This window comes from Streptomyces sp. NPDC026500 (assembly GCF_055567635.1).
The window spans coordinates 342,513-383,042 of the sequence record NZ_JBVHQB010000006.1 but is presented as its reverse complement, the minus strand read 5'-3'; the positions used below and the strand labels follow the sequence as shown (position 1 = coordinate 383,042).

Sequence of the window (40,530 nt, the reverse complement as noted above, 5' to 3'; positions counted from 1 at the left end):
ACGCCCGGTTACATTCCGAACCCGGAAGCTAAGCCTCACAGCGCCGATGGTACTGCAGGGGGGACCCTGTGGGAGAGTAGGACGCCGCCGAACAAAATTTAGAGAGCTGGTCCCCGAACTTCGGTTCGGGGACCAGCTCTTTTTTGTTTTGCGTCACTCGGAGTTCACGTTGCGCGACCAATATCCGCCCCATGGGTACTGCTGCAATGCTCAGAGCCGCGGGCGTCGGAGCCGGTGACGAGGTCATCGTTCCGGCCTTCGGAAACGTGGAGGTCGCCGACGCCGTGGCCCAGGCCGGCGCCACGGTCGTCTTCGCCGACATAGACCCGACGACGTACTGCCTCGACCCCCACGCGATCGAGGCCGTCATAACTCCCCAAACGGCGGCGCTCGTTGTCGTGCACCGCTTCGGGCGGACTGCCGACATGATGCGGCTGTGGGAACTGGGGCAGCGCCATGAGCTGCTGGTCCTGGAGCAGGGCGAGTCCGAGGCGCCGTACGACGAGATCGCGCAGCGCAGGGAGCGGGCCGCCTACCTCGACGGCCGGCTGAGCGGCGTACGGACACCGGTCAGCGGCGACGGACACACCTATCAGCAGTACGTCGTTCGGGTGCCGGGGAACGGGCGTCCGGACCGGGACGCCTTCGCACGGGCCGTACGGGCCAGGGGAGTCGAGTGCCGGGTGCCGGTGAAGACGCCGGTGCACCGCTTGCCCGGGTTCCGGCGGGACGTACAGCTCCCCGAGACCGAGCGGGCGGCCGACGAGACTCTTTCGCTGCCTGTGGACGGGGCGTTGACGAAGCGGGAGATGCAGCGGATCGTCTCCGCGTGCAACGCGCTCGGCGGATTGCTGCAACCGGCCTTCTGACGCCGGCCCACTGATCCGAGCAGGTTGCTCCGGGCCATCTGATCTGGGCCGGACTGGTTGGGAGCACGGTTCGGTTCGGGGTATGATCTATCTCGTTGCCGCGAGGGAAACCTCGATAAGGCGACAGGCCCCCCTAGCTCAGTCGGCAGAGCGTCTCCATGGTAAGGAGAAGGTCAACGGTTCGATTCCGTTGGGGGGCTCAGACAGAAAAGGCCTCCGCCCTTGTGGGCGGGGGCCTTTCGCATGTCCTGGGCCGACGGAGCCTCGGCCCGTGGGGCCTCGGTCCGTGCGGCCTCAGTCCGTCTGAAGGCCCGGGACACGCATCGCCAGAATCGCCATGTCGTCCGACGGGGCGTCGGAGGCGAAGCGTTCGACCGCGCGCATGATGCGAGCGGCGACGGCGCCGGCCGTCAGCCCCGTGCACGTGGTGAGGACGTCCGTGAGGCCGTCGTCGCCGAGCATGCGGGTGCCCTCGCGGCGTTCCGTGACGCCGTCCGTGACGCAGAGCAGGACATCGCCCGGATCGAGCGTGACCGTCTGCTCGTACAGCTCCAGGTCCTCCATGACACCGAGGAGCGGCTGCGGTTCGGCGGCCGGTTCGACCGTGCCGTCCTGGCGCAGACGCAGCGGGAGCGGGTGGCCGGCGCAGACGACCTTCAGGACGGCGCTGCCGTCCTCCTGGGGCCACAACTCGCCGTAGAGCAGGGTCAGGAAGCGGCTGCGGGCGCCCTCGTCGAGGATCGCGGAGTTCAGCCGCTCCAGGACCGCGGGGCCGCCGTAGCCCTCGCGGGCCAGCAGGCGCAGTGCGTGCCGGGCCAGGCCGGTGACCGCGGCCGCCTCCGGGCCCGTACCGCAGACGTCGCCGATGGCGAAGCCGTACGCGCCGTCGCGGATCGGGAAGAGGTCGTAGAAGTCGCCGCCGACTTCGTTGCCCTCGCCGGCCGCGCGGTAGATGACCTCGACCTCGACGCCCTCGATCTGCGGGAGTTCCGGGGGCAGGAGGCTGCGCTGGAGGGACTGGCTGATGGCCGTGCGCTCCGAGTACAGGCGGGCATTGTCCAGGGCGAGGGCCGCTCGTCGGGAGAGATCCTCGGCCAACTCCAGGATTTCCTGGCGGAAATGCTCGTCCGACGGCTTGCCGAGGGTCAGCATGCCGATGACGCGGTTGCGGGCCACCAGGGGAAGGACGACGGTCTCGCCGCCGACCGCCGCGGCCGTGGCCAGCGTCGTACCGATGCCGGAGCTCACAGACGCCTGTTCGCCGAGGCCCAGGCTGCGCATGGACGTCCGCAGGGCCGCCTCGTGAGCCGCTGCGGCCGGGGCCGACCAGACGCGGGCGCCCGGGGTGGGTACCGGGTCCGGCGGGGCGATCTTCGAGAGCAACGCCTTGAGGCCGTCGATGAGTTCCTCGTCCTCGTGCAGGACGTACGAGAGGTACGGCTCGGAGGCCTGGTCGGCGATCGTGTACACGGCGCACCAGGTGGCCAGGGTCGGGACCGTCATCTGGGCCATGAGGGCGAGCGTCTGGTCGCGGTCCAGGGTGCCGGCGAGCAGGTCGGAGGCCTCGACGAGGAAGGACAGCGAGCCGCGGCGCAGGCGTTCCAGCTCGCCGAGCCGGGCCGATTCCACCGCCAGGGCGATGCGGTCGGCGGCGAACTGGAGGCGCAGGGCCTCCTCGTTGGAGTAGCGGCCGGGTGATTCGGCCGCGACGCCGAGGGAGCCGGTCAGGCGGCCCTCGACCTTGAGCGGGACGGTGACGACCGAGCGCATGCCGGTGCCACCGAGGAGCGGTACGGCACCGGGGACGACCATCAGGTCCTCGTGGACGGCGGGCATCCGGGCCGAGCCGTAGCGTCCGGGGCCCGCCTCGACGGGGACGCGGGCGAAGCGCTGGCGCGCGGAGGGCAGGCCCGTGGAGGCGCGTACCTCCAACTCCGTTTCGTCGTCGGTCGCGAGGAGCAGGAAGGCGGAGTCGCCGTCGAGCATGTCGCGGGCCCGCTCCACCGTGCGCTGGAGCAGGCCGTCGAGGTCGTCCGGGGCCGGCGATCCGATGAAGACCTCGAAGGGATCCGTGGCCTGGCCCTCGGAGTGGCTGCCCGAGTCGGAGGCGGGCCCGCGCAACGGGGTCTGCAGGACGGCGCGTTCGTGGTCGCGTACGAGGAGGCAGACGGTGGACGGCTCGCCGCTCGTGTCGCGGACCCGCAGGTGTGAGGCGTACACCGGTGTGACGCGGCCGTCGGCGCAGCGGACGCCGTAACTGCCTTCCCAGCGGGAGAGTTGGAGTGCCTCGACGATGCCGGTACTGGTGCCGGGGGTGTGCGGCCAGGCCGCGAGGTCGGTGAGCGGCTTGCCCGTGACCTGCTCGGCCGCGTACCCGAAGAGTTCCTCGGCGTCCTCGTTCCAGGCGTTGATGGCGCCCGTCCGGTCGATCTGGACGACCGCCACGCGTACCCGGCCGTCGGCCAGGGGGAGGAGGTCGGCGGGCAGCGAGGGGCCGGCGGCGCGGGTGCCGATCGCGCGCTCGGGGAGGTCGAGCTGGAACCAGACCTGCTTGCGGGTGGGCGTGTAGTCGACGCCCCAGCGGGCGGCGAGGGCGGCGCAGAGCTGGAGGCCGCGGCCGCCCTCGCGGTCCGGGCTGCCCATGCTGACGGCCGTCGCCTGGAGTGGGATCTCGCGTTCCGGGTAGTGGTCCGCCACCTCGATGCGCACACCGTCGTCGCTGCGCAGACACAGAACGTCGGCGGAGGTGCCCGCGTGCACGACGGCATTGGTGACCAGTTCGCTGGTCAGAACGACGGCGTCGTCGACGATGTCGGCGAAGCCCCAGCCCTGGAGCGTGTCCCGGACGAACGAGCGGGCGGTCGCGACGGACCGTCCCACGGGTTCGAAACTGGCGGCCGCGCGCGCGGTGATCACAGAACTCCCTGTCCGGTTGTCGGCATGCGGGATTCCCTGGCCGACCCGCTCCTGCGTGGGCAGAGCGTGGTTCCCCGTCGGCCGGGGATCCTGAGGCGTACCTCCAGGATGCAGTCCGGTGGTCATGGTGCGGTGCCCCTCCGATGCCTGCCTGCCCGCTCGTACTCGTGCCACCGCCCAGGCCGGACGGGACCGGCACGGCTGGACAGCCGCATGCAAGGTTACTTACCTTCGCCGCCCCCGCGGATGCCGGTCACGAGTGTTTCCGTCTGGAAGAGTCCGTTGTTTCCGTTCCGGCAGGTGCATGTGGTTGCCTCGGCCAGGGCCGGAGTTCCGTACCGAGGGTGTGCGGACGATGTGCGAAGCTGCCGAACTGTTATGGCCTGGTTCAGCCGGGGTGAAACACTGGGCAGGCTGCAGAAGAAGGTCCGGGCAGGTCGAATACCTTCCCCGCACCACGAACAGAAGTACCCGAGTACGCCGAGCAGTATTGGTCGACCCTTGCGGGAGGGACACAGTGGAGTCTGGCGCAGCGACGCGGGGCGGTAGGACGCGCGCGAAAGGCGGACAGTCCCTGAACAGCGGGCGCACACCGCGCACTGGCACCACCGAGGTGGACACGGCGGCCCTGAACCGGTTGCTGGCGGCCCTGTTGTCGATGCGGGACGGCAACTTCCGCAAGCGGCTCACCGTTTCCGGTGACGGCGTGATGTCCGAGATCTCGGCGGTCTTCAACGAGGTCGCCGACCGCAATCTGCATCTGACGGGCGAGCTGTCTCGGGTACGGCGCGTGGTGGGCCGTGAGGGAAAGCTCACGGAGCGGCTGGAGACGGGCGCCGGCGAGGGTGCCTGGGCGGCCGCGATCGACGCGTCGAACGCGCTGGTGGACGATCTCGTACGGCCTGTCTCCGAAGTCGGCCGGGTACTGTCCGCTGTCGCGGAGGGCGATCTGTCGCCGCGGATGGACCTGCGCGCGCAGGCCGCGGACGGCAACGGGCATCCGCTGCGCGGTGAGTTCCTGAAGGTCGGTCGGACCGTCAACAATCTGGTCGACCAGCTGTCGACGTTCACCGACGAGGTCACGCGGGTGGCCAGTGAGGTGGGTACCGAGGGCAAGCTGGGCGGCCAGGCCCGGGTGCGCGGTATGTCCGGTTCGTGGAAGGATCTCACGGACTCGGTCAACACGATGGCGTACCGGCTCACCGCTCAGGTGCGTGACATCGCTCTCGTGACGACGGCCGTCGCCAAGGGTGACCTGTCGCGGAAGGTCACGGTTCACGTGGCCGGCGAGATGCTGGAGCTGAAGAACACCGTCAACACGATGGTGGACCAGCTGTCCTCGTTCTCCTCCGAGGTGACACGCGTCGCCCGTGAGGTGGGTACCGAGGGCGAGCTGGGCGGTCAGGCGCAGGTGCCCGGTGTGGCCGGCGTGTGGAAGGACCTCACCGATTCGGTGAACCTCATGGCCGGCAACCTCACGGCCCAGGTGCGCGGGATCGCTCAGGTGACCACGGCGGTCGCGAGCGGTGACCTGTCGCAGAAGGTGACCGTCTCCGCGCGCGGCGAGGTCGCGCAGCTCGCCGAGACGATCAACCAGATGACCGAGACGCTGCGGACGTTCGCCGACGAGGTCACCCGCGTCGCCAACGAGGTCGGTGGCGAGGGACGGCTCGGCGGTCAGGCGAATGTGCCGGGCGCGGCGGGAACGTGGAAGGACCTCACGGACTCGGTCAACACGGTCTTCCGGAACCTCACCACCCAGGTGCGTGACATCGCCGCCGTGACGACCGCGGTGGCCAACGGTGATCTGTCGCAGAAGGTCAGCGTGCAGGTCGCCGGCGAGATGCTGGAGCTGAAGAACACCGTCAACACGATGGTCGACCAGCTGTCGTCGTTCGGTGTCGAGGTCACGCGGGTGGCGCGCGAGGTCGGCGTCGAAGGCGAGCTGGGCGGCCAGGCCCAGGTCCCGGGTGTGGCCGGTACCTGGAAGGACCTCACGGACTCCGTCAACACGGCGTTCCAGAACCTGACGGGCCAGGTGCGCAACATCGCCCAGGTGACCACGGCGGTCGCCAACGGTGATCTGTCGCAGAAGGTCACCGTCGACGTCTCCGGCGAGATGCTCCAACTGAAGAACACCGTGAACACGATGGTGGACCAGCTGTCGAGCTTCGCCGACCAGGTGACGCGGATGGCCCGTGACGTGGGCACGGAGGGCCGGCTCGGCGGCCAGGCCCGCGTGGACGGTGTGTCCGGCACCTGGAAGGAACTCACCGACTCCGTCAACTTCATGGCGGGGAACCTGACTTCACAGGTCCGGCAGATCGCCCAGGTCACCACGGCGGTGGCCCGCGGTGATCTGTCGCAGAAGATCGACGTGGACGCGCGCGGCGAGATCCTGGAGCTGAAGAACACCATCAACACGATGGTCGACCAGCTCTCCGCGTTCGCCGACCAGGTGACGCGGGTGGCCCGTGACGTGGGCACGGAGGGCCGCCTCGGCGGTCAGGCACAGGTGCCCGGAGTCGCCGGTGTGTGGCGCGACCTGACCGATTCGGTGAACGGCATGGCCGGCAACCTCACCGCGCAGGTGCGCAACATCGCGCAGGTCGCGACCGCGGTGGCCCGCGGTGACCTGTCGCAGAAGATCGACGTGGACGCGCGCGGCGAGATCCTGGAGCTGAAGAACACCCTCAACACGATGGTGGACCAGCTCTCGAACTTCGCCGAGCAGGTGACGCGGGTGGCCCGCGAGGTGGGCACGGAGGGCATCCTCGGCGGGCAGGCCGAGGTGCAGGGTGTCTCCGGCACCTGGAAGGACCTCACCCAGTCCGTGAACTTCATGGCCAACAACCTGACCATCCAGGTGCGCAACATCGCCGAGGTGACGACCGCGGTCGCCAAGGGCGACCTGTCGAAGAAGATCACCGTCGACGCCAAGGGCGAGATCCTCGAACTGGTCACCACCGTCAACACGATGGTGGACCAGCTGTCCAACTTCGCCGAGCAGGTGACCCGGGTGGCCCGCGAGGTGGGCACCGAGGGCAACCTGGGCGGTCAGGCGCGGGTGCCGGGTGTCACCGGTATCTGGAAGGACCTGAGCGACAACGTCAACGTGATGGCCAACAACCTGACCAACCAGGTGCGGAACATCTCGCAGGTCGCGACGGCGGTGGCGAACGGCGACCTCACGAAGAAGGTCACGGTCGAGGCGAGCGGCGAGGTCGCGCAGCTGGCCGACACCGTCAACACGATGGTGAAGACGCTGAGTTCGTTCGCCGACCAGGTGACCCGGGTGGCCCGCGAGGTGGGCACGGACGGCATCCTCGGCGGCCAGGCGCGCGTACCGGGCGTGTCCGGCACGTGGAAGGACCTCACCGAGTCGGTGAACGGGATGGCGTCCAACCTGACCGGCCAGGTGCGCAACATCGCGATGGTCACCACGGCCATCGCCAAGGGCGATCTGACCAAGAAGATCGACATCGACGCGCGCGGCGAGATCCTGGAGCTGAAGACCACCATCAACACGATGGTCGACCAGCTGTCGTCCTTCGCGGAGGAGGTCACCCGAGTCGCCCGCGAGGTGGGCACGGAGGGCCAGTTGGGCGGTCAGGCGCGGGTCCGCGACGTCGACGGCACCTGGCGCGACCTCACCGAGTCGGTGAACGAGATGGCCGGGAACCTGACCCGGCAGGTGCGTGCCATCGCCCGCGTGGCGACCGCGGTGACCCGCGGCGACCTGAACCTGAAGATCGACGTGGATGCCTCCGGCGAGATCCAGGAACTTCAGGACTACATCAACAAGATGATCGCCAACCTGCGCGACACCACCATCGCCAACAAGGAACAGGACTGGCTGAAGGGCAACCTCGCCCGCATCTCCGCGCTGATGCAGGGGCGCCGCGACCTCGACGACGTGGCCTCGCTGATCATGAGCGAGCTGACGCCGGTCGTCTCGGCCCAGCACGGCGCGTTCTTCCTCTCGATGCCGCTGGTCGACGGCAAGGACGCGGGCAGCGAGGACGAGGAGGCGTACGAGCTGCGCATGCTCGGGTCGTACGGCTACTCGATGGGCTCCATGCCGACGTCGTTCCGGCCCGGTGAGGCATTGATCGGGACGGCCGCGCAGGAGAAGCGCACGATCCTCGTGGAGAACGCGCCGAGCGGCTATCTGAAGATCTCCTCCGGGCTCGGTGAGGCGCCTCCGGCGCAGGTCATCGTGCTTCCGGTGCTCTTCGAGGGGACCGTGCTCGGCGTCATCGAGCTGGCGTCCTTCACGCCCTTCACGCAGATCCAGAAGGACTTCCTGAACCAGATCGCCGAGATGATCGCGACGAGCGTCAACACCATCTCCGTCAACACCAAGACGGAGGTACTGCTCCGGCAGTCGCAGGAGCTCACCGAGCAACTGCGGGAGCGTTCGGCGGAGTTGGAGAACCGACAGAAGGCGCTCCAGGACTCGAACGCGGAACTGGAGGAGAAGGCCGAACTGCTGGCCCAGCAGAACCGCGACATCGAGGTCAAGAACACCGAGATCGAGGAGGCCCGGCAGGTTCTGGAGGAGCGGGCCGAACAGCTCGCGGTCTCCATGCGCTACAAGAGCGAGTTCCTGGCGAACATGTCGCACGAGCTGCGTACGCCGCTCAACTCCCTGCTGATTCTGGCGAAGCTGCTCGCCGACAACGCGGACACGAATCTCACCCCGAAGCAGGTCGAGTTCGCCGAGACGATCCATGGCGCGGGCTCCGACCTGCTCCAGCTGATCAACGACATCCTCGACCTGTCGAAGGTCGAGGCGGGCAAGATGGATGTGTCGCCGACCCGTATCGCGCTCGTCCAGCTCGTCGACTACGTGGAGGCCACGTTCCGTCCGCTGACCGCGGAGAAGGGGCTCGATTTCTCCGTACGGGTCTCGCCGGAACTGCCCGCCACGTTGCACACCGACGAGCAGCGCCTTCTCCAGGTGCTGCGCAACCTGCTGTCCAACGCGGTGAAGTTCACCGATTCCGGAGCCGTCGAGCTGGTGATCCGGCCCGCCGGGGCGGACGTGCCGGTGGCCATCAGGGAACAGCTGCTGGAGTCGGGGTCGCTGCGGGACGCTGACGCCGATCTGATCGCGTTCTCCGTGACGGACACCGGTATCGGGATCGCGGCCAGCAAGATGCGGGTGATCTTCGAGGCCTTCAAGCAGGCGGACGGTACGACGAGCCGCAAGTACGGCGGCACGGGTCTGGGGCTCTCCATCTCGCGGGAGATCGCGCGGCTGCTGGGCGGCGAGATCTACGCCCAGAGCGAGCCGGGGCGCGGGTCCACCTTCACGCTGTATCTGCCGCTGCACCCGAGCGAACTGCCGCCGCAGGGCTACGGGCAGCTCGCGCCGACGCTGGAGGCGGGGGAGTTGCTGGCTTCCGAGGCAGAGCTGCACGACATCGGGATGCCGGCCGAGGTGAAGTCGTACCAGGACGCCCAGAACGGGCCCGCCGCACTGTTCAGGAGGCGCCGCAGGGCGCTGCCCACGGCCGAGCAGCGCACCGCCGTCCCCGGACAGCCGGAGGGTGCCGCGGGCGCGGCACAGGAGCCGTGGACGGTCGCGGGCCAGCAGGACGCGGGACCGCAGCAGGGGCGGGGCATCCGCTTCGAGGGCGAGAAGGTGCTGATCGTCGACGACGACATCCGCAATGTCTTCGCGCTGACCAGCGTCCTTGAGCAGCACGGCCTTTCGGTGCTGTACGCGGAGAACGGCCGCGAGGGCATCGAGGTCCTGGAACAGCACGACGATGTGACGGTCGTCCTGATGGACATCATGATGCCCGAGATGGATGGTTATGCCACGACCACGGCGATCCGGCGGATGCCGCAGTTCGCGGGACTGCCGATCATCGCGCTCACGGCGAAGGCCATGAAGGGCGACCGGGAGAAGGCGATCGAGTCGGGTGCCTCGGACTACGTGACCAAGCCGGTCGATCCCGATCATCTGCTGTCCGTGATGGCGCAGTGGATGCGTGAGGGGTGACAGACTCGTATGCGGTGATGCGTGGCCGTCACGTGCTGTTGGGCACCAGGACACCGTGCGGCACGGCGGCCCGGCGTCGGATGACTGACTGTGCCCGAAGCCGTGTAGAAGCACGGGATACGGGGAACCTTCTGGTCCCCTGCTGCGTTTCTGCTACGTGCACAGTGACATCACGGTGACAGGGTGTGGCGACAGGCGGGGTGCGGATACCATGACCGGCACAAGGACGGGCGGCGCAAGGGAGTCGTCCCCTGGGGCGGCGCCCGGTGCTTCCCCAAGTCCTGCGGACAGGGGAGGCCCCATGCCGGGGCGAGGAGGGCGGGCCATGGTGCAGAAGGCCAAGATCCTCCTGGTCGATGACCGGCCGGAGAATCTGTTGGCGCTGGAGGCGATCCTCTCCGCGCTCGATCAGACACTGGTACGGGCATCGTCCGGGGAGGAAGCGCTCAAAGCGCTGCTCACGGACGACTTCGCGGTCATTCTGCTGGACGTTCAGATGCCGGGCATGGACGGATTCGAGACCGCCGCGCACATCAAGCGCCGGGAGCGGACCCGGGACATCCCGATCATCTTCCTCACCGCCATCAACCACGGCCCGCACCACACCTTCCGGGGGTACGCGGCCGGCGCGGTGGACTACATCTCCAAGCCCTTCGACCCGTGGGTGTTGCGCGCGAAGGTCTCGGTGTTCGTCGAGCTCTACATGAAGAACTGTCAACTCCGCGAACAGGCGGCCCTGTTGCGGCTCCAGTTGGAGGGCGGCGGCAAGGCGGTGCTCGGTGAGGCCAAGGAGCCCGCCGGACTCCTCGCCGAACTCTCGGCACGGCTCGCGGCCGTCGAGGAACAGGCGGAGGCGCTGTCCAAGCAGCTCGACGACGACTCCGCGGACGCTGCGGCGGTCGCCACCGCCGCTCATCTCGAACGCAAACTCACCGGACTGCGCAGGGCGCTGGACGCGCTGGAGCCGGGTACGGGGAGCGGGGCACCCTCGGTGCCGTCTCAGAACTGAAGCCCGCCCGGCCGCGTCGGGCGGCAGGGGAACGGCGTGAGGAAGCGTCAGTTCCCCTCCTGGCAAGGGCGACACGATCGGGTGAAGCTGGGGTTCCCCCTGTTCGAGCGAAGTCGAGAACTTGGGGGAGGCACACGTGTCGCTGTCGTCTCCACCGGTAACCTCACACACATGGCCCCACGTCAGTCCGCAGCCAAGAAGCCGCCCGCGAAGAAGGCGGTCGCTCCGACGAAGGCTCCGGCGAAGAAGGCCCCCGCGAAAAAGGCGGCCGCAGGCAAGGCGCCCGCCAAGAGGGCCGCGGCGAAGAAGCCCGCTCCCGCGCCGGCGCCCAACCCGACCGCGGGCGTGTACAGACTTGTACGCGCCCTGTGGCTGGGCATCGCGCATGCCGTCGGAGCCACCTTCCGCGGGATAGGGCGGGGCGCGAAGGGGCTCGACCCGGCGCACCGCAAGGACGGACTCGCGCTCCTGCTGCTCGGTCTCGGGCTGATCGTCGCGGCGGGTACCTGGTCCAATCTGCGCGGCCCCGTCGGCGACCTCGTCGAGATGCTGGTCACCGGTGCCTTCGGCCGCCTCGACCTCCTCGTCCCGATACTGCTCGCCACCATCGCGGCCCGGCTCATCCGGCACCCCGAGCAGCCCGAGGCGAACGGCCGCATCGTGATCGGTCTTTCGGCGCTCGTGATCGGCGTGCTCGGGCAGGTGCACATCGCGTGCGGATCACCCGCGCGCAGCGACGGGATGCAGGCGATAAGGGACGCCGGCGGCCTCATCGGCTGGGGTGCGTCCACCCCGCTGACGTACGCGATGGGCGACGTCCTCGCCGTACCCCTCCTCGTGCTGCTCACGATCTTCGGGCTGCTGGTCGTCACGGCGACCCCGGTCAACGCGATTCCGCAGCGGCTGCGGCTGCTCGGCCAGAAGCTCGGCATCGTCCAGGCCGACTTCGACGAGGGCGCGTTCGCCGAGGACGAGGAGCGCTACGACGAACAGTGGCGCGACGGGCTCCAGGCGGGCTCCCGCAGGCGCCCGCGCGCCACCGAGGCGTACGACCCCGACAGCGCCGAGCAGGAGGCGCTCACCAGGCGCCGGAGCCGCCCCCGGCGGCCCGGCGCCCAGCAGCCCGACATGAACCGGCCGATGGACGCCGTGGACGTCGCCGCGGCCGCCGCCGCGGCGCTGGACGGCGCCGTGCTGCACGGGATGCCGCCCTCGCCCCTGGTCGCCGATCTCACGCAGGGCGTCAGCGTGGAGCGGGACGGGTACGAGGAGACGACGCCGGTACCGGCCGCCCGGGCCAAGGTCGTACCGGGCGCCAAGCGGCCCCGGCAGGAGGCACTGCCGGTCGAGTCCGTCGTGCCCGACCTCACCAAGGCCGCGCCCGACGCCCCGCGCGAGCTGCCCCCGCGCGCGGAGCAGCTCCAGCTCTCCGGGGACATCACCTACTCACTGCCCTCGCTCGATCTCCTGGAGCGCGGCGGCCCCGGCAAGACACGCAGCGCGGCCAACGACGCGGTGGTCGCCTCCCTGCAGAACGTCTTCAGGGAGTTCAAGGTCGACGCCGCCGTCACCGGCTTCACCCGCGGGCCGACAGTCACCCGCTACGAGGTCGAGCTCGGCCCCGCCGTGAAGGTCGAGCGGATCACGGCGCTCACGAAGAACATCGCGTACGCGGTCGCCAGCCCCGACGTGCGGATCATCAGCCCGATCCCCGGCAAGTCCGCGGTCGGCATCGAGATCCCCAACACCGACCGCGAGATGGTCAACCTCGGTGACGTGCTGCGCCTCGCGGACGCGGCGGAGGACGACCATCCGATGCTGGTCGCGCTCGGCAAGGACGTCGAGGGCGGCTATGTGATGGCCAACCTGGCGAAGATGCCGCACGTCCTCGTCGCCGGAGCCACCGGTTCCGGCAAGTCGTCGTGCATCAACTGCCTGATCACCTCGGTGATGGTCCGGGCGACCCCGGAGGACGTGCGGATGGTCCTCGTGGACCCCAAGCGCGTCGAGCTGACCGCCTACGAGGGCATCCCGCACCTGATCACGCCGATCATCACCAACCCGAAGCGGGCCGCCGAGGCACTGCAGTGGGTCGTACGGGAGATGGACCTGCGCTACGACGACCTCGCGGCGTTCGGATTCCGGCACATCGACGACTTCAACGAGGCCATCAGGAACGGCAAGGTCAAGCTGCCCGAGGGCAGTGAGCGAGAGCTGACCCCGTACCCGTACCTCCTGGTCATCGTCGACGAGCTCGCCGACCTGATGATGGTCGCGCCGCGCGACGTCGAGGACTCGATCGTGCGCATCACCCAGCTCGCGCGCGCGGCCGGCATCCATCTGGTGCTCGCCACGCAGCGCCCGTCCGTCGATGTCGTCACCGGTCTGATCAAGGCGAACGTGCCCTCCCGGCTCGCCTTCGCCACCTCGTCCCTCGCGGACTCGCGCGTCATCCTCGACCAGCCCGGTGCCGAGAAGCTCATCGGCAAGGGCGACGGACTCTTCCTGCCGATGGGGGCCAACAAGCCCACGCGCATGCAGGGCGCCTTCGTCACCGAGGGCGAGGTCGCGGCGATCGTGCAGCACTGCAAGGATCAGATGGCACCCGTCTTCCGGGACGACGTCACCGTGGGCACCAAGCAGAAGAAGGAGATCGACGAGGACATCGGCGACGACCTCGACCTGCTGTGCGCGGCCGCCGAACTGGTCGTCACCTCGCAGTTCGGGTCCACCTCGATGCTCCAGCGCAAGCTGCGCGTCGGCTTCGCCAAGGCCGGCCGGCTGATGGACCTCATGGAGTCGCGCGGGATCGTCGGGCCCAGTGAGGGTTCCAAGGCGCGTGACGTTCTCGTGAAGGCCGACGAGCTGGATGGAGTGTTGGCCGTGATGCGCGGGGAAGCAGAAGCGTAGAGCCCCCGGCGAGGGGGGACGGGACAGCCGGCAACGGCGCGGTGAGCGCGGGGCGGTCGCTCAGGGAGCGGCCGGCCTGTCGGGCGGATGGCGGAACGTCATGTTCCGCACCCGGCTGATATGTGAACGTGACTCACCCGTAAGGAGTCGGTGGGCAACCGTTTCGCCTTGTCGCACGTCAAGTTGAGCGAAGGGACGTCACCATGTCCCTATATCAGGATGACCGGCCATTCTGATGGCGTACAAAGTCCCACCGCCCGGTTGCCCCACCCTTTCGTACCCCCCCTAGACTGAACTTCCAGCACAGGTGGCTACACGCTCGAAAGGCGCCCCCGTGTCCATCGTCAACTCACCTGACGGCAACTCCCCCGAAGACGAGCGTCCGTTCGAAGACGACCCTGCGGCCGAGCGGCCCTCGATCGGACGTGCCCTTCAGCAGGCACGCATCGAGGCCGGTCTGACCGTCGACGACGTCAGTAACGCCACCCGCGTCCGTATCACCATCATTCACGCCATCGAACAGAACGACTTCGCTCCCTGTGGTGGCGACGTCTACGCGCGCGGGCACATCCGGACCCTGGCCCGCGCCGTCCGGCTCGATCCGGCCCCGCTGCTCACGCAGTACGACGCCGACCACGGCGGACGTCCCGCGCCGACGCCCGCCGCCCCGCTCTTCGAGGCGGAACGTATCCGTCCCGAGCGCCGCGGACCGAACTGGACGGCCGCCATGGTCGCCGCGATCGTCGCGGTGATCGGCTTCGTCGGGTTCACCATGGTCAAGGGCGGCGGCAACGGAGACGACTCGAAGACTCAGGTCGCCGAGGGGTCCACGCCGACGACCAAGAAGTCCGCCGCGCCGTCCACGGCGGCCACCAAGCCCGCCGACCCGAAGCCGGACCCGTCCGACAGTGCCATCGCGGCCGCCCCGCAGGACAAGGTGACCGTTCAGGTCAGCGCCGCGGACGGACGCAGCTGGATCTCCGCCAAGGACCACAACGGGCGGATGCTCTTCGACGGGCTGCTGAAGCAGGGCGAGTCCAAGACCTTCCAGGACAGCTCCAAGATCAACCTCATCCTCGGTGACGCCGGTGCCATCCAGCTGTTCGTCAACGGCAAGAAGATCGAGGACCAGTTCCAGCCGGGCGCCGTCGAGCGTCTGACGTACACGAAGGGCGACCCGCAGGTCGGCTAGGGGTCCAGAGAAGTACGCCGTCGACGGGGTCCGCAAAGATCGGCAGGGCCCCTGCGGCGGATCAGGCCGGCTCCGGCGAACGGAGCTCGCAATGGTCCGCCGCAGGGGCCCTGCCCCCGTCGACGTGGGCTGTCACTGAGACAAAGTAGTCTTGAGCCCATGCCTGAACGCCGTACCGTCGCACTTGTCACTCTTGGCTGCGCCCGTAACGAGGTGGACTCGGAGGAGCTCGCAGGCCGCTTGGAGGCGGACGGCTGGCAACTCGTGGAGGACGCCGAGCAAGCGGATGTCGCCGTCGTCAACACCTGTGGATTCGTCGAAGCCGCCAAGAAGGACTCCGTCGACGCCCTGCTCGAAGCCAACGATCTCAAGGGGCACGGCAGAACCCAGGCCGTCGTGGCGGTGGGCTGCATGGCCGAGCGCTACGGCAAGGAACTCGCCGAAGCGCTTCCCGAGGCCGACGGCGTGCTCGGCTTCGACGACTACGCCGACATCTCCGACCGCCTCCAGACCATCCTGAACGGCGGCATCCACGCCTCCCACACCCCGCGCGACCGGCGCAAGCTGCTGCCCATCAGCCCGGCCGAGCGGCAGAGCGCCGGCGAGGAAGTGGCCCTTCCCGGCCACGGCACCCCCTCGGACCTCCCCGAGGGCGTCGCCCCGGTCTCCGGCCCCCGTGCGCCCCTGCGCCGCCGCCTGGACGGGTCCCCGGTCGCCTCGGTGAAGCTGGCCTCCGGCTGCGACCGCCGCTGCACGTTCTGCGCCATCCCGTCCTTCCGCGGTTCGTTCATCTCGCGCCGCCCCAGCGACGTGCTGAACGAGACCCGCTGGCTCGCCGAGCAGGGCGTCAAGGAGGTGATGCTCGTCTCCGAGAACAACACCTCGTACGGCAAGGACCTGGGTGACATCCGTCTCCTGGAGACGATGCTGCCCGAGCTGGCCGAGATCGACGGCATCGAGCGCGTGCGGGTCAGCTACCTGCAGCCCGCCGAGATGCGCCCCGGACTCATCGACGTCCTGACCTCGACACCGAACGTCGCGCCCTACTTCGACCTGTCCTTCCAGCACTCCGCGCCCGACGTGCTGCGCTCGATGCGCCGCTTCGGCGACACCGACCGGTTCCTGGAACTGCTCGACACCATCCGTTCCAAGGCCCCGCAGGCCGGTGTGCGCTCCAACTTCATCGTGGGCTTCCCCGGCGAGAGCGAGGCCGACCTCGCGGAGCTGGAGCGCTTCCTCACCGGAGCCCGCCTGGACGCGATCGGCGTCTTCGGGTACTCCGACGAGGACGGCACCGAAGCGGCGACGTACGAGAACAAGCTGGACGAGGACGTCGTCGCCGAGCGCCTCGCGCGTGTGTCCCGGCTCGCCGAGGAACTGGTCGCCCAGCGGGCCGAGGAGCGCGTGGGTGAGACCGTGCACGTGCTGGTGGAGTCCCTCGACGACGAGGAGGGCGCATACGGCCGCGCCGCGCACCAGGCACCGGAGACGGACGGCCAGGTGCTGTTCACAAGCGGCGAGGGTCTGACCGTGGGCCGTATCGTCGAGGCCAAGGTGGTCGGTACGGAAGGTGTCGACCTGGTGGCCGAGCCGCTTCCGGGCTCGCTCGTGAGCACTGAGGAGGCGGCCAGATGACCGGAGTCCCGGCATCCGCGGCAGGCGGCTCCCCAGGCGCCAAAGGCGCGACGGGCGCTCCCGGCGCAACCGGTGCTCCGGGCGCATCCGGTGCTCCGGGCGCATCCGGTGTTCCCGGGGGCGCGAAGCCGGCGCGGGGCGGGAAACTGGGCGCTGCGGCCGTCAATCAGGCCAGCCTCTGGAACATCGCCAACATCCTGACCATGATCCGGCTCGTCCTCGTGCCGGGCTTCGTGGCGCTGATGCTGGCCGACGGCGGATACGACCCCGCGATGCGCGCCTGGGCCTGGGCGGCCTTCGCCGTCGCCATGATCACCGACATCTTCGACGGTCATCTGGCGCGCGCGTACGACCTCGTCACCGACTTCGGCAAGATCGCCGACCCCATCGCCGACAAGGCGATCATGGGCGCGGCGCTGGTCTGCCTTTCCGCCCTCGGTGATCTGCCCTGGTGGGTCACCTTCCTGATTCTCGGGCGTGAGCTCGGCGTCACCCTGCTGCGCTTCGTCGTGATCCGCTACGGGGTCATCCCGGCGAGCCGTGGCGGCAAGCTGAAGACCCTGGCCCAGGGCACGGCGGTCGGCATGTACATCCTGCCGTTGACGGGGGCGCTGGCCACTCTGAGGTTCTGGGTGATGGCCGTCGCGGTCGTTCTGACCGTGGTCACCGGGCTCGACTATGTGAGACAGGCCATTGTGCTGCGCCGCCGCGGAATCGCCGAGCGGCGGGCGGCCGCCGCGGAGGCCGAGCGGTGAGTTCCATGGCCACTGAAGTGGTGCGACTACTCACGGTGAGGGGCGAGACGCTCGCCGTCGCCGAGTCGCTCACCGGTGGTCTGGTGGCTGCGGAGATCACCGCGGTGCCCGGTGCCTCGAAGGTGTTCCGAGGCTCGGTGACCGCGTACGCCACCGAACTGAAACACGAACTGCTGGGTGTCGACGCCACTCTTCTGGCCGAGCGCGGCGCGGTGGATCCGCAGGTCGCGGCCCAGATGGCGGCCGGGGTGCGCAAGGCGCTCGGCGCCGACTGGGGGATCGCGACCACCGGCGTCGCCGGCCCCGACCCCCAGGACGGACAGCCGGTCGGCACGGTCTACGTCGCCGTCGACGGGCCCTCCGAAGCACCTTTCATCACCGCCCGTGGCGGGAAAGTGGCGCCGCTGCGGTTGAACGGCGACCGGGCGGAAATCCGTATGGAGAGTGTACGCAGCGTACTCGCGCTGCTCCTTGAGGAGCTCGCGGGCGAACAGACCGGGAATGAGCGGGCACAGGATACGGAACAGAACGGGGGGTTTTGATGTTTGCAGCCCTGAGTGAACACGACATCGCTCCCCGCACGGCCGCGGCGCAAGGCGGTACGGTGGGGCGTGAAGGATGCGGCTACGCGGTCCGAGGAGGGAGCCACCGATGATTCTGCTCCGTCGCCTGCTGGGTGACGTGCTGCGTCGGCAGCGCCAGCGCCAGGGCCGTACTCTGCGCGAAGTCTCCTCGTCCGCCCGAGTTTCACTCGGCTATCTCTCCGAGGTGGAGCGGGGGCAGAAGGAGGCATCCTCCGAGCTGCTCTCCGCGATCTGCGACGCGCTGGACGTACGGATGTCCGAGCTCATGCGGGAAGTGAGCGACGAGCTCGCCCTCGCAGAGCTGGCACAGTCGGCTGCGGCCACACCGGTGTCCGCACCGGTGCGTCGCCCGATGCTCAATTCCGTATCGGTGACCGGTGTGCCACCGGAACGGGTCACGATCAAGGCGCCTGCCGAAGCGGTCGACGTCGTCGCCGCCTGACGCTCACCAGCTCGCCTTTCCTGAGCTGAGAACGCGTGGGACAAGCCCCGGCCGGGGCTTCTCCGGGGAGACCCGGAGGAGCCGGGCCGGGGTTTTCGCGTTCCACGACGTGCCTTGTGGGTCCATTTGCCGGTATCCGGCGTGGCCTCCATGGTGGAGGGAGGCGGCGAGGCCGGCGTCGACCGTCGGGACCGGTGCCGTGGCGCGGCAGGGTCGCCGGAGCCGTCGTGAATCGGAGGATGCGGATGTACGTCGTGAAGAGCTCCCTGTCCGACGCGGACCTGAAGACCGTCGCCGAGGCGCTTCAAGGTGCCCTGGTCGACCTGGTGGACCTCTCCCTCGTGGCGAAGCAGGTCCACTGGAACGTGGTGGGGCCCCGCTTCCGTTCCGTCCACCTCCAGCTCGACGAGGTCGTGGACATCGCGCGATTGCACTCCGACACCGTGGCGGAGCGCGCCTCGACCCTGGGCGTCCCGCCGGACGGGCGGGCCGCGACCGTGGCGTCGAGCAGCGGCATCGGACCGACACCCCAAGGCTGGATCAAGGACGCCGACGCCGTGCGGACCCTCGTGGAGGCGCTCGGCGCGGTGATCACGCGGATGCGGGGACGGGTCGCCGCCACCGCGGACCCGGATCCGGTGAGCCAGGACATCCTCATCGGGATCACGGCCGACCTGGAGAAGCATCACTGGATGTTCCAGGCGGAGAACGGGTGACGGCCCGGGAGCCGCTCTGCCCCGGGCGGTCCCGCGTGCCGTCGGTGTGCCCTGCTCGCGCGTGAGATCGGCGGCCCGGTGCCGCGCCGGAGGAGGGTGCCATGGCAGGGCGAATAGTGCGCCGGGGGGCTTTCCTGGTGTTCGGCGCGCTGTGGTGGCTCAGCGTGCTCCGGCTCGCGCTGGCGCCCGATGCCGGGGTGCTCGAAGGAGCGGTCGCCGCGGGCGGGTGGGGGCTCAGCCTGCTGCCGGTGCACTGTGTGCCGAAGTCCCGGGCGGTCGGCGCCGTGGGGTCGGACCGATGGCGGGACCACTGGCGAGAGAGCTGGCGCCGACGCGGGAGCGGCGGGGCAGGGGTTACCAGGGCATGGCGACGCCGCCGTTGGGGCGGAGGATCTGACCGGTGGTGAACGCCGAGGCGTCCGAGGCCAGGTGCAGCACGGCGTGGGCGATGTCCTCGGGTTCCCCGACGCGGCCCAGCGGTGACAGGCGCGCCATGAACGCCTCGGTGTGTGCCTGCCGCTCGCCGTGACGGTCGGTCATGGGGGTGCGGATCCAGCCGGGTGCCACGGCGTTGACGCGAATGCCGTGCGGGCCGACCTCGGTCGCCAGCGTCCGCGTCAGCTGTACGACGGCCGCCTTGGCCGCGCTGTAGCACAACAGGCCCGGACCGCCGGTGTCGATCGCGCCCGAGGCCATCGTGATGATGCTGCCCCGGACGCTGTTCGCGATCATGGAGCGCGCGGCCTCCTGGCAGGCGTACAGCACCCCCTTGAAGTTGACGCTCAGCACCCGGTCGAGATCCTCGTCCAGGGTCTCCAGGACCGGGCTGCTGTGCATGATCCCGGCGATCGCCGCCATGACGTCGACACGGCCGCACGACGCGACGGCCCGCTGGAGCTGGGCGCGGTCGCTGACGTCGAGCGGACGGCTGTGAGCGGTGCCGCCCTGGCCCTTGATCAGCGTCGCCGTGTCGTGCAGGCCCTGCTCGTCGACGTCCGCGCAGTGCAGGGTCGCGCCCGCCTCCGCGAGCAGGAGCGCCGCCGCGCGGCCGATGCCGCCGGCGGCGCCGGTGACGAATGCGGTGCGTCCGGTGAGGTCGTACGCGGCGAGGGCCATGGAGGGACGGTACGAGGGTTTCTGACGGGTCGTCAATTAGTTGCGCGGGACTTGGTGCGCGGCTCTAGCTGCGCCGTCGGCCGGGCGCCCGGGACGCGTACCCGGTGGGGCGGTGCGCCGTGGCGGTGTGGTGGCCGCCCGAAGGCGGGGTGGGGCCCGTCTGGCACCGGGGGCACCAGTACGTGGGGCGCTCGCGGGAACCGTCGCCCTGGTTCGCCCAGCGGATCGGCGTCGCGCAGCGCAGACAGGGGCGAGGGGCGCGGCCGTACACGAAGAGGTTGTGGTCACGGTGCCCGGTGGTGACGCGGGCCGGACGGTCGCGGTTGAACTCCAGCAACTGCTTGGCGAGGAGCGGCAGTTGGGCGGCACGGTCGGCGGGCAGGGAGCCGACGGGGAGCCAGGGGGTGACGCCGAGCAGGAAACACAGCTCGCTCTTGTACACGTTGCCGATGCCGGCGAGATTCCGCTGGTCGAGGAGGGCCTCGCCGAGGGGACGGTCAGGTTCGTGAAGAAGGTTCTCCAGGGCCTTGCCCGGGTCCCAGTCCGGACCCAGGAGGTCGGGGCCGAGGTGACCGACCGCACGGGCCTCGTCGGTGGTGCGGAGCAGTTCCAGTACGGGCAGGCGGTAGCCGACCGCCGTGCGGTCCGCCGTGCCGAGAACGGCCCGGATCTGGTGCGCGGGACCTCCGCTCCAGCGTCGGCCGGTCTCGTACACCTTCCACGAACCGTCCATCCGCAGATGCGAGTGCAACGTGAGACCGCCCTCGATCCGGGTGAGGAGGTGCTTGCCGCGCGGGGTCACGTCGAGGACGGCGCGACCGGTGAGGTCGGCCGTGGCGTACCGGGGCACCCGCAGGTCGGAACAGGTCAGGACCTTGCCCGCGAGGGCGACGTGCAGCCGCCTCGCGGCCTGCCAGACGGTGTCTCCTTCGGGCATGACTCCAGGGTGGCACGGGTGGGGGGCGGCCGGTCAGGCGCGGAGGCGGAGTCCGCGCGGTGTGGCGATGAAGCCCGCTCCTTCCAGGAGGGTGCCGAGGGGGGAGGTGAGGGCAGAGGCACCGTTGACGCGCTCGACGGTGACCGTGCCGAGCGAGCCCGCGCGGGCGGCGGCGGCGAGGGCCTCCGCCGCGGCGCACAGCCGCGTGTCCTGCGAGACCGAGCTGTCCGGGTCCGCGGGCCAGGCCAGCAGAGTCTTGCCGCCGCGCTCCATGTAGAGAGCCAGCTCGCCGTCGACCAGGACGACCAGGGAGCCTGCCTTGCGGCCAGGCTTGTGGCCCGCTTCGGTCGGGGGCTCGGGCCAGGGGAGTGCCGCGCCGTAGGCGTTCGCGGGGTCTGCGGCGGCCAGTACGACAGCCGGGGAGGCGGTACGCGTACGGGAGCGGGCGCCCGGGAAACCCGCACCGCCGGGATGGCCGGAGCTGCCTGTCGGGTACGGCGAGCCGTTGCGGTTGGACGGGGTGTTCCGGTGGTGGGGGGCGCCGGGGTGGGGGGAGCCGGCCGCGAAGGCGGAGTCGGCGGAGAAGGTGTGGTCGTCGCCGAAGTCGAGGTCGGGGCCGGAACCGAGACCGGAATCGGGACCGAGGGCGGAATCGGGGCCGAGAGCGGGGCCGTTCAGGGAACCCGAACCGTTCGCGAAATCGGCCCTGTCCACGGCATCGTCGCCGTGTCCCATGCCGTCGAAGCCCGAGCCCGAGCCCGAGCCGAATTGAGGGAAAGCGGGAGCGTCCGGGAAGCCGTGGGCGGCGGGGGAGTTGTCCGGGAGGGCCGGGTCGGACATGGCGGCGCCCCGGTCGCGTGCGTTCGCCGCCGCGCGGAGCCGGTCCACCGCGCCGTCCATCGCGAACTGGGCGGCGCCGAGACCCTCGACCACATAGCCGCGCCGTGCCTGACCACTGTCCTCGAAGGCCGACAGGATGCGGTACACCGCCGAGAAGCCGCCCTCGACACCTTCCGCCGCGACGGCGCCCCGGGTCACCACCCCGTGGCGGTCGAGCAGGGTGCGCGCCAGGGCATGGGCGCGCACGGTGGGATCGGGCTCGCGCTCGGGCAGCAGTGACCAGCGGCCCGCCACGGTCGGGGGCCCGGTACGCGACTGAGGGCGCGCCCCTCCGGTCAGAGAGCCGTACCGCCCGCGTGGCACCGAGCGCTTGGCGCGATGAGCCGTGGACCCCGCGGTGCGGCCCGAACCCAGGAGGGAGCGCATCGGTGCGAGCGTGTCGTTCGTGAGGCGCCCGGACCAGGCCAGCTCCCAGATCGCGTCGGCGAGCTGCGGATCGGTGGCGTCGGGGTGCGTGGTGGCGCGGACCTGGTCGGCGATCTGACGGAAGAACAGGCCGTACCCCCCGGAGAGGGTGTCAAGGACCGATTGATGAAGCGCGGTCGGCTCCAGGGGGTGTGCGGCCGGAAGGAGCAGGGGGGCGGCGTCGGCCAGATACAGCGAGACCCAGCCGTCCTTGCCGGGCAGCGAACCCGCCCCGGCCCAGACCACCTCCCCGGCGGCCGTGAGTTCGTCGAGCAGCGCGGGCGTGTAACCGGCGACCCGGGACGGCAGGACCAGCTTCTCCAACGCGGACGCCGGCACGGACGCGCCCTGCAACTGCTCGACGGCGCGCACCAGTCCGTCGATGCCGCGCAGTCCGTGACCGCTGCCCACGTGCTGCCACTGCGGCAGGAACTGCGCGAGTGCGGCCGGTGGAACCGGCTCGAGTTCATGACGCAGGGCCGCGAGCGAACGGCGGCGCAGCCTGCGCAGCACCGCCGCGTCGCACCACTCCTGGCCGATGCCCGCCGGATGGAACTCCCCCTGCACAACCCGGCCGCTCGCGGCGAGCCGGTGCAGTGCGCCGTCGGTGACGGCCGTACCGAGACCGAAACGGGCGGCGGCCGCCGTCGAGGTGAACGGCCCGTGGGTGCGCGCGTACCGGGCGAGGAGATCGCCGAGCGGATCCTTGACCGGTTCGGTGAAGGCTTCCGGGACACCGACGGGCAACGCCGTCCCGAGCGCGTCGCGCAGTCTGCCGGCGTCCTCGATCGCCGCCCAGTGGTCGGCTCCGCCGATCCGGACCCGGATGGCGCGCCGGGCGGCGGCCAGCTCCTTCGCCCACTGGGGCTCCGCGCCCCGCTCGGCCAACTCGGCCTCCGTGAGCGGCCCCAGCAGACGCAGCAGGTCGGCGACACCCTCCACGTCCTTGATTCGGCGGTCTTCGGTGAGCCACTGGAGCTCGCGCTCCAGCTCGGTCAGGACATCGGCGTCCAGGAGCTCGCGCAGTTCGGCCTGGCCCAGGAGCTCGGCCAGCAGACGCGAGTCCAGCGACAGCGCGGCGGCCCGCCGCTCGGCGAGCGGTGAGTCGCCCTCGTACAGGAACTGGGCGACGTACCCGAAGAGCAGCGAGCGGGCGAAGGGGGAGGGCTCGGGTGTGGTGACCTCGACGAGCCGCACCTTGCGGGACTCGATGTCGCCCATCAGCTCCGTGAGGCCCGGGACGTCGAAGACGTCCTGGAGGCATTCGCGCACTGCTTCGAGGACGATCGGGAACGAACCGAACTCGCTGGCCACCTGGAGCAGTTGGGCGGCACGCTGCCGCTGCTGCCACAGAGGGGTGCGCTTGCCGGGGTTGCGGCGCGGCAGGAGCAGGGCGCGCGCGGCGCACTCGCGGAAGCGGGCGGCGAACAGAGCCGAACTGCCGACCTGATCCGTGACGATCTGATTGACCTCGCCCTTGTCGAAGGCGACGTCCGCGGCGCCGATCGGCGCCTGCTCCGCGTCGTACTCCGTGCCCGCCTTCATGGGTGCCTGGTCGAGCAGGTCCAGGCCCATCAGGTCGGCGTCGGGCAGCCGCAGCACGATGCCGTCGTCGGCGTGCATGACCTGGGCGTCCATGCCGTACCGCTCCGAGAGCTTGGCGCCCAGGGCGAGGGCCCAGGGGGCGTGCACCTGGGCGCCGAAGGGGGAGTGCACGACGACACGCCAGTCGCCCAGCTCGTCGCGGAAGCGTTCGACGACGATCGTGCGGTCGTCCGGGATGTGACCGCACGCCTCGCGTTGTTCTTTCAGGTACGCGAGTACGTTGCCGGCGGCCCAGGCGTCCAGGCCCGCGGCGAGCAGGCGCAGGCGGGCGTCCTCCTCGGAGAGCGAGCCGACCTCGCGGAGGAACGCGCCCACCGCGCGCCCCAGTTCGAGCGGGCGCCCGAGCTGGTCGCCCTTCCAGAAGGGCAGTCTGCCGGGGACGCCGGGCGCCGGGGAGACCAGGACCCGGTCCCGGGTGATGTCCTCGATGCGCCAGGAGCTGGTGCCGAGGGTGAAGACATCGCCCACCCGGGACTCGTAGACCATCTCCTCGTCGAGCTCGCCGACCCGGCCGCCGCCCTTCTTGGGGTCGGCCCCCGCGAGGAAGACCCCGAAGAGCCCGCGGTCGGGGATGGTGCCCCCGGAGGTGACGGCGAGACGCTGGGCGCCGGGGCGGCCGGTCACCGTGCCCGCGACGCGGTCCCACACCACGCGGGGCCTGAGTTCGGCGAAGGCGTCCGACGGATAGCGGCCCGCGAGCATGTCGAGCACGGCGGTGAACGCCGACTCCGGGAGCGAGGCGAAGGGGGCCGCCCGGCGGACCGTGGTGAGCAGGTCGTCGACCTGCCAGGTGTCGAGCGCCGTCATGGCGACGAGCTGCTGGGCCAGCACGTCCAGTGGGTTGGCGGGGACCCGGAGGGACTCGATGGAGCCGGTGCGCATCCGCTCGGTGACCACGGCCGCCTGCACCAGGTCGCCCCGGTACTTGGGGAAGACGACACCGGTGGAGACCGCGCCGACCTGGTGACCGGCGCGGCCCACGCGCTGGAGCCCCGATGCCACGGACGGCGGTGACTCGACCTGGATGACGAGGTCGACCGCGCCCATGTCGATGCCCAGTTCGAGGCTGGAGGTGGCGACCACGGCGGGCAGACGGCCGGCCTTCAGGTCCTCCTCGACCTGCGCCCGCTGCTCCTTGGAGACCGAACCGTGGTGGGCGCGGGCGATCACCGGCGGCGCCCCCTGAGCCGCGCCCGAGCCTCCCATCAGCTCGGCCGGGGCATGCGCCTCGTCAAGGGGCTCGCCGGTCGCCCTCTCGTACGCGATCTCGTTGAGCCGGTTGCACAGGCGCTCCGCCAGGCGACGCGAGTTGGCGAACACGATCGTCGAGCGGTGGGACTGGACGAGGTCGGCGATCCGCTCCTCGACGTGCGGCCAGATGGAGGGCTTCTCCGCGCCCTCCTTGCCGTCGGCGGCCGGGGACCCGCCCAGCTCGCCCAGGTCCTCCACCGGGACGACCACGGAGAGGTCGAACTCCTTGCCGGACGGCGGCTGGACGATCTCCACCTTGCGCTGCGGCGAGAGATAGCGTGCCACCTCGTCCACGGGACGCACCGTCGCGGAGAGGCCGATACGCCGGGCGGGCTTCGGCAGCAGTTCGTCGAGGCGCTCCAGGGTGAGCGCGAGATGGGCGCCGCGCTTGGTGCCCGCGACCGCGTGCACCTCGTCCAGGATCACCGTCTCGATGCCCGTCAGCGCGTCGCGCGTGGCCGAGGTCAGCATCAGGAACAGCGACTCGGGGGTCGTGATCAGGATGTCCGGCGGGCGGGTGGCCAGCGCCCGGCGCTCGGCGGGCGGGGTGTCGCCGGAGCGGATGCCCACCTTCACCTCCGGCTCCGGCAGCCCGAGCCGCACGGACTCCTGCCGGATGCCGGTCAACGGGCTCCGCAGATTTCGCTCCACGTCGACCGCGAGCGCCTTGAGGGGTGACACGTACAGAACCCGGCAGCGCTTCCGCGGGTCCGCCGGCGGTGGCGTCGAGGCCAGCTGGTCGAGCGCGGCGAGGAAAGCGGCCAGCGTCTTGCCGGAACCGGTGGGGGCGACGACCAGCACGTCCGAGCCCGCACCGATGGCCGCCCACGCCCCGGCCTGGGCCGCGGTGGGCGCGGAAAAGGCCCCCGTGAACCAGCCGCGGGTCGCGGGGGAGAAGCCGTCGAGGGCTCGGTGTGCGGAGCTGACCATGCGTCCATCCTGCACCCGCCCACTGACAATCGCGCTGACCTGCGAGAACGCCTCGACTGAGCAGTGCGGAGCTGTGCGGAGCAGAGCCGGACACTGTGCGCAACAGAGCCGGACAGGATGGGGCAGGGCGGGGTGGACCGGTGCGGGGCGGGCGTCGGCGGTGGGTCCTGGCGCGGTGGCGGAGAATGAGGGGGTGGCAGGTTCGGGGCAGGAGCGGGCGCGGCACTGGCAGTACGCGGAGCTGCCCGGTGTCGATCTGCTGCGGGCCCGCTACGTCGAGAAGATCTTCGTGCGGCACACCCACGAGAACTTCGTCATCGCCGCCGTCACCGAGGGCGTCGAGGTCTTCCACCACGGCGGCGCGGACCAGTACGCGGGCCCGGGATCGCTGGCACTCGTCAACCCCGACACCCCGCACACCGGGCGGGCGGGCGTTCCCGAAGGCTGGAAGTACGGCGCCGTGTACCCCTCGCCGGACATGGTGGCCGAGATCGCCGCCGAGACCACCACCCTGCGCGGAACCCCCGGATTCACCCGTCCGGTACTCGACGACCCCTACGCGGCGGGCCTGGTCCACCAGGTGCTCCGGGCGGCGGAGGAGGGCAACGCGCTGGCCGCCGACACCCTGCTGCGGGTCGCCGTGACCCGCCTGCTGCGCCTGAACGGAGGACCGCTGCCGCAGCGGGCCGTGCGCACCGCGGGCGCCCGGCTCGCGGCACACGCGCGTGGCGTGCTGGAGGAGCGGATGGCCGAGCCGCCCACCCTGGAGCGGCTCGCCGCCGACCTCGGCACCAGCTCGTTCGCGCTGCTGCGCGCGTTCCGGGACGCCTACGGCATGCCACCCCACACCTGGCTGACCGATGCGCGGGTACGCCGGGCACGCCACCTCCTGGACGCCGGTTCCGCGCCCGCCGAGGCGGCCGTCGCCGTCGGCTTCACCGACCAGCCGCATCTCAACCGCCACTTCAGCCGGATCGTGGGGGTCCCTCCGGGCGCCTACCAGCGGGAGCGCAAGAACGTACAAGACGCCGCGGGGCGACTCCCCGTACCGTCCGACGCGTGGCACAACAGACAGCTCTCGCAGACATACGCAGTGAAGAAGGCGGAAAACCCGACGCCGCCGTCGTCCGCGACGCCCTTGGAGTCGGGGTCGCCGTCGGACTGTCCGGTTTCGCCTTCGGGGTGACCTCGGCCGGCAGCGGGCTCACCCTGCTCCAGACCTGCGCCCTCAGCCTCCTGGTGTTCACCGGGGCGTCGCAGTTCGCGCTCGTGGGCGCGCTCGCGGCCGGGGGCAACCCGCTCACCGCTGCCGCGGGCGCGTTCTTCCTGGGGGTCCGCAACGCCTTCTACGGGCTGCGTCTGTCCCAGCTCCTCGCCCTCCCGCGCGCGGTGCGCCCGTTCGCCGCGCAGTGGGTGATCGACGAGACCACGGCCGTGGCGCTCGCCCAGCCCACCCGCCGCAGCGTCCGGATCGGCTTCACCGTCACCGGTCTGTCCCTCTACCTGCTGTGGAACCTCACCACCCTGCTGGGCGCGGCCGGGGCCGAGGCCATCGGCGACACCGACGCGTGGGGCCTGGACGCGGCCGGGCCCGCCGTGTTCCTGGCTCTGCTCGCGCCGATGCTGAAGACCACCACGGAACGTGCCGTCGCGGGGATCGCCGTCCTCCTCGGGCTCGGCCTGCTGCCCGTGCTGCCCGCCGGAGTCCCGGTCCTGGTGGCCGCCCTGGCCGCCCCCGCCGTGCTCTACGTGACGGGGCGCCGCGGCGCGACGACCGTCGCCGCCGACGTATCGAGCGAGGCACCGGCCGGCGTGGTGAACGAGACGCAGGCCGGCGCACAGAACGACGTATCAGGGGAAGACCGTTGAACATCTGGATCGCCATCGGCGCCACCGCCGTCGGCTGCTACGCCCTCAAACTCGTCGGTCTGATGATTCCCGCGGGCGTACTCGAGCGGCCGCTCGTGCAGCGCCTCGCCGCTCTGCTGCCCGTCGCGCTCCTGGCCGCCCTCACGGCCCAGCAGACCTTCGCCGACGGGCGCGTCCTCGTCGTCGACGCGAAGGCCGCCGGGCTCGCGGCGGCGGCCGTCGCGCTGATCCTGCGCGCCCCGTTCCTGGTGGTCGTCGCCGCGGCCGTGGTGGTGACGGCCGGGGTCCGCGCGATGACGGGCTGACCTCCCGGCAGGCGGGGCCGACATCCGGCACGCCGGGACACCCGGCACGCCGGCGCACACGGACAGGCCGGCCTGGCGCCCGGACAATCGGACCGGCGGTGGCCTCAGGTGATGGACCGGCCGTACGCCCGGAGTGTGCGCAGCGCCTCGATCGTCACCATGGGGCGGCACTCCAGGGCGGTGCCCGGCGCCCACTGACGCCAGCGGATCGGCCACCCGCCGTCCTCCTGCTGCTCGTCCGCGAGGTGGTCCAGCGAGCGCGCCATCTCCTCGTCGGTGAACCACGCGCGCGCGAGCGAGTCCGGGGTCCGGGCGTAGTCGTGCGGGAAGTGGTGCTCCCCCGGCGCGTAACCGGGCGGGACGGGGTACGCCTCCAGGCGGCCGGGGTCCAGCACGGCGAGCCGCTGCTCACGGACGAGGCGGCCCAGCCGGTCGGCGCTCGCCTCCGCGCGCGGGCGGTCGGCCGCGGAGTCCAGGAAGGCGACCGCCGCCTCGATCTCGTACGGATGGGACTTCTCCAGGGACTCGACCGCCTGCCAGCAGAAGTCGGTGGCCCGGAACAGCCACGCGTTCCATACCTCGTTGCGGTGCAGCAGGCCGACCACCGGGCCGGTGGCGAGGAGTTCGCTCGGCGGATCGTCGACGATCGGCACGAAGGGGGCCGTCGGATAGCCGCGCTGGCTGGGACGGATGGCGGGCAGCGCGCCGTCCGCCGTCGACACGGACGTCAGATAGCGGCACACCCGCTCCACGCGCTGCCCGCCGCAGCGGCCGATCGAGTCGAGCACCCGCAGCGCGTGCCCGGTGTGCAGCGGCTGGCTGACGGGGCCCCGCAGATCGGGTTCGAGCGCGTGACCGTACCCCTCGTCGTCGTTGCGGTAGGCGGCCAGCGCGGTCTCCACCGCGTCGGCTCCGCCGCCGAGGAAGTGGTAGGCGAAGCGGCGCTGTTCCAGCACGCGTGCGGTGAGCCAGACGAAGTGCTCGGCGCGTGCGAGTGGGGAGTGCGCGGGGGGCGTCTGGGGGAGTGGAGATTCTCCGGTTTCGGCCATGCGTCAGACCGTAGGGCGGAAAGCGGTCTCGGCACGCGGTCCCGGCTCGGGCCCACTCTCAGGGGCGGGATACTGGAATCATGCGGTTGACGGTTTTCTGGCAGCGAATGGCTGATCACTTCGGCGCGGGGTACGCCGAGACGTTCGCGCGCGATCATGTGATGACGGAACTCGGCGGGCGCACCGTCCACGAGGCGCTGAACGCGGGCTGGGAGGCCAGGGACGTGTGGCGTGTGGTGTGCGCCACGATGAACGTTCCGTACGAAAACCGCTGAAGGGGACCGAAGACAGGGGGACGTGGACCCGGTGTCGGTGGCGTGGGCCAGACTTGCCGGGTGGCCCCGACAGACGAGAACACGCAGGTCGATCAGCAGGCATCAACGTTGGGCACGACGCCGCCCGACCCGCCGGGCGGGGACGCCGCCGGGCAGGGCCTGCGCATGCCGCGCTGGCTGCCGCGTGCGATGGTGCTCGCCCTCACGCTCATAGCCGTGTTCCAGCTGGGCAGTTGGGCGTTCCACCAGCTCACCGGCCTGCTGATCAACATCCTGATCTCGTTCTTCCTGGCGCTCGCGATAGAACCAGCGGTCAGTTGGATGGCCTCACGGGGCATGCGCAGAGGGCTGGCCACCTTCCTGGTCTTCCTGGGCTCGTTGATCATGATCGCCGGGTTCATCACGCTGCTCGGTTCGATGCTCGCGGGCCAGATCATCAAGATGATCGAGGGCTTCCCCGACTACCTCGACTCGGTCATCAACTGGGTCAACACGCACTTCCACACCGAACTGAGACGGGTCGACATCCAGGAAGGCCTGCTGCACTCCGACTGGCTGCGGAAGTACGTGCAGAACAGCGCCACCGGTGTCCTGGACGTGTCCGGTCAGGTGCTGGGCGGCCTCTTCCAGCTGCTGACGGTCGCGCTGTTCTCGTTCTACTTCGCCGCCGACGGACCGCGGCTGCGGCGCGCGCTGTGCTCGGTGCTGCCGCCGTCCCGGCAGGCCGAGGTGCTGCGCGCCTGGGAGATAGCCGTCGACAAGACCGGCGGCTATCTGTACTCACGTGGTCTGATGGCGCTGATCTCGGGGGTGGCGCACTACATCCTGCTGCAGGCGCTGGGCGTGCCCTACGCGCCCGTGCTCGGCGTGTGGGTGGGTCTGGTCTCGCAGTTCATCCCGACCATCGGCACCTATCTCGCGGGCGCCCTGCCCATGCTGATCGCGTTCACGATCAATCCCTGGTACGCGCTGTGGGTGCTCGTCTTCGTCGTGGTCTACCAGCAGTTCGAGAACTATGTGCTGCAGCCCAAGCTGACCTCCAGGACGGTGGACATCCACCCCGCGGTCGCCTTCGGGTCCGTCATCGCGGGCACGGCGCTCCTCGGCGCTGTCGGCGCGCTGATCGCCATCCCTGCCGTCGCCACCCTGCAGGCGTTCCTGGGGGCGTATGTGAAGCGCTACGAGGTCACGGACGACCCGCGGGTGCACGGGCACCGCACGCGCAGCTCGGCCGGCCTCCTCGCGCGCGTGCGGCGGCAGCTCGGCCGGTGAGCGGGTCCTCGCCGCGCGTTCACCAGGTGAGGGCGGCGTGGACACCGGCGACGACGACGGCCGCCGCGTAGCAGCCGACCGCCCCCTGCACGATCCGCTGCCTGACCTTGTCGCTCCAGTCGGTGCGCGACAGCAGCCAGGCCAGCGCGGGCAGCACCAGCACGGCGTGCAGGCTCACGCCGTGCAGCGGCTTGAGCGGAGCCGTCGAGTGGTACGCGGCCTCCTGATGGCCGGTCCGGGTGAGGACGACCCCGCGCGCGATCATCGCGGCGCCCGAGGCCAGCGCGACGAGCAGGACCGCGAACCCGGAGCGCACGGCGAGCGGCATACCGACGGGGCCCGTGGGCCGACTCCGGAACGAGGCGACCGCGAACAGGGTCAGCACCACGACCAGAACCCCGCCGCCCACCGCGAGCATCATGGACACCGCCGTGTCGAAGCCGGTCTCCATGTTGAGATGCGAGGGCACCCGGCGCCATGCCTGGAGGGTGATCCCGCCGACCTCCACCACGCAGTCCGCGGCGAACACGACGAGCAGTGCGGTGCGCAGGCGCGCCTCCATCCGCACGTACGACGTGACCCAGGTGATCGCGATCAGGGTCAGCCCGAAGGAGAGCCCGAAGGTGACGGGCTTGCGCCAGGAGACGGGACCGTCCCACGGGCCGCCGTCGACCGCGAAGACCAGCAGATGCAGACAGCCCGAGAGGACGAGCAGGGCGCCCGTCGCGCAGCAGAGCCACTCGGCCGGCCGGAGCGAGGGCTTCGGCGGTATCAGGGGACGGGTCCTCGTCGTTCGCATGGCCCACAGCCTGCCGGGCGGGCCTGGTGGCGTCGTCGTACGCCCGAAGACACCGGCGGTACGCCCGGGAGAGTAGCCCGGGTCCGGGGGTGGGTGCGGCGTCGGGGACGGGTGCATTGGCGGGTGCGGTGGCTCGGACCGGTGGGATCTTCGGGGCGTTGTCGGAGCGCGAACGTAGTCTCGGAGGTGCCGCGTGGTGCGCTTGACACGAAAATCGAACATCCATTCTTATGGAAGTTCCGGCGGAGCTCTCGACGGGGGATTCGGCACGGTTTCGACGGAGATGTGCCCGAGTTATCCACAGGCCGGACGGGCGTCGGGGCGCATTGTCAGTGGCAGGCGTTAGCGTCTTTGACGTGAAGCGATCGACTCAAGCAAACCGGGTGGAACCCATGGCAGGAACCGACCGCGAGAAGGCGCTCGACGCCGCGCTCGCGCAGATTGAACGACAGTTCGGCAAGGGTGCAGTGATGCGCCTGGGCGAGCGGCCGAATGAGCCCATCGAGGTCATCCCCACCGGGTCGACCGCGCTCGACGTCGCCCTTGGCGTCGGCGGCCTGCCGCGCGGCCGAGTGGTGGAGGTGTACGGCCCGGAGTCCTCCGGCAAGACGACCCTGACCCTGCACGCGGTGGCGAACGCGCAGAAGGCCGGCGGCCAGGTGGCGTTCATCGACGCCGAGCACGCCCTCGACCCCGAGTACGCGAAGAAACTCGGCGTCGACATCGACAACCTGATCCTCTCGCAGCCGGACAACGGCGAGCAGGCCCTGGAGATCGTGGACATGCTGGTCCGCTCCGGTGCCCTCGACCTCATCGTCATCGACTCCGTCGCGGCCCTGGTGCCGCGCGCGGAGATCGAGGGCGAGATGGGCGACTCGCACGTGGGTCTGCAGGCCCGTCTGATGAGCCAGGCCCTGCGGAAGATCACCAGCGCGCTCAACCAGTCGAAGACCACGGCGATCTTCATCAACCAGCTCCGCGAGAAGATCGGCGTGATGTTCGGCTCCCCGGAGACCACGACGGGTGGCCGGGCGCTGAAGTTCTACGCCTCGGTGCGACTCGACATCCGCCGCATCGAGACGCTGAAGGACGGCACGGACGCGGTCGGCAACCGCACGCGCGTCAAGGTCGTCAAGAACAAGGTCGCGCCGCCGTTCAAGCAGGCCGAGTTCGACATCCTCTACGGGCACGGCATCAGCCGCGAGGGCGGCCTGATCGACATGGGTGTGGAGCACGGCTTCGTGCGCAAGGCGGGCGCCTGGTACACGTACGAGGGCGACCAGCTCGGCCAGGGCAAGGAGAACGCGCGCAACTTCCTGAAGGACAACCCCGACCTCGCCAACGAGATCGAGAAGAAGATCCTGGAGAAGCTGGGTGTCGGTGTGAGGCCGGCGGCGCCCACCGCCGAGCCGGGCACGGACGCGGCGGTCTCGGCCGCGCCGGACGACGCCGCGAAGACGGTGCCCGCTCCGGCCGCCAAGACCACCAAGTCCAGGGCCGCGGCGGCCAAGAGCTAGGCCATGACACGACGAACCGACTGGGCCGAGTACGCCTACCCCCTCGCCCCCGAGGGGACGGGGCAGGGGTACGGCGGGGGAGCCGGCGGCCCGGCCGGAGACGGGGAAAGGTCGTCCGGCGGTGCCGGGGGGTACGGCGGTCAGCCGTACGGCACCGACGACGGGCTCTACGGAGCCCACGGTTTCCATGGCGCCGGTCCGGACGACGGTGATCCGGCCGGCGGCGGTTCGACGGGCGGTGACGCGCGGTGGGGTGACGGCCTGCCGGGCGGTCACGGTTCGCCGGACGCTGCCTCCCGGCGTGGTGGACGCGGTGAGGGCGGACCGCGTGGGGGACGAGGTCGTCGAAGGCGTGGCGGTTTCGGTGAGCCGTCCGGCGACCCGCAGGACGGGGACTCCCCCTCCTCGTCGAGGGCCGAGAAGGGGGAGTCCCCGGGGGACCCGGCTGAGCGGGCGCGCGCGATCTGTCTGCGCCTGCTCACCGGGACCCCGCGCACGCGGAAGCAACTGGCGGACGCGTTGCGCAAGCGCGAGATCCCGGACGAGGTGGCGGACGAGGTGCTGTCACGGTTCGAGGAGGTCGGGCTGATCAACGACAGCGCCTTCGCGGACGCCTGGGTCGAGTCCCGCCACCATGGCCGGGGGCTGGCCCGACGGGCGCTCGTCCAGGAGCTGCGGACCAAGGGCGTGGAATCGACGCTGATCGACGAGGCCGTCGGACAGCTCGACTCCGAGCAGGAGGAGGCGACCGCTCGTGAGCTGGTCGCCCGCAAGCTGCGCTCCACACGCGGACTCGACCGCGACAAGCGACTGAGACGTCTCGCGGGCATGCTCGCCCGCAAGGGCTACTCCCAGGGAATGGCCCTGCGCGTGGTCAGCCAGGCGCTGGAGGAAGAGGGCGAGGACACGGAAGGGCTCGGGGACGAGGGGTTCTGATCCCGCCGGTTTCCGTATGAGCGATCCCGCGGACTTCCGTACGAGGGCGGTCCGTCACGATGGCGGTTCGGCCAGCTCACGGTCCCTGCGGCTCGATCGTTCACGGCTCCACGTGCCGACTCGACCGGTCTCGCGTGCACGTACCGGCTCGGCGGTCACCGGTGCACGTGCCGACTTGGTACATCACCCGTGCACGTGCCGGCTCGACCGGTCACGCGCACAGGTGCCGGCTCGGCGGTCACCGGTGCACGTGCGTGCCGACTCGGTACATCGCCCGTGCACGAGCCAGCTCGATACGTCGCCCGTGCACTTGCCGACCCGATACGTCACCCGTGCGCGAGCTGGTGACCGTCCTTCGTGAGTACGAGCCCTTGGTGAGTGTGAGCGGCGGTCAGCTCTCCGTGTCGGAGGCCGTCACCGGAAGGCCGGCGCTCTTCCACGCTTGGAAGCCGCCGACCAGATCGGTGGCCCGGTGCAGTCCCAGCCGGCGCAGGGAATCGGCGGCGAGGCTGGAGGCGTACCCCTCGTTGCAGAACACCACGATCCGCAGGTCGTGGCTCGTGGCCTCCGGGGCGCGGTGGCTGCCCGTGGGGTCGAGCCGCCACTCCAGTTCGTTGCGTTCGATGACGAGCGCGCCGGGGATCAGACCGTCGCGTTCGCGCAGGGCGGCGTACCGGGTGTCGACCAGAAGTGCTTCGCCACTCCGTACGGCCTTGAACGCCTCCTCGGCCTCCATGCGGTCCAGGCCCGCGCGGACCTGCTCCAGCAACGCGTCGATGCCCACGGGCGGCTGGGTGCTCACTGCCAGTCCTCCGGACGCTCGACGTGCTCCAGGCGCAGGATCTGGCCCGTACGGCTGTAGCGGCGGATCTGCGGGAGCGGCGGGTAGTAGGCGTGGACCGAGATCGCGTGCTCCCCGGTGGACTCGTTGAGCACCTCGTGCACGTGATGGCGGCCGAAGCCGCGGCCGGTGCCCGCGGGCAGCTTCCGCTGCCGGTCGATCTCCTCGGTGAGTTCCAGGGTCTTCCAGCCGTCGGCGGGCAGCCGGGCGGCGAGCGAGTTCTCCTTGAGTTCGCCCGACGCGGTGAGGAAGGCGCCCACGGATTCGGCGTGGTCGTGCCAGCCGGTTCCGCTGCCCGGTGGCCAGCCGATGAGCCAGGCCTCGCTGCCGCCGGGGCCTTCGAGCCGCACCCAGGTGCGGCCCTCGGGGTCGAGCGGGAGCGAGGCGATCAGCTCGGCGTCGGCGGCCGTACGGCGTACGAAAGCGAGCAGGTCGGCCTGGGTGGGGGTACGGGGTGCGGCGGAGACAGCGGCATCAGTGGAAACGGCGGCAGGCGTGGAGACAGAGGGTGACAGAGACACTCGGACCGTCCTGAGAGTTCGCGAGAGGAGCGCGCGGCGGCACGAGAGTGGCGCGCGGGAGATGAGGATGCGAAGTCAGAGGGACGGACGACACACGCAGCCCGCATAGCGGACGAGGTCCATATGGACCCTCCGCCACAGGCGCACACAGGTGTCGGTCACGATCCGGAGTACACCATGGTGGCGCAGACCGGTCAACTCACCGTCACTATATGGACCATGGAGGCCTCGGGAGCCGGGAAACCCCAGGTCGGACGGTTACCGAGCGTTCAACTGCGGCCCTCTGCGGCTCAGCTCCGGCCCGCGGTCGTTCAGCTCCGGCCCGCCGTCGTTCAGCTCCGGCCCGCCGTCGCTCAGCTCCGGCCGCCGTCGTTCAGCTCCGGCCCGCTGTGGCCGAGCTCCGGCCCGCCGTCGTTCAGCTCCCGCCGCCTGTCGCTCAGCTCCCGCCCGCGGTCGCTCAGCTCCTGCCCGCTGTCGCCTCCGCGGCGGTCTCCGCCTGTGCCTGCGCCGGTCCGCCGAGGGTCGCCTCGGCCGCCTCGTACAGGTCGGCCGGGCGGACTCCGCCGAGCGCGGTGACCAGGTGCCCGTCGGGGCGGACCAGGAGCACGGTGTGCGCCGCCGCACCCGGGTAGCTCTCCGCGACGAGCAGTTCGGCGGGGTGCGGCAGCGCGGTCACGGCGGCGGCGAGCCGGGGCATGATGCCGGCCGTCACCCAGTGCTTGCGCTCCCACACCCCCGTACCCGGAGCGATCAGCACGACGAGCAGGACCCCGCGCCCGAGCCGCTCCCGCAGCGGAACGAACGAGCCGTCCTCCGCGGTCACCCGCACATCGACGACCGGCGCGCCGGGCTCGGTGTCGACGGGGGCGTGCGACTCGACGGGCGGGGGCATGAGCGGGGAGTCGGCGTACGCCCCCGGCGCGCCCAGCGGGCCGCGGCCCAGGTGGCCGTCCGTGAGCAACGCGTCGTGGCCGCGGGCGGACCCGGGGACGTAGGCGCGCAGGCCGCCGCCGCTCCGCAGCAGGGGCAGTGCCTGGTCGGCGGCGCGCAGCCGGGCGGCGACCACGGCGCGCCGTTCCGCCTGGTAACTGTCGAGGAGTGTCCCGTGCGGGCCGTGGTGCCAGGCGAGGGCCAGCTTCCAGGCGAGGTTGTCGGCGTCCCGCAGCCCTTCGTCCAGGCCCTGGGTGCCGAGGGCGCCGAGCAGATGGGCCGCGTCCCCGGCGAGGAAGACCCGGCCGACGCGCCACCGACGGGCGAGACGGTGGTGGACGGTGTGGACTCCGGTGTCGAGCAGTTCGTACGCGGGTGTGGTGCCCCCGCTCCAGCCTCCGAGTGTCTCCCGGATGCGCGCCACCAGCAGGTCGGGCGTGACCAGGTCCTTGCCCGGGGGCAGCAGCCAGTCCAGGCGCCACACGTCCTCGGCGAGCGGGCGCGCGCTCACCTCGCCCGCGGAGGGGCCGGAGGTCCGCCACGGTGTCATCCGGTGCAGCAACGCTTCGCCGGGCCAGGGAAGTTCCGTGCGCAGGGCCGCCACGGCGTGCCGCTCGACGGCGGTACGGCCGGGGAAGCGGATGTCCTGCAGCTTGCGTACCGTCGAGCGCGGTCCGTCGCAGCCGACCAGGTAACTGCCGCGCCACCAGGTGCCGTTGGGGCCCCGGGTGTGCGCGGTGATGCCGGAGGTGTCCTGCTCGACGGAGTCGAGGCGGCTGTGCACGGCGACCTTGATGAGCCGTTCGTGGATGATGGCCTCGCGCAGTGCGCCGGTCAGCGCGTGCTGGGCGATGTGCAGCGGGGCGGTGAACTCCTCACCGTGCGCCGGGCCTTCCGCGCCCCGGGACGGACCGGAGCCGCGCGCGGCGACGGCCCCCCGAGGACCGTCGCCCCACGCGGTCTCGGCGCCCCGGGAATCGGCGGCGCCGTTCGTGCTCCCCGCGCTCCCGGAACCCTCCCCGCCGAACGCGATCTCGCGCATCACCTGGTTGCGCCGCATCGACCGCCATCCGGCCCAACGGAAGCCGGCGTCGTCGAGAGGGAGACCTGTCAGCCGCTCGACGAGCGCGACCGTGTCCTCGCGCAGCACCACGGTCCGCGCGAGCCGCAGTTCGTCCTTGCCCGGTCCCTCGTCGAGGACCACGGAGGGCACCTCCTGGCGGGCCAGCGCAAGGGCGAGCGTGAGCCCCACGGGCCCTGCTCCGACGATGATCACCGGGTCCACGGCGCGGTGCCCCCTGCACGGAGCTGTGTCCTGAGGGACGTACGGGAACAGGCAGGTGGAGCGAGGTGCACGATCACAGAACGTATGCAACCCATTGCCGCTGCTTGCGTCAAGTGACGGGGTCAGTGGCGATCATGCCACTGGCCCCGCCTGTCACACGGATCGACCGTTCTTCGGACGATTCGTCAGATCGCGCCCCCGCCCGCTCCTGTCGCCGCCGTACCCGCGATCGACGCGTCGTTGGGGGAGAGCACCGCGCCGGTCGTCTTCTTGCGGCGGCGCAGCCTGCCCTCCAGCCAGGAGGCGAAGCTGGTGATCGTGAAGTTCAGCACGATGAAGATGACGGCGACCACGATGAAGCTCGGGACGACGTTGGCGTAGTTGGCCGCGAGCGTGCTGCGCGCGGTGAGGAGTTCCCCGTAGCCGATCATCACGCCGCCGAGCGCGGTGTCCTTGACGATGACGACGAGCTGGCCGACGATCGCCGGGAGCATCACGGTGACCGACTGCGGCAGCAGGATGCTGGTCATCGTCTGGCCCTTGCGCAGGCCGATCGCGTACGCGGCCTCGGTCTGCCCCTTCGGCAGCGCGAGGATGCCCGCTCGTACGACCTCGGCGAGGACCGAGGAGTTGTAGAGCACGAGCCCGGTGACCACCGCGTAGAACGGGCGGTCCTCGCTCGCGATGTTCCCGGACTTGGCGTAGAGCTCGTTCGCGAACAGCATCAGCAGCAGTACCGGGATCGAGCGGAAGAACTCGACCACGGCGCCTGCCGGAACGCGCACCCAGCGGTGGTCGGACAACCGCGCGATGCCGAAGACGGCGCCCAGGGGGAGGGCGATCACCATGCTGAGCGCGGCGGCCTTCAGTGTGCCGAGAAGACCCGGCCACAGATACGTGCTCCAGGCGTCCGCCGTGGTGAACGGTTCCCACAGGGACCATTTCAGCTGGCCCTTGTCGTCCATCGCCGTCCAGACCCACCACAGGAGGAGGGCGAGCAGGACGACGAAGAGCACCGAGAGGAGCACATTGCGGCGCTTGGCGCGAGGGCCGGGGGCGTCGTAGAGAACGGAGGTCATCGCTTCACCGCCAGTCGCTTGCCCAGCCAGCCGAAAAGGAGGCCGGTGGGCAGGGTCAGGACCACGAACCCGAAGGCGAAGACCGCGGCGATGAGGACCGTCTGGGCCTCGTTCTCGATCATCGTCTTCATCAGGGTGGCGGCCTCCGCCACGCCGATGGCGGCGGCCACGGTCGTGTTCTTGGTCAGCGCGATCAGCACGTTCGCCAGCGGGACGATGGCCGAACGGAACGCCTGCGGCAGCACGACGAGCCGGAGGGTCTGGCTGAAGCTCAGCCCGATCGCGCGGGCCGCCTCGGCCTGCCCGACCGGAACGGTGTTGATGCCGGAGCGCAGCGCCTCGCAGACGAAGGCCGCGTGATAGCCGACGAGACTGAGTACCGCGAGCCGGAAACCCTGGAGCTTGAAGTCGTCGGACGCGCCCAGCGTCACGCCGAAGATGTCCGCGAGGCCGAGCGAACTGAAGACGATGATGACCGTCAGGGGGATGTTCCGGACGATGTTCACGTAGGCGGTGCCGAATCCGCGCATGAGCGGGACCGGGCTGACCCGCATCGCGGCCAGCAGGGTGCCCAGGACCAGGGAGCCGAGGGCGGCGATGACGGTGAGCTTCACCGTCATCCAGAACGCCCCCAGGACGTCATAACCTTGAAGAAAGTCGAACACGATCTCCCGCGCTTCCGGGTGGTGGCGTACGTGACGGACGGGGTGGCCGCGGTGTGCCGCCGCCGTGATCGCGGTGGGCGGCGGCACACCTGCGCAACCCCGCGGGAACCGCGGATTCCCGCGTTGCCCGAGGGTCCCTGCGTGACTCGGTGATCCCCTGCGTTACTCGACGGCAGTCAAGTCCCCTGTGCTACTTGACGATCACGCCGATCTTCGGGGCCTGCTCGTTCTTGTAGTGAGCGGGGGCGAAGTTCTTCTCGACCGCCTTCTGCCAGGCGCCGTCGCTCACCATCTTCTCCAGCGCGGTGTTGATCTTGTTCACCGTCGCGGTGTCGCCCTTCTTGACGCCGATGCCGTAGTTCTCGTTGCTCAGCTTGAGACCGGCGAGCTTGAACTGACCCTTGTACTTGTCCTGCGCGGCGAAGCCCGCGAGGATCGAGTCGTCTGTGGTCACCGCGTCCACAGCGCCGCTCTGCAGGCCCGCGATGCACTCCGAGTAGCCGCTGTACTCGCGCAGGTTGGCCTTCGGAGCGATCGTCTTCTGGACGTTCTGCGCCGAGGTGGAACCGGTCACGGAGCAGAGCTTCTTGCCGTTGAGGTCCGTGCCCTTGGAGATGTCCGAGCCGGTCTTGACGAGCAGGTCCTGGTGGGCCAGCAGGTACGGGCCGGCGAAGTCGACCTTCTGCTTGCGCTCGTCGGTGATCGAGTAGGTGGCCGCGATGAACTTCACGTCTCCGCGGGCGAGCGCGTTCTCGCGGTCGGCGCTCTTGGTCTGGATGAACTCGATCTGGCTGGGCTTGTATCCGAGCTGCTTGGCCACGTAGGTCGCGACATCCACGTCGAAACCGGCGAAGGATCCGTCCGGCTGCTGCAGGCCGAGACCGGGCTGGTCGAACTTGATGCCGATCTTGATCTTGCCGCCGCCCGAGGGCGAGGACCCGCTGTCGTTCTTGTCGCTCGAACCGCACGCGGTGGCGGTCACGGCAAGCGCGAGTACGGCGG

Annotated in this window: 30 protein-coding genes, 1 tRNA gene and 1 rRNA gene (1 of these 32 cut by a window edge); 19 read left to right on the top strand and 13 right to left on the bottom strand. The window is 70.5% G+C overall.

Annotation, left to right across the window (positions count from 1 at the left end):
* The 3 genes from rrf to ACZ4N5_RS14525 all read left to right on the top strand — a co-directional run.
* Positions 1–93 (top strand): 5S ribosomal RNA (gene rrf, locus ACZ4N5_RS14535); the annotation flags it as partial.
* 113 nt (positions 94–206) lie between these two features.
* The gene (locus tag ACZ4N5_RS14530) at positions 207–869 is read left to right on the top strand and encodes a DegT/DnrJ/EryC1/StrS family aminotransferase (RefSeq protein ID WP_467757433.1); all 663 of its coding nucleotides are present in this window, start codon (positions 207–209) and stop codon (positions 867–869) included.
* A gap of 127 nt (positions 870–996) precedes the next feature.
* A tRNA-Thr gene (locus ACZ4N5_RS14525) sits at positions 997–1,069 on the top strand.
* A gap of 94 nt (positions 1,070–1,163) precedes the next feature.
* Here ACZ4N5_RS14525 and ACZ4N5_RS14520 read toward each other — a convergent pair.
* Positions 1,164–3,911: a SpoIIE family protein phosphatase gene (locus ACZ4N5_RS14520; RefSeq protein ID WP_467757419.1), complete on the bottom strand. Its 2,748-nt coding sequence runs from the start codon at positions 3,909–3,911 to the stop codon at positions 1,164–1,166.
* Positions 3,912–4,302: 391 nt separating this feature from the next.
* On the opposite strand from ACZ4N5_RS14520, the gene ACZ4N5_RS14515 reads away from it, so the two are divergent.
* The 9 genes from ACZ4N5_RS14515 to ACZ4N5_RS14475 all read left to right on the top strand — a co-directional run bounded on the left by ACZ4N5_RS14515 (position 4,303) and on the right by ACZ4N5_RS14475 (position 19,041).
* On the top strand, positions 4,303–9,798 hold the full coding sequence (locus ACZ4N5_RS14515) for a HAMP domain-containing protein (protein WP_467757418.1): 5,496 nt from the start codon (positions 4,303–4,305) through the stop codon (positions 9,796–9,798).
* A 325-nt stretch (positions 9,799–10,123) separates the two neighbouring features.
* Positions 10,124–10,807: a response regulator gene (locus tag ACZ4N5_RS14510; RefSeq protein WP_467757417.1), complete on the top strand. Its 684-nt coding sequence runs from the start codon at positions 10,124–10,126 to the stop codon at positions 10,805–10,807.
* A gap of 171 nt (positions 10,808–10,978) precedes the next feature.
* A complete protein-coding gene (locus tag ACZ4N5_RS14505; RefSeq protein ID WP_467757416.1) occupies positions 10,979–13,717 on the top strand; it encodes a DNA translocase FtsK in 2,739 nt (912 codons plus the stop codon).
* Positions 13,718–14,051: 334 nt separating this feature from the next.
* On the top strand, positions 14,052–14,909 hold the full coding sequence (locus ACZ4N5_RS14500) for a helix-turn-helix domain-containing protein (RefSeq protein ID WP_467757415.1): 858 nt from the start codon (positions 14,052–14,054) through the stop codon (positions 14,907–14,909).
* Between the two features lie 159 nt (positions 14,910–15,068).
* Positions 15,069–16,544 (top strand): 30S ribosomal protein S12 methylthiotransferase RimO, encoded by a 1,476-nt coding sequence (rimO, locus tag ACZ4N5_RS14495; RefSeq protein WP_467757414.1) that lies wholly within the window; start codon positions 15,069–15,071, stop codon positions 16,542–16,544.
* Positions 16,541–17,299, top strand: coding sequence for a CDP-diacylglycerol--glycerol-3-phosphate 3-phosphatidyltransferase (pgsA, locus tag ACZ4N5_RS14490; RefSeq protein ID WP_467757413.1), 759 nt, complete (start codon positions 16,541–16,543; stop codon positions 17,297–17,299). The genes rimO and pgsA overlap by 4 nt, the downstream gene beginning before the upstream one ends.
* Complete coding sequence (locus ACZ4N5_RS14485) at positions 17,296–17,841, top strand: CinA family protein (protein ID WP_467757412.1); 546 nt, start codon at positions 17,296–17,298, stop codon at positions 17,839–17,841. The genes pgsA and ACZ4N5_RS14485 overlap by 4 nt, the downstream gene beginning before the upstream one ends.
* A 109-nt stretch (positions 17,842–17,950) precedes the next feature.
* Positions 17,951–18,325 (top strand): helix-turn-helix domain-containing protein, encoded by a 375-nt coding sequence (locus ACZ4N5_RS14480; RefSeq protein WP_467757411.1) that lies wholly within the window; start codon positions 17,951–17,953, stop codon positions 18,323–18,325.
* 245 nt (positions 18,326–18,570) lie between these two features.
* Positions 18,571–19,041 carry a Dps family protein gene (locus tag ACZ4N5_RS14475; RefSeq protein ID WP_467757432.1) on the top strand — a complete coding sequence of 157 codons (471 nt, stop codon included), beginning with the start codon at positions 18,571–18,573 and terminating at the stop codon, positions 19,039–19,041.
* Positions 19,042–19,395: 354 nt separating this feature from the next.
* Here the strand turns inward: ACZ4N5_RS14475 and ACZ4N5_RS14470 are convergent, their stop codons facing one another.
* The 3 genes from ACZ4N5_RS14470 to ACZ4N5_RS14460 all read right to left on the bottom strand — a co-directional run bounded on the left by ACZ4N5_RS14470 (position 19,396) and on the right by ACZ4N5_RS14460 (position 26,185).
* Complete coding sequence (locus ACZ4N5_RS14470; protein WP_467757410.1) at positions 19,396–20,157, bottom strand: SDR family NAD(P)-dependent oxidoreductase; 762 nt, start codon at positions 20,155–20,157, stop codon at positions 19,396–19,398.
* Positions 20,158–20,221: 64 nt separating this feature from the next.
* Entirely contained in the window at positions 20,222–21,094 is an 873-nt protein-coding gene (locus tag ACZ4N5_RS14465; protein WP_467757409.1) for an Fpg/Nei family DNA glycosylase, read from the bottom strand.
* Positions 21,095–21,127: 33 nt separating this feature from the next.
* Positions 21,128–26,185: an ATP-dependent helicase gene (locus tag ACZ4N5_RS14460; RefSeq protein ID WP_467757408.1), complete on the bottom strand. Its 5,058-nt coding sequence runs from the start codon at positions 26,183–26,185 to the stop codon at positions 21,128–21,130.
* A gap of 193 nt (positions 26,186–26,378) precedes the next feature.
* On the opposite strand from ACZ4N5_RS14460, the gene ACZ4N5_RS14455 reads away from it, so the two are divergent.
* From ACZ4N5_RS14455 to ACZ4N5_RS14445, 3 genes are read left to right on the top strand one after another with little or no spacing between them, the layout of a single operon-like run.
* Complete coding sequence (locus tag ACZ4N5_RS14455) at positions 26,379–27,371, top strand: AraC family transcriptional regulator (protein ID WP_467757407.1); 993 nt, start codon at positions 26,379–26,381, stop codon at positions 27,369–27,371.
* Positions 27,272–28,054, top strand: coding sequence for an AzlC family ABC transporter permease (locus tag ACZ4N5_RS14450; protein WP_467757431.1), 783 nt, complete (start codon positions 27,272–27,274; stop codon positions 28,052–28,054). The genes ACZ4N5_RS14455 and ACZ4N5_RS14450 overlap by 100 nt, the downstream gene beginning before the upstream one ends.
* Entirely contained in the window at positions 28,051–28,359 is a 309-nt protein-coding gene (locus ACZ4N5_RS14445) for an AzlD domain-containing protein (RefSeq protein WP_467757406.1), read from the top strand. The genes ACZ4N5_RS14450 and ACZ4N5_RS14445 overlap by 4 nt, the downstream gene beginning before the upstream one ends.
* A gap of 104 nt (positions 28,360–28,463) precedes the next feature.
* Here the strand turns inward: ACZ4N5_RS14445 and ACZ4N5_RS14440 are convergent, their stop codons facing one another.
* A complete protein-coding gene (locus ACZ4N5_RS14440; RefSeq protein ID WP_467757405.1) occupies positions 28,464–29,408 on the bottom strand; it encodes a hypothetical protein in 945 nt (314 codons plus the stop codon).
* Positions 29,409–29,488: 80 nt separating this feature from the next.
* Between ACZ4N5_RS14440 and ACZ4N5_RS14435 the strand changes: the two genes are divergently transcribed.
* Together ACZ4N5_RS14435 and ACZ4N5_RS14430 are read left to right on the top strand one after the other, a co-directional pair.
* Positions 29,489–29,683: a DUF3046 domain-containing protein gene (locus ACZ4N5_RS14435; protein ID WP_467757404.1), complete on the top strand. Its 195-nt coding sequence runs from the start codon at positions 29,489–29,491 to the stop codon at positions 29,681–29,683.
* Positions 29,684–29,743: 60 nt separating this feature from the next.
* Positions 29,744–30,955 (top strand): AI-2E family transporter, encoded by a 1,212-nt coding sequence (locus ACZ4N5_RS14430; RefSeq protein ID WP_467757403.1) that lies wholly within the window; start codon positions 29,744–29,746, stop codon positions 30,953–30,955.
* Positions 30,956–30,974: 19 nt separating this feature from the next.
* On the opposite strand, the gene ACZ4N5_RS14425 is transcribed toward ACZ4N5_RS14430, so the two are convergent.
* Complete coding sequence (locus ACZ4N5_RS14425) at positions 30,975–31,754, bottom strand: hypothetical protein (RefSeq protein ID WP_467757402.1); 780 nt, start codon at positions 31,752–31,754, stop codon at positions 30,975–30,977.
* Between the two features lie 392 nt (positions 31,755–32,146).
* On the opposite strand from ACZ4N5_RS14425, the gene recA reads away from it, so the two are divergent.
* On the top strand, positions 32,147–33,271 hold the full coding sequence (recA, locus tag ACZ4N5_RS14420; RefSeq protein WP_467757401.1) for a recombinase RecA: 1,125 nt from the start codon (positions 32,147–32,149) through the stop codon (positions 33,269–33,271).
* 3 nt (positions 33,272–33,274) lie between these two features.
* Positions 33,275–34,207: a recombination regulator RecX gene (gene recX, locus ACZ4N5_RS14415; protein WP_467757400.1), complete on the top strand. Its 933-nt coding sequence runs from the start codon at positions 33,275–33,277 to the stop codon at positions 34,205–34,207.
* Between the two features lie 391 nt (positions 34,208–34,598).
* Here the strand turns inward: recX and ACZ4N5_RS14410 are convergent, their stop codons facing one another.
* The 7 genes from ACZ4N5_RS14410 to ACZ4N5_RS14380 all read right to left on the bottom strand — a co-directional run.
* Positions 34,599–35,009 carry a rhodanese-like domain-containing protein gene (locus tag ACZ4N5_RS14410; RefSeq protein ID WP_467757399.1) on the bottom strand — a complete coding sequence of 137 codons (411 nt, stop codon included), beginning with the start codon at positions 35,007–35,009 and terminating at the stop codon, positions 34,599–34,601.
* Positions 35,006–35,569, bottom strand: a complete 564-nt coding sequence (locus ACZ4N5_RS14405) for a cupin domain-containing protein (protein ID WP_467757398.1) — start codon at positions 35,567–35,569, stop codon at positions 35,006–35,008. The genes ACZ4N5_RS14410 and ACZ4N5_RS14405 overlap by 4 nt, the downstream gene beginning before the upstream one ends.
* A 75-nt stretch (positions 35,570–35,644) precedes the next feature.
* A complete protein-coding gene (locus ACZ4N5_RS14400; RefSeq protein ID WP_355987938.1) occupies positions 35,645–35,716 on the bottom strand; it encodes a putative leader peptide in 72 nt (23 codons plus the stop codon).
* Positions 35,717–36,026: 310 nt separating this feature from the next.
* Complete coding sequence (locus tag ACZ4N5_RS14395) at positions 36,027–37,784, bottom strand: FAD-dependent monooxygenase (protein WP_467757397.1); 1,758 nt, start codon at positions 37,782–37,784, stop codon at positions 36,027–36,029.
* Between the two features lie 185 nt (positions 37,785–37,969).
* On the bottom strand, positions 37,970–38,863 hold the full coding sequence (locus tag ACZ4N5_RS14390; RefSeq protein ID WP_467757396.1) for an amino acid ABC transporter permease: 894 nt from the start codon (positions 38,861–38,863) through the stop codon (positions 37,970–37,972).
* Complete coding sequence (locus tag ACZ4N5_RS14385; RefSeq protein ID WP_467757430.1) at positions 38,860–39,528, bottom strand: amino acid ABC transporter permease; 669 nt, start codon at positions 39,526–39,528, stop codon at positions 38,860–38,862. Before ACZ4N5_RS14385 ends, ACZ4N5_RS14390 begins: the two co-directional genes overlap by 4 nt.
* Before the next feature lie 190 nt (positions 39,529–39,718).
* Positions 39,719–40,530 carry the 3' portion of a glutamate ABC transporter substrate-binding protein gene (locus ACZ4N5_RS14380; protein ID WP_467757395.1) on the bottom strand. The gene runs 31 nt beyond the window's last position, so the window shows 812 of its 843 coding nt (coding positions 32–843); the start codon falls outside the window, past its right edge — the gene reads right to left on this strand; the stop codon is at positions 39,719–39,721.

What these genes read in the sequence shown, in the direction of transcription:
- ACZ4N5_RS14530 (WP_467757433.1), top strand. Translation starts at nt 207, where the DNA reads ATGCTCAGAGCCGCGGGCGTCGGAGCCGGTGACGAGGTCATCGTTCCG.
- ACZ4N5_RS14520 (WP_467757419.1), bottom strand. Translation starts at nt 3,911, where the DNA reads ATGACCACCGGACTGCATCCTGGAGGTACGCCTCAGGATCCCCGGCCG.
- ACZ4N5_RS14510 (WP_467757417.1), top strand. Translation starts at nt 10,124, where the DNA reads ATGGTGCAGAAGGCCAAGATCCTCCTGGTCGATGACCGGCCGGAGAAT.
- ACZ4N5_RS14505 (WP_467757416.1), top strand. Translation starts at nt 10,979, where the DNA reads ATGGCCCCACGTCAGTCCGCAGCCAAGAAGCCGCCCGCGAAGAAGGCG.
- rimO (WP_467757414.1), top strand. Translation starts at nt 15,069, where the DNA reads ATGCCTGAACGCCGTACCGTCGCACTTGTCACTCTTGGCTGCGCCCGT.
- pgsA (WP_467757413.1), top strand. Translation starts at nt 16,541, where the DNA reads ATGACCGGAGTCCCGGCATCCGCGGCAGGCGGCTCCCCAGGCGCCAAA.
- ACZ4N5_RS14480 (WP_467757411.1), top strand. Translation starts at nt 17,951, where the DNA reads ATGATTCTGCTCCGTCGCCTGCTGGGTGACGTGCTGCGTCGGCAGCGC.
- ACZ4N5_RS14475 (WP_467757432.1), top strand. Translation starts at nt 18,571, where the DNA reads ATGTACGTCGTGAAGAGCTCCCTGTCCGACGCGGACCTGAAGACCGTC.
- ACZ4N5_RS14470 (WP_467757410.1), bottom strand. Translation starts at nt 20,157, where the DNA reads ATGGCCCTCGCCGCGTACGACCTCACCGGACGCACCGCATTCGTCACC.
- ACZ4N5_RS14465 (WP_467757409.1), bottom strand. Translation starts at nt 21,094, where the DNA reads ATGCCCGAAGGAGACACCGTCTGGCAGGCCGCGAGGCGGCTGCACGTC.
- ACZ4N5_RS14460 (WP_467757408.1), bottom strand. Translation starts at nt 26,185, where the DNA reads ATGGTCAGCTCCGCACACCGAGCCCTCGACGGCTTCTCCCCCGCGACC.
- ACZ4N5_RS14440 (WP_467757405.1), bottom strand. Translation starts at nt 29,408, where the DNA reads ATGGCCGAAACCGGAGAATCTCCACTCCCCCAGACGCCCCCCGCGCAC.
- ACZ4N5_RS14435 (WP_467757404.1), top strand. Translation starts at nt 29,489, where the DNA reads ATGCGGTTGACGGTTTTCTGGCAGCGAATGGCTGATCACTTCGGCGCG.
- ACZ4N5_RS14425 (WP_467757402.1), bottom strand. Translation starts at nt 31,754, where the DNA reads ATGCGAACGACGAGGACCCGTCCCCTGATACCGCCGAAGCCCTCGCTC.
- recA (WP_467757401.1), top strand. Translation starts at nt 32,147, where the DNA reads ATGGCAGGAACCGACCGCGAGAAGGCGCTCGACGCCGCGCTCGCGCAG.
- recX (WP_467757400.1), top strand. Translation starts at nt 33,275, where the DNA reads ATGACACGACGAACCGACTGGGCCGAGTACGCCTACCCCCTCGCCCCC.
- ACZ4N5_RS14390 (WP_467757396.1), bottom strand. Translation starts at nt 38,863, where the DNA reads ATGACCTCCGTTCTCTACGACGCCCCCGGCCCTCGCGCCAAGCGCCGC.